This is a genomic window from Streptomyces sp. BoleA5 (assembly GCF_000373665.1).
GTDB lineage: Bacteria > Actinomycetota > Actinomycetes > Streptomycetales > Streptomycetaceae > Actinacidiphila.
Map to the genome: position 1 here is coordinate 55,859 of NZ_KB892101.1, position 55,354 is coordinate 111,212.

At 71.7% G+C, this 55,354-nt stretch carries 53 protein-coding genes, 1 tRNA gene and 3 pseudogenes (2 of these 57 cut by a window edge); 27 read left to right on the forward strand and 30 right to left on the reverse strand.

Annotated elements, in window-relative coordinates; translation table 11 throughout:
- Window positions 1-770: the 3' portion of a zinc-binding dehydrogenase gene (locus tag B085_RS0116020; RefSeq protein WP_018559576.1), read on the forward strand. 205 nt of this gene lie to the left of the window's left edge; 770 of the gene's 975 nt are visible here — the last part of the coding sequence; its start codon lies beyond the left edge, outside the window; it ends in the stop codon at window positions 768-770.
- A 73-nt stretch (window positions 771-843) separates the two neighbouring features.
- Complete coding sequence (locus tag B085_RS42620) at window positions 844-2,058, forward strand: GDSL-type esterase/lipase family protein (protein ID WP_234018583.1); 1,215 nt, start codon at window positions 844-846, stop codon at window positions 2,056-2,058.
- Here B085_RS42620 and B085_RS42625 read toward each other — a convergent pair.
- Window positions 2,045-3,382 (reverse strand): FAD-binding oxidoreductase, encoded by a 1,338-nt coding sequence (locus B085_RS42625; RefSeq protein WP_018559578.1) that lies wholly within the window; start codon window positions 3,380-3,382, stop codon window positions 2,045-2,047. The two genes, B085_RS42620 and B085_RS42625, sit on opposite strands and share 14 nt — an antisense overlap.
- Window positions 3,379-4,266 carry an LLM class flavin-dependent oxidoreductase gene (locus B085_RS0116035; RefSeq protein WP_018559579.1) on the reverse strand — a complete coding sequence of 296 codons (888 nt, stop codon included), beginning with the start codon at window positions 4,264-4,266 and terminating at the stop codon, window positions 3,379-3,381. The genes B085_RS42625 and B085_RS0116035 overlap by 4 nt, the downstream gene beginning before the upstream one ends.
- A 64-nt stretch (window positions 4,267-4,330) precedes the next feature.
- On the opposite strand from B085_RS0116035, the gene B085_RS0116040 reads away from it, so the two are divergent.
- The 4 genes from B085_RS0116040 to B085_RS0116055 all read left to right on the forward strand — a co-directional run bounded on the left by B085_RS0116040 (window position 4,331) and on the right by B085_RS0116055 (window position 11,179).
- Entirely contained in the window at window positions 4,331-4,699 is a 369-nt protein-coding gene (locus B085_RS0116040) for a winged helix-turn-helix transcriptional regulator (RefSeq protein ID WP_018559580.1), read from the forward strand.
- 80 nt (window positions 4,700-4,779) lie between these two features.
- Window positions 4,780-5,250 (forward strand): hypothetical protein, encoded by a 471-nt coding sequence (locus tag B085_RS42630; protein WP_018559581.1) that lies wholly within the window; start codon window positions 4,780-4,782, stop codon window positions 5,248-5,250.
- Window positions 5,251-5,482: 232 nt separating this feature from the next.
- Entirely contained in the window at window positions 5,483-7,528 is a 2,046-nt protein-coding gene (locus B085_RS0116050) for a glycosyl hydrolase family 28-related protein (protein ID WP_026251086.1), read from the forward strand.
- A 198-nt stretch (window positions 7,529-7,726) separates the two neighbouring features.
- Complete coding sequence (locus tag B085_RS0116055; protein ID WP_078619911.1) at window positions 7,727-11,179, forward strand: phosphodiester glycosidase family protein; 3,453 nt, start codon at window positions 7,727-7,729, stop codon at window positions 11,177-11,179.
- On the opposite strand, the gene B085_RS0116060 is transcribed toward B085_RS0116055, so the two are convergent.
- Together B085_RS0116060 and B085_RS0116065 are read right to left on the reverse strand one after the other, a co-directional pair.
- Window positions 11,166-11,621 carry a hypothetical protein gene (locus B085_RS0116060; RefSeq protein WP_018559584.1) on the reverse strand — a complete coding sequence of 152 codons (456 nt, stop codon included), beginning with the start codon at window positions 11,619-11,621 and terminating at the stop codon, window positions 11,166-11,168. The two genes, B085_RS0116055 and B085_RS0116060, sit on opposite strands and share 14 nt — an antisense overlap.
- Before the next feature lie 166 nt (window positions 11,622-11,787).
- Window positions 11,788-12,525: a MerR family transcriptional regulator gene (locus B085_RS0116065; protein WP_018559585.1), complete on the reverse strand. Its 738-nt coding sequence runs from the start codon at window positions 12,523-12,525 to the stop codon at window positions 11,788-11,790.
- Between the two features lie 54 nt (window positions 12,526-12,579).
- Between B085_RS0116065 and B085_RS0116070 the strand changes: the two genes are divergently transcribed.
- Complete coding sequence (locus B085_RS0116070; protein WP_018559586.1) at window positions 12,580-12,849, forward strand: hypothetical protein; 270 nt, start codon at window positions 12,580-12,582, stop codon at window positions 12,847-12,849.
- Window positions 12,850-12,943: 94 nt separating this feature from the next.
- Here the strand turns inward: B085_RS0116070 and B085_RS0116075 are convergent, their stop codons facing one another.
- Complete coding sequence (locus tag B085_RS0116075) at window positions 12,944-13,651, reverse strand: hypothetical protein (protein WP_158689749.1); 708 nt, start codon at window positions 13,649-13,651, stop codon at window positions 12,944-12,946.
- A gap of 976 nt (window positions 13,652-14,627) precedes the next feature.
- On the opposite strand from B085_RS0116075, the gene B085_RS49320 reads away from it, so the two are divergent.
- The 5 genes and pseudogenes from B085_RS49320 (at window position 14,628) to B085_RS0116095 (ending at window position 19,289) form a co-directional block, all read left to right on the forward strand.
- The gene (locus tag B085_RS49320) at window positions 14,628-15,086 is read left to right on the forward strand and encodes a hypothetical protein (RefSeq protein ID WP_158689750.1); all 459 of its coding nucleotides are present in this window, start codon (window positions 14,628-14,630) and stop codon (window positions 15,084-15,086) included.
- Window positions 15,087-16,155: 1,069 nt separating this feature from the next.
- On the forward strand, window positions 16,156-16,920 hold the full coding sequence (locus B085_RS0116080; RefSeq protein WP_018559588.1) for a hypothetical protein: 765 nt from the start codon (window positions 16,156-16,158) through the stop codon (window positions 16,918-16,920).
- 380 nt (window positions 16,921-17,300) lie between these two features.
- Window positions 17,301-17,777 (forward strand): annotated as a pseudogene (locus B085_RS51920) (DUF7221 family queuine tRNA-ribosyltransferase-like protein).
- A gap of 178 nt (window positions 17,778-17,955) precedes the next feature.
- Window positions 17,956-18,150, forward strand: coding sequence for a helix-turn-helix domain-containing protein (locus B085_RS0116090; RefSeq protein WP_199789213.1), 195 nt, complete (start codon window positions 17,956-17,958; stop codon window positions 18,148-18,150).
- Window positions 18,150-19,289, forward strand: coding sequence for a site-specific integrase (locus B085_RS0116095; RefSeq protein ID WP_018559591.1), 1,140 nt, complete (start codon window positions 18,150-18,152; stop codon window positions 19,287-19,289). Before B085_RS0116090 ends, B085_RS0116095 begins: the two co-directional genes overlap by 1 nt.
- Window positions 19,290-19,368: 79 nt before the next feature.
- On the opposite strand, the gene B085_RS0116100 is transcribed toward B085_RS0116095, so the two are convergent.
- Window positions 19,369-19,441, reverse strand: a tRNA-Thr gene (locus B085_RS0116100).
- A gap of 221 nt (window positions 19,442-19,662) precedes the next feature.
- Between B085_RS0116100 and B085_RS0116105 the strand changes: the two genes are divergently transcribed.
- The 3 genes from B085_RS0116105 (at window position 19,663) to B085_RS0116115 (ending at window position 22,201) form a co-directional block, all read left to right on the forward strand.
- Window positions 19,663-20,781, forward strand: coding sequence for an ABC transporter ATP-binding protein (locus B085_RS0116105; RefSeq protein ID WP_018559592.1), 1,119 nt, complete (start codon window positions 19,663-19,665; stop codon window positions 20,779-20,781).
- Window positions 20,782-21,019: 238 nt separating this feature from the next.
- On the forward strand, window positions 21,020-21,433 hold the full coding sequence (locus B085_RS0116110) for a hypothetical protein (protein WP_018559593.1): 414 nt from the start codon (window positions 21,020-21,022) through the stop codon (window positions 21,431-21,433).
- A 30-nt stretch (window positions 21,434-21,463) separates the two neighbouring features.
- Entirely contained in the window at window positions 21,464-22,201 is a 738-nt protein-coding gene (locus B085_RS0116115) for a nucleotidyltransferase family protein (protein WP_018559594.1), read from the forward strand.
- A 117-nt stretch (window positions 22,202-22,318) separates the two neighbouring features.
- Here B085_RS0116115 and B085_RS0116120 read toward each other — a convergent pair whose 3' ends face one another.
- From B085_RS0116120 to B085_RS0116145, 6 genes are all read right to left on the reverse strand, one after another.
- Window positions 22,319-23,995, reverse strand: coding sequence for a DoxX family protein (locus tag B085_RS0116120; RefSeq protein ID WP_078619912.1), 1,677 nt, complete (start codon window positions 23,993-23,995; stop codon window positions 22,319-22,321).
- 150 nt (window positions 23,996-24,145) lie between these two features.
- Complete coding sequence (gene rlmB, locus B085_RS0116125) at window positions 24,146-25,102, reverse strand: 23S rRNA (guanosine(2251)-2'-O)-methyltransferase RlmB (RefSeq protein WP_018559596.1); 957 nt, start codon at window positions 25,100-25,102, stop codon at window positions 24,146-24,148.
- 76 nt (window positions 25,103-25,178) lie between these two features.
- Window positions 25,179-26,573: a cysteine--tRNA ligase gene (gene cysS, locus B085_RS0116130; RefSeq protein ID WP_018559597.1), complete on the reverse strand. Its 1,395-nt coding sequence runs from the start codon at window positions 26,571-26,573 to the stop codon at window positions 25,179-25,181.
- A gap of 178 nt (window positions 26,574-26,751) precedes the next feature.
- Window positions 26,752-27,270 (reverse strand): 2-C-methyl-D-erythritol 2,4-cyclodiphosphate synthase, encoded by a 519-nt coding sequence (gene ispF / locus B085_RS0116135; protein ID WP_018559598.1) that lies wholly within the window; start codon window positions 27,268-27,270, stop codon window positions 26,752-26,754.
- On the reverse strand, window positions 27,260-27,991 hold the full coding sequence (ispD, locus tag B085_RS0116140) for a 2-C-methyl-D-erythritol 4-phosphate cytidylyltransferase (protein WP_051102079.1): 732 nt from the start codon (window positions 27,989-27,991) through the stop codon (window positions 27,260-27,262). Before ispD ends, ispF begins: the two co-directional genes overlap by 11 nt.
- A gap of 222 nt (window positions 27,992-28,213) precedes the next feature.
- Window positions 28,214-28,696 carry a CarD family transcriptional regulator gene (locus B085_RS0116145; protein ID WP_018559600.1) on the reverse strand — a complete coding sequence of 161 codons (483 nt, stop codon included), beginning with the start codon at window positions 28,694-28,696 and terminating at the stop codon, window positions 28,214-28,216.
- Window positions 28,697-29,293: 597 nt separating this feature from the next.
- Here B085_RS0116145 and B085_RS42640 point away from each other — a divergent pair.
- Window positions 29,294-29,881, forward strand: a complete 588-nt coding sequence (locus tag B085_RS42640; RefSeq protein ID WP_018559601.1) for a hypothetical protein — start codon at window positions 29,294-29,296, stop codon at window positions 29,879-29,881.
- A gap of 82 nt (window positions 29,882-29,963) precedes the next feature.
- Here the strand turns inward: B085_RS42640 and B085_RS0116155 are convergent, their stop codons facing one another.
- Window positions 29,964-30,644 (reverse strand): response regulator transcription factor, encoded by a 681-nt coding sequence (locus B085_RS0116155; protein WP_018559602.1) that lies wholly within the window; start codon window positions 30,642-30,644, stop codon window positions 29,964-29,966.
- On the reverse strand, window positions 30,641-31,927 hold the full coding sequence (locus tag B085_RS0116160) for a sensor histidine kinase (RefSeq protein WP_018559603.1): 1,287 nt from the start codon (window positions 31,925-31,927) through the stop codon (window positions 30,641-30,643). Before B085_RS0116160 ends, B085_RS0116155 begins: the two co-directional genes overlap by 4 nt.
- A 205-nt stretch (window positions 31,928-32,132) precedes the next feature.
- On the opposite strand from B085_RS0116160, the gene phoU reads away from it, so the two are divergent.
- The gene (gene phoU, locus B085_RS0116165) at window positions 32,133-32,813 is read left to right on the forward strand and encodes a phosphate signaling complex protein PhoU (protein WP_018559604.1); all 681 of its coding nucleotides are present in this window, start codon (window positions 32,133-32,135) and stop codon (window positions 32,811-32,813) included.
- A 409-nt stretch (window positions 32,814-33,222) separates the two neighbouring features.
- Here phoU and B085_RS0116170 read toward each other — a convergent pair whose 3' ends face one another.
- Genes B085_RS0116170 through B085_RS50765 form a run of 3 tightly spaced genes read right to left on the reverse strand, consistent with a single transcriptional unit; the run spans window position 33,223 to window position 34,968 of the window.
- Window positions 33,223-33,702, reverse strand: a complete 480-nt coding sequence (locus B085_RS0116170; protein ID WP_018559605.1) for a VOC family protein — start codon at window positions 33,700-33,702, stop codon at window positions 33,223-33,225.
- Between the two features lie 35 nt (window positions 33,703-33,737).
- A complete protein-coding gene (locus B085_RS0116175) occupies window positions 33,738-34,424 on the reverse strand; it encodes a class I SAM-dependent methyltransferase (RefSeq protein ID WP_018559606.1) in 687 nt (228 codons plus the stop codon).
- 19 nt (window positions 34,425-34,443) lie between these two features.
- Window positions 34,444-34,968: a hypothetical protein gene (locus B085_RS50765; protein WP_018559607.1), complete on the reverse strand. Its 525-nt coding sequence runs from the start codon at window positions 34,966-34,968 to the stop codon at window positions 34,444-34,446.
- Window positions 34,969-35,773: 805 nt separating this feature from the next.
- On the opposite strand from B085_RS50765, the gene B085_RS0116185 reads away from it, so the two are divergent.
- A complete protein-coding gene (locus tag B085_RS0116185; RefSeq protein ID WP_018559608.1) occupies window positions 35,774-36,049 on the forward strand; it encodes a ribosomal protein L7/L12 in 276 nt (91 codons plus the stop codon).
- A 102-nt stretch (window positions 36,050-36,151) separates the two neighbouring features.
- On the opposite strand, the gene B085_RS0116190 is transcribed toward B085_RS0116185, so the two are convergent.
- The gene (locus B085_RS0116190) at window positions 36,152-36,913 is read right to left on the reverse strand and encodes a phosphoglyceromutase (protein ID WP_018559609.1); all 762 of its coding nucleotides are present in this window, start codon (window positions 36,911-36,913) and stop codon (window positions 36,152-36,154) included.
- A gap of 116 nt (window positions 36,914-37,029) precedes the next feature.
- Between B085_RS0116190 and B085_RS0116195 the strand changes: the two genes are divergently transcribed.
- The gene (locus tag B085_RS0116195) at window positions 37,030-38,319 is read left to right on the forward strand and encodes an MDR family MFS transporter (protein ID WP_018559610.1); all 1,290 of its coding nucleotides are present in this window, start codon (window positions 37,030-37,032) and stop codon (window positions 38,317-38,319) included.
- 71 nt (window positions 38,320-38,390) lie between these two features.
- On the opposite strand, the gene B085_RS0116200 is transcribed toward B085_RS0116195, so the two are convergent.
- Together B085_RS0116200 and mshA are read right to left on the reverse strand one after the other, a co-directional pair.
- A complete protein-coding gene (locus B085_RS0116200; protein ID WP_026251090.1) occupies window positions 38,391-38,906 on the reverse strand; it encodes a YbjN domain-containing protein in 516 nt (171 codons plus the stop codon).
- On the reverse strand, window positions 38,899-40,248 hold the full coding sequence (gene mshA, locus B085_RS0116205; RefSeq protein WP_018559612.1) for a D-inositol-3-phosphate glycosyltransferase: 1,350 nt from the start codon (window positions 40,246-40,248) through the stop codon (window positions 38,899-38,901). The genes B085_RS0116200 and mshA overlap by 8 nt, the downstream gene beginning before the upstream one ends.
- Window positions 40,249-40,402: 154 nt before the next feature.
- Between mshA and B085_RS0116210 the strand changes: the two genes are divergently transcribed.
- From B085_RS0116210 to B085_RS0116220, 3 genes and pseudogenes are all read left to right on the forward strand, one after another.
- A complete protein-coding gene (locus tag B085_RS0116210) occupies window positions 40,403-41,203 on the forward strand; it encodes a class I SAM-dependent methyltransferase (RefSeq protein WP_018559613.1) in 801 nt (266 codons plus the stop codon).
- A gap of 132 nt (window positions 41,204-41,335) precedes the next feature.
- Window positions 41,336-41,626: pseudogene (locus B085_RS50770) on the forward strand (NlpC/P60 family protein); the annotation flags it as partial.
- 292 nt (window positions 41,627-41,918) lie between these two features.
- Window positions 41,919-43,187: a PP2C family protein-serine/threonine phosphatase gene (locus B085_RS0116220; protein WP_018559615.1), complete on the forward strand. Its 1,269-nt coding sequence runs from the start codon at window positions 41,919-41,921 to the stop codon at window positions 43,185-43,187.
- A gap of 42 nt (window positions 43,188-43,229) precedes the next feature.
- Here B085_RS0116220 and B085_RS0116225 read toward each other — a convergent pair whose 3' ends face one another.
- From B085_RS0116225 to B085_RS0116235, 3 genes are all read right to left on the reverse strand, one after another.
- Window positions 43,230-43,559 carry a DUF2516 family protein gene (locus B085_RS0116225; RefSeq protein ID WP_018559616.1) on the reverse strand — a complete coding sequence of 110 codons (330 nt, stop codon included), beginning with the start codon at window positions 43,557-43,559 and terminating at the stop codon, window positions 43,230-43,232.
- A gap of 87 nt (window positions 43,560-43,646) precedes the next feature.
- Window positions 43,647-44,270, reverse strand: coding sequence for a hypothetical protein (locus tag B085_RS0116230; RefSeq protein WP_018559617.1), 624 nt, complete (start codon window positions 44,268-44,270; stop codon window positions 43,647-43,649).
- A gap of 76 nt (window positions 44,271-44,346) precedes the next feature.
- Window positions 44,347-44,850 (reverse strand): helix-turn-helix domain-containing protein, encoded by a 504-nt coding sequence (locus B085_RS0116235; protein WP_037731807.1) that lies wholly within the window; start codon window positions 44,848-44,850, stop codon window positions 44,347-44,349.
- Window positions 44,851-44,999: 149 nt separating this feature from the next.
- Here B085_RS0116235 and B085_RS0116240 point away from each other — a divergent pair, with 149 nt between their 5' ends.
- The 4 genes from B085_RS0116240 (at window position 45,000) to B085_RS0116255 (ending at window position 48,042) form a co-directional block, all read left to right on the forward strand.
- Window positions 45,000-45,458: a bacteriocin immunity protein gene (locus B085_RS0116240; protein WP_018559619.1), complete on the forward strand. Its 459-nt coding sequence runs from the start codon at window positions 45,000-45,002 to the stop codon at window positions 45,456-45,458.
- A 92-nt stretch (window positions 45,459-45,550) separates the two neighbouring features.
- A complete protein-coding gene (locus tag B085_RS0116245; protein ID WP_018559620.1) occupies window positions 45,551-46,621 on the forward strand; it encodes a MerR family transcriptional regulator in 1,071 nt (356 codons plus the stop codon).
- A 9-nt stretch (window positions 46,622-46,630) separates the two neighbouring features.
- Window positions 46,631-47,410: a 2-phosphosulfolactate phosphatase gene (locus B085_RS0116250; RefSeq protein WP_018559621.1), complete on the forward strand. Its 780-nt coding sequence runs from the start codon at window positions 46,631-46,633 to the stop codon at window positions 47,408-47,410.
- An 83-nt stretch (window positions 47,411-47,493) separates the two neighbouring features.
- Window positions 47,494-48,042, forward strand: a complete 549-nt coding sequence (locus B085_RS0116255) for a DinB family protein (protein WP_018559622.1) — start codon at window positions 47,494-47,496, stop codon at window positions 48,040-48,042.
- Window positions 48,043-48,046: 4 nt separating this feature from the next.
- Here B085_RS0116255 and B085_RS0116260 read toward each other — a convergent pair whose 3' ends face one another.
- The 3 genes from B085_RS0116260 to B085_RS0116270 form a co-directional block, all read right to left on the reverse strand.
- Window positions 48,047-48,874: a MerR family transcriptional regulator gene (locus B085_RS0116260; protein WP_018559623.1), complete on the reverse strand. Its 828-nt coding sequence runs from the start codon at window positions 48,872-48,874 to the stop codon at window positions 48,047-48,049.
- A gap of 97 nt (window positions 48,875-48,971) precedes the next feature.
- The gene (locus B085_RS0116265; protein WP_018559624.1) at window positions 48,972-50,000 is read right to left on the reverse strand and encodes an aspartate-semialdehyde dehydrogenase; all 1,029 of its coding nucleotides are present in this window, start codon (window positions 49,998-50,000) and stop codon (window positions 48,972-48,974) included.
- Entirely contained in the window at window positions 49,997-50,869 is an 873-nt protein-coding gene (locus B085_RS0116270; RefSeq protein WP_018559625.1) for a dihydrodipicolinate synthase family protein, read from the reverse strand. The genes B085_RS0116265 and B085_RS0116270 overlap by 4 nt, the downstream gene beginning before the upstream one ends.
- A 103-nt stretch (window positions 50,870-50,972) precedes the next feature.
- Between B085_RS0116270 and B085_RS0116275 the strand changes: the two genes are divergently transcribed.
- Window positions 50,973-51,395 (forward strand): GNAT family N-acetyltransferase, encoded by a 423-nt coding sequence (locus B085_RS0116275; RefSeq protein ID WP_018559626.1) that lies wholly within the window; start codon window positions 50,973-50,975, stop codon window positions 51,393-51,395.
- Between the two features lie 342 nt (window positions 51,396-51,737).
- On the opposite strand, the pseudogene B085_RS51925 reads toward B085_RS0116275, so the two are convergent.
- The 4 genes and pseudogenes from B085_RS51925 to B085_RS42650 form a co-directional block, all read right to left on the reverse strand.
- Window positions 51,738-52,361: pseudogene (locus tag B085_RS51925) on the reverse strand (phosphotransferase); the annotation flags it as partial.
- A gap of 233 nt (window positions 52,362-52,594) precedes the next feature.
- Window positions 52,595-53,227 carry an HAD family hydrolase gene (locus B085_RS0116285; protein WP_234018585.1) on the reverse strand — a complete coding sequence of 211 codons (633 nt, stop codon included), beginning with the start codon at window positions 53,225-53,227 and terminating at the stop codon, window positions 52,595-52,597.
- A 65-nt stretch (window positions 53,228-53,292) separates the two neighbouring features.
- Window positions 53,293-54,216 carry a GntR family transcriptional regulator gene (locus tag B085_RS46230; protein WP_078619915.1) on the reverse strand — a complete coding sequence of 308 codons (924 nt, stop codon included), beginning with the start codon at window positions 54,214-54,216 and terminating at the stop codon, window positions 53,293-53,295.
- Between the two features lie 301 nt (window positions 54,217-54,517).
- Window positions 54,518-55,354, reverse strand: the 3' portion of a protein-coding gene (locus B085_RS42650; protein WP_018559632.1) for a phosphotransferase family protein. 342 nt of this gene lie beyond the right edge of the window; 837 of the gene's 1,179 nt are visible here — the last part of the coding sequence; its start codon lies beyond the right edge, outside the window; it ends in the stop codon at window positions 54,518-54,520.

Genomic DNA, 55,354 nt, shown 5'->3' on the forward strand with positions numbered 1-55,354 from the left:
CCGGCACCGTGGAGGCCACCGGGGAGGGCGTCGGCCCGGAGTGGCTCGGCCGGCCCGTCGTCGCCCATCTCGGCACGGTGCCGGGCGGATACGCCGAACTCGCGGTCACCGCCGTCGAGAAGCTCCACGTACTGCCGGACGGCCGCGACGCCGCCGAAGCCGTCGCCATGATCGGAACCGGCCGCACGGCCATGGGCATCCTGCGCCAGACGCCCCTCGGCCCCGCCGACACGGTCGTGGTCACCGCGGCGGCGGGCGGTCTCGGCAGCCTGCTGGTGCAGGCGGCGCACGCCGCGGGCGCGGTCGTCCTCGGGCTCGCCGGCGGGCCCGCCAAGACCGCTCGCGTCCTGGAGCTGGGCGCGGACGCCGCCGTCGACTACTCCGCCGAGGGCTGGACGGACACGGCCGAAAAGGCCCTGGCCGGGCGGCCGGGCACGGTCGTCCTCGACGCCGTCGGCGGCGGCCTCGGACGCGGCGCGGTGGACCTGCTGGGCCCCGGCGGGCGGTACGTCGTGTACGGCTGGGCGTCCGGCGGGCCGCTGCGGTTCACGCCCGGGGAACTGGCCGCGCGCGGCATCACCTCTTCGGTGGTCCTCGGTCCGCCCATGCTGCGGATCGGCCTGCGGACGCTGGAGGAGGAGGCCCTCGCCGCGTGGACGTCCGGCCGGCTCACCCCCGTGGTGCAGCGCTTCCCGCTCGCCGAGGCCGCCGCCGCGCACACGGCGCTGGAGGGCCGCGGCACGATGGGCAAGGTCGTCCTCGTGCCGTAGGGGCCGCGGCACCGGTTGCCGGATCCCCGGGCGCCGCCGTGTGGCCGTGGCCGGTCCCGGGCAGGGAGGAAACGTGACAACAGCGACGCACTCCCTGCGCGCGGTCCCGCTGACCGGAGGACCGGTGGAGATCCGCGGCGCGCTCGACCTGGAGCGGACGCGCGCCGGGCTGCTGCCGCGGCGTCTTCCGGCGTGGACGCGGTCGCAGTACCCGGACGTCTTCATGGACGAGACGACCGCCCTGCCCTCCGGCGTACGGCTGGCGTTCCGCACCGCCGCCCGGGTGGTCGAGCTGGAGCTGCTGACCTCGGTCTGGCAGCTGGCGGGGACCTCGGAGCCGCTGCCCGCCGGGGTCGTCGACCTGGTCGTCGACGGCAGGCGCGCCGGCAGCGCCCCCGCGCCGCCCGGGGACGTGCTCCACAAGCCGGACCTCTTCGCCGAGCCCTCCCGGCGCGAGGCCGGGGTGCCGGGGCGGGTCCGGTTCGACGGCCTGCCCGGCGGAGAGAAGGACGTCGAGCTGTGGCTGCCGCAGCAGACCCGCACCGAGCTGGTCGGGCTGTGGGCGGACGCCGAGGTGCTGCCGCCGCGCCCGACCGGCCGGCGGCGCTGGATCCACCACGGCAGCTCCATCAGCCACTGCGCCGCGGCGGAGTCCCCGACCGCCACCTGGCCCGCGCTCGCCGCGGCCCTGGCCGGGGCCGAGCTGCTCAACCTGGGGCTCGGCGGCAACGCGATGCTCGACCCGTACGTCGCCCGGACCATCCGGGACCTGCCGGCCGACCTGATCAGCCTCAAGCTGGGCATCAACATCGTGAACCGGGACGCCTTCCGGCTGCGCTCCTTCGGCCCGGCGGTGCACGGCTTCCTCGACACCGTCCGCGACGGGCACCCGGACGTCCCGCTGCTGGTCGTCTCTCCCATCAGCTGCCCGGTCGTGGAGACCACCCCCGGCCCGACCGCGCCCGACCTGTCGGCCGCCGTCCCGCGGGTGGTGGCCATGGGCTCTCCCGCGGACGTCCGCGGCGGCGCGCTCACGCTCACCGTCATCCGGGCGGAACTGGCCCGGATCGTCGCGGCCCGGGCCGCCTCCGGCGACCGGAACCTGCACTACCTGGACGGCCGCCGGCTCTTCGGCCCGGGCGACGTCGCCGACCTGCCGGACGACCTGCACCCCAACGCCGCGGGCTACCGGCGGATGGGACGGCGCTTCGCCGCGCTGGCCTTCGGGCCGCGCGGGCCGTTCGCGGAGCGCCGGCGGTCCGGTCCGGGCGCGGTCAGCCCACGGTGAGCGGGCGCAGGACGCCGTCCGGGTCGTGGCGCCGCCAGAGCTCGCGCACCCGCGCGCCGGTGGCGCCCGGGTAGACGCGGTCGAAGACGCCGGGCCCGGTGCCGCTCTCGAAGTTCACGTAACTGCCGGTGCCGTGCTCGCGGACCGGCGCCCACAGGCGGTTCAGGTCGTCGTGCCCGTGCGGCGGGAAGAGGTTGCCCTGCGCCATGACCCGTGCGGTGCGGTGGGCGTAGGCGGTGGCGCCGGCCGGGAGGTCGTTGATCGCGCCCCCGAGCGAGCGCAACTGGACGAAGGCCGGCCGGTGCCGGTCGCCGGCGGTCGCCATGACGGCGCGCGCCGCGTCCCGGGTCAGCGCCGGCAGCAGCGAGTTGGTGCTCACCACGGGCTGCCGGCCGGTGTTCGCGTGCTCGTGGGCGCCGGAGACCAGCGCGGTGTACGCGGCCAGCTGCGCGGTCGCCTGGAGCGGGCGGTGCCGCCCGGACAGCAGGGGGCCGAGGGCCTCGCGGACGCGGTCGGGGTCGTCGTCGGCCGCGGCGACGGTGACGGAGAGCGCGAGGGCCGGGCCGTTGGACAGGATGTGGGCGGCCGAGGTGAGCGTCCGCGGCGCGGCGGCCATCGCGGACGCCCACTGCGTCAGCGCGCCGCCCGCGGGGTCGGCCTCGAAGACCAGCTGGGCCACGCCGATGTCCCCCAGCTCCATCGCCTCGATCTCGAAGGCGGTCACGACACCCACGCCCGCGCCCGCCCCGCGTACCGCCCAGAACAGGTCCGGGTGGTGCGCGGCGTCGGCGCGCAGCGCGGTCCCGTCGGCCAGGACGAGTTCGGCGGCGCGCACCCGGTCGACGGTGAGGCCGTACGTGCGGGCGAGCCAGCCGATGCCGCCCGCGGTGGCCAGGCCGCCGGCCGCGACGTTGCCGTGGTCGCCCGAGCTGACGGCCAGCCGGTGGGGCGCGAGGGCGGCGGCAACCCGGCCCCAGCGGGCGCCCGCGCCGATCCGCACGAGGCGGGTCCCCCGGTCCAGGACCCGTACCTCGTCGAGCCCGGAGAGGTCGACGACGACACCCCCGTCGTTGGACGACCGGCCGGACAGCCCGTGGCCGCCGGAGCGCACGGAGACGGGCAGTCCCTGCGCCCGGGCCGCCGCGAGGGCGGCCGCGATGTCACCGGGCCCGCGGACGAGGACCACGGCGGCGGGGCGGGCGACGGTGGTGTAGGTGGAGCGCAGCAGCGGGTAGCGGGGGTCGCCGGGGAGCACGGTCCGCTCCGCGAGGGCGGCCGGCACGGCGAAGGCGGCGGCCGGGGCGGCGCCGTGGCCGGGGTTCACCGGGCCACCCGCTCGCGTACGGCGGGCACGACCTCGCGGGCGAAGACCTCCATCTGCCGCCGGTGCGCGGTGACGGGCCAGAAGACGAAGGTGTCGAAGCGCAGTTCGGTCGCCCATTCGGCGAGGGTGTCCGCCCACCGGCCGACGTCCCCGTTCAGGCCGGGGGCCCCGGAGCCGCCGATCACGCCGATCACGTTGTAGATGCGGCGGACGCGCGCCGGATCGCGCCCGGCGCCGCGGGCGGCCTCGTCGACGATCCGCTGGCGCTCCGGCACCTCCTGGGGCGGCACGTAGATGTTCAGCGGCGAGATCCAGCCGTCCGCCGCCCGGCCCGCGACCGCCAGCATCCGCGGCCGCTGCCCGCCGAGCCACAGCTCGACCCGGCGCTGCGGCACGGGGCCGGCCTGATAGCCGGGCACGGTGAGCACCTCGCCGCGGTGCCGCACGGGGCCGCCGTCCAGGGCGGTCCGCATGATCCGCAGCGATTCCTCGGTGTACACCACCACCTCGCGCGGCGGCATCGGCGGCGCCCCCATCGAGCCGATCGCCTCCGGTATCCCGCCGCCGCCCACGCCGAGCCGGAACCGCCCGCCGGAGGCCGCGGCCAGGCTCGCGGCGGCCTTGGCGAGCATGACCGGGGGCCGCAACCGCAGGTCTGCGACGTCGGTGAAGACGGAGATGCGCGAGGTGCGGGCCGCGACGAGGGCGGACAGCGTCAGCGCGTCGAGGTGCCCGGGCTGGTACGGGTGGTCCTGCAGGGCGAGCAGGTCCAGCCCCGCGGCGTCCGCGGCGGCGGCCAGCTCCAGCGTCTCCGGCAGGCGGTCGGCGTCCGGGTCGAGGCTCAGCCCGAAGCGGAGCCGCTGCGCACGGTCGGTGGTGTCCATGGCTTCAGCGTCGGGGGGCCGCCGCCTTCGACAAAGACAAGGGTAAGCGGCTAATATTTTGTAAGTGACTTTCCATGAAACCGCGGACCCCGGAATCGACGCCGAGGCCTGCACCGCCTTCCAGGCCGTCCTCGAACAGGTCGGCCGGCGCTGGACCGGCGCCGTCCTGCTGGCCGCCGGCCGCGGCGCCCGGCGCTTCACCGACTACCGCCGGATGGTGCCGGGCATCTCCGACCGGCTGCTCTCGCAACGCCTCAAGGAGATGGAGAGCCTCGGCCTCATCGGCCGCGAGGTCGTCCCCAGCACGCCCGTGCAGGTCCTCTACCGCCCCTCCGCCCGCGGCACCGAACTGCTCACCGTCCTCGAACCGCTCATCGCCTACGGCCTGCGCCACGCGCCCGGCCCGCCGCCCGCCTCCGCGCCGGTTCGCTGACCCGCGGCCCGGGTGGACAGCGGCGCCCGGGTCGGCCAGGCTGCCTCGGCGATCTTGTGCGGGCGAGGGATGGGAGTTCGATGGAGCGCGTCCGTTTCCGGCCGACCTGGTACCAGAGACTGGCGCCGCTGCTGCCCGGCGCCCTCCTCGTCACCTCCCTGACGATCGCCGCGCCGCTGCGCTCTCCCCACCCCGCGGGCCCGGACTTCACGTTCGCGGCGGCGGTGTGGCTCGCGATGCCGGCGGCACTGCTGCTGTCCGCGCGGTTCGGCGTCACGCTGACCCCTGCGGCCGCGGTGGTGCACAACCCCCGGCGCAGGACGATCCGCTGGGCGGACGTCCAGGGCATCTGGGTCGAGTCGACCATGGGAGTGCGGCGGGTGGTGATCTGCGAGGCGGGCGGCCGGCTCACCCGTCTGCGGGCGCCCGCCACCGGCGGGCTGTACCAGGACGCGGCCTTCGAGGAGAAGTTCCGGACCATCGGCGAGTGGTGGCTGCGCCACCGCGGACCGCAGTGGACTCCCCTGCCCCAGCCGTGGCGCAGCCGGTGAGCCGGCCCCCCGACCCCGCGTCCGCGCGCTCACACTCACCCGCCTACGCAATGAGTAACGCAAGAAACGCAAAACACGAACAGTCAGCCGCACCTGTGCATCATCATGCCGAAAACATCGCGCAGAAGCCTTGTGAACCGGCCTGACGGCTCCTTACTGTCGCCTCACCTCACGACGTCCGCTCCGCCTCGAACGTCCCGGGCGGTCGCGCCTTACGAGAGAAGAGCTGGGGATGACACGGAGCAGCAGGAGTGCGTGGCGAAGAGCCGTGGCGGTCGTCGCGGTGGCGGCCGGCATCGGCGCCGGCATCGGCCCGGTCGGCGCGACGGCCCAGGCCGGCACCGCGTCGGCGAAAGGCGCGGTCCGTCCGGTCGTGACGCGGGCGGCACTTGAACCGGCACTGGTCGAAGGCCGCGGCGCCGACCTCGGGTTCGTGGAGCAGGAGGCCGAGAACGCCGTCACGGACGGGGAAATCATCGGCCCGGACCGGACCGCGTACACGCTCCCCGCGGAGGCGTCGGGCCGCAGGGCGGTCACCCTGCGGCCGGGCCGGCACGTGGAGTTCACGCTGCCGAGCGCCGCCAACGCGATCACCGTGCGGTACAGCGTCCCGGACGCGCCCGGCGGTGGCGGCATCACCGCGCCGCTCGACGTAACGGTGAACGGCCGCGCCCGTACGACGATGACCCTGACCTCGCAGTACTCCTGGCTCTACAACCAGTACCCGTTCTCCGACGACCCTCGGGCCGGACTGCTCCACGACGACTGGTGGATCACCGAGTGCGGCTGCGTGCCCAGCGCGACCACCCCGGCCCCGGTGATCTCCAAGCCCTTCCGGCCGAACCACTTCTACGACGAGCAGCGCCTCCTGCTGGGACGGACGTACAAGGCGGGCGACCGCGTCCGGCTGACCGTCCCCACGCGCGCCGGGGCCGTGCCGGCGACCGTGGACCTCCTCGACTCCCAGCTCGTCGCGCCGCCCCGCGTCTCGCTGCTCGCCGCCAACGTCCTCGCCTTCGGCGCCGACCCGACCGGACGCCGGGACTCCGCGGGCGCCCTCGACAAGGCGATCGCCTTCGCCCGCCGCGCGCACCTGAAGGTCTACGTCCCGCCGGGCACCTACCAGGTCAACCGGCACATCATCGTGGACGACGTCACGATCGAGGGCGCCGGCAGCTGGTACACGGTCTTCAAGGGCAAGGAGGTCGCGCTCGACTCCCCCGCCCCCGACAACTCCCTCCACACCGGCGTCGGCTTCTACGGCAAGGACGCGTCGGCCGGCGGCAGCCGCGACGTCCACCTGTCGGGCTTCGCGATCGAGGGCGACGTCCGCGAACGCATCGACACCGACCAGGTGAACGGCGTCGGCGGGGCGATGAGCGACTCCACCATCGACGGCCTGTACATCCACCACACCAAGGTGGGCATGTGGTTCGACGGCCCGATGTCGAACCTGCGGATCACGGACAACGTCATCACCGACCAGATCGCCGACGGCCTCAACTTCCACACCGGCGTCACGGACTCGGTCGTCCGCAACAACCTCGTCCGCAACTCCGGCGACGACGGGCTGGCGATGTGGTCGGAGAAGACGGGCAACGCCCGCAACACCTTCGACCGCAACACCGTGCAGTCACCCGTGCTCGCCAACGGCATCGCGGTCTACGGCGGTACCGACAACACCGTCTCCGGCAACCTGATCGCCGACCCCGTCCGCGAGGGCAGCGCCCTCCAGGTGGGCTCCCGCTTCGGCGCCGAGCCCTTCACCGGGCACCTGTGGATCACCGGCAACACCACGGTGCGGGCCGGCACGTACGAGCTGAACTGGAACATCGGCCTCGGCGCGATCTGGTTCTACGCCCTGGAGAGGAACATCGACGCCGACATCCGCGTGACCGGCGACCACTTCCTCGACAGCACCTACAACGCGATCATGCTGGTCGCCGACTGGCCGGTGAAGGACACCTACTCGATCAGGAACGTGCACTTCAAGGACATCCGGGTGGACGGCACCGGTACCTCGGTCGTCAGCGCCCGGGTCGCCGGCTCGGCGTCCTTCGAGAACGTCGACGCCCGCAACGTGGGCGCGGTCGGCGTCAACAACTGCGGGTCCTTCAACTTCCCCGCCACCGGCTCCGAGTTCTCCGTGACCGACCTCGGCGGCAACGACGGCGGCGGCACCACGGGCCCCTGGCTGGGCGCGTGGCAGCTGCCCAACACCATCACCTGCGACGACCGTCCCCCGGTCGTCGCTCCCCCGGGTCCCACCCCCTGGTGACGAGCGCCCGTGCCCGGCCCGTGGGAGCCACGGGCCGGGCGCGGGCCCGCCCGCGGGGGCGACTTGACCGAACCCATAACCGCGCACCCCCTCCGGGACACCTGCGGATCCGCAACCGGCCATCTCCGCTTCGCCGAACGGGTGTCGGGTGGACACGGGCCGGCGACCAGCCGGCACATCACCCGTAAGGAACACGCAATGACACTTCGCGGGACGAGAACCGTGGGGACCAGCGCGCGCCGGACCGCCGTGGTCACCGCGCTGGCACTCGCGCTGACCGGCGCCGTGGGCGGGGCCGTGGCCACCGCCTCGGCCCCGGCGGGCGAGGAGACCCTCCAGGGCCACACGCCCGACCGCGACTGGCTGCCGCAGACGCCTCAGAACTGGCCGCTCGTGGTGGACCACACCCGTACGCCCGCCGAGACCGTCACCCGCGGTCTGCAGCACTTCAGCGAGACGTACGACACCGTCGGCGGCCGCCAGCACATCCAGGTGCTCAGCGCCGACCTCGACGACCCGAACCTGCGGATCGGCATGGTCCAGGCCGGTGACACCGTCACCAACCCGGCGGACGAGACGCCGTCGTCGATGGCGCACCGGACCGGCGCCGTGGCCGGCGTCAACGGCGACTACTTCGAGATCCACGCCAGCGGACGCCCGCTCGGCGGCATCATGACCGACGGGCGCCTGCTGAAGAGCCCCAAGCCGGGCTTCGCCTCCCAACTGGGCGTCAAGCCGGACGGCACCATCGTGATGGGTCCGCAGACCTTCTCCGGCACGATCACCGACGGCTCCGCGACCCGTGCGCTCACCTCGGTGAACACGGTGAACGACCTGACCGCCGGCGGCATCACCGAGGTCACCCCCGACCTCGGCGACACCCCTGGCCTGCCCAAGGCCGCCACTCTGGTGCTCGGCCACGTCACCGACGGCGGATTCGTCGTCGAGGAGGTGCGGACCGGCGTCACCACCGTGCCGCGGCTCTCCACGGGCCGGTTGGGTCTGCTCGGCGCCGGCGACGGCGGGCAGTGGCTGACCGACACCCTGCACGGCGGCGACAGGGTGGGCATCGCCACCCGCTTGTCGCCCGACAACGATGTCACGCAGCTGATCAGCGGCGTCGACACCCTGGTGAAGGACGGCGCGGTCTACAAGGACCCGACCGGCACCCCGCCGAGCGGCGCCAACCCGGAGACCGCGGTCGGCGTCACCAAGGACGGCAGGCACGCCATCGTCGTGGCCGTCGACGGCCAGGGCGGCGCCGCCAGGGCCTTCGGCGTGACCCGCGACCAGGCCGCGGGCTACATGGTCGCCCACGGCGCCTACAACGCCATGCTCTTCGACGGCGGCGGCTCCACCGGCATGGTCAGCCGCGCTCCCGGCGCCGACCGGGCCGAGATCGTCAACACACCGTCCGACCAGCCCGGCAACACCGAGCGTCCGGTCGCCAACGGCATCTTCTTCTACTCCACCGCCAAGGAGGCCGGCGCGGCCGTCGAGGTCGTGGTCAACGACGGCGAGCAGGTCACCACCGTCGCCGGCGGCTCCGTCCCGCTCGCGGTGCACTCCGTCGACCGGCTCGCGAACCCGGCGGCCGGCCAGGTCGACGTGCGTGTCGAGCCCTCGTCGCTGGCCTCGTACGAGGACGGCAGGCTCACGCCGCACCGTACGGGTTCGGGCCGGATCATCGCCCGGAACGGTCGCGCCGTCACCTCGGAGAAGCTCGAGGTCGTCAGCAGGCTGGCGAGCCTGGCGGTCTCCCCGGACAAGGCCGACCTGGACAACGGCGCCACCCAGCAGCTGACCCTCTCCGGCACCGTCAAGGACGGCGGCGAGGTGCGGATCCCCGCCGAGGCGGCCACCTGGAAGGTCACCCCGGAGAACCTGGGCACCGTCGACGCGCACGGGCTGTTCACCGCGAGCGGCGGCGTCGGCGGTCTCGCCGAGGTCAGTGCCCAGGTCGCCGGCACCACCACGACCACCTCGATCGCCGTCGGCAGCGTCAGCAAGGTCATCGACCCGATGACCAGCCCGGACGTGTGGCGGCTCAGCAACAACACCACCGGCGAGCCGGCCACCCTCGCCGCCGACCCCGGCGTCGTCCCGCCCGGCTCCACCGAGTCCGGCTCGCTGCGCCTGGACTACTCGATGCCGGCCGGCTCCGGCGTCAAGCAGCTGGTGCTCTCGCCGCGCACGACCCTGAAGACCGACACCGACAACGGCCAGGTGCCCACCGGCATCGGCGTGTGGATCAAGGGTGACGGCAACGGCATCGAGCTCGCCGAGAAGTACATCGGCGTCAACGGCTCGTCGACCACGCTGTACCCGACGTTCGTGACGTGGAAGGACTGGCACCTGGCGGTCGCGCAGCTGCCGGCGGGCATGCAGTTCCCGCTGACCATCAGCTTCATCGACTTCCTGGCGATCAGCCCCAGCACCGCCTACAGCGGTTCGCTCAACGTCGCGGGCCTGCAGGCCCTCTACTCGCCGCGTCCGGTCACGGTGCCCGAGTACCACGCGATCCCCGACAACCCCAAGTGGCTGTCCTTCGAGGAGGACTCCGCCGACTTCGCCAGGCGGGGCACCACGATCCTCACCGGTGACGACGCGCACCTGCTCGCGAGCGACCCGGGTTCGGTCAGCAGCAACGTGATGGACTCCATCGCCGGGCGGCTGCCCACCCTGTCCCCGCAGGCACGCCCGGACTCCGCCCAGTTCCTCGGCGACATGCCGGACGACGGGAAGCCGGCGGACCTGCGGTACGCGAAGTCCAAGATCGACGCCCTCGGCGTCCCCGGGCGCGACATCGTCGGCAACCACGAGATCACCCAGGGCGCCGACGCCGAGAACGGCAACTACAGCGACACGTTCGGCGAGACTCACTACGCGTACAGCCAGGGCGCGGCGCGGATGATCGTCACCGACAACTCGCACGGCAGCCTGCAGTCCTCGGACCCGTTCCAGAACCCCGAGGGCGTTCAGTACCCCTGGCTGGTCCGGCAGTTGACGGACACCACCGCCAAGGACGTGCTGGTCATCACGCACATGCCGGCCTACGACCCCCACCCGGCCGCGAACAGCCAGTTCACGGACCGCTGGGAGGCGCGGATGTACCTCCGGCTGGTGCAGCGCTACCAGGAGACGCACCCGAAGCAGCACGTCATCATGATGTACGGCCACGCGCGCGGTTTCGCGGAGCAGATCCTCAACCCCGAGGGCGAGAGCGTCGGCACCGGGCAGGGCGGCATCCCGCAGTTCACCTTCGCGGACCTCGGCATGCCCGCCTACGCCCCGGCCGACCAGGGCGGCATCTACCACTTCGGTCTCGTCCGGATCGGTGACGACGGCGACCTGCAGTACACCGTCGAGCCCGCGCTCGCCTCGATCAGGGTCACGGGCCCCAAGGACCCGATCGCCCGGGGCGACCGCGTCGACCTGACCGCGACCGGCGACCAGATCGCCGGTGACAACATCGCACCGCTCACGATCCCGATCGCGGACCCCGCGTCCCACGTCTGGACGTCGAGCGACCCCAAGGTCGCCTCGGTGGACCCGTCCACCGGCGCCCTGACCGCCCACCGCCCCGGCACCGCGACCGTCACGGTGACCAGCGGCGGTGTGACGGGCGCGGCCCAGGTCACCGTCCGCTGACCCCGCGGGGGTGCCCGCCCGGGCGGGCACCCCTCTCGCGGGGCGGCCGTACGCGTTCCCCCCGCCACCGCCGTGCCGGTCCCAGCAGCGGGACCCGCATCACGCACAGGGCGAAGGCGAGTTGGCCCAGCACGGGGATGACCAGCAGCTCCTCGAAGTTCTGGAAGAGCAGGAACCAGGTGGGCAGAAGCAGGAGACCGGCGAGCGGAAGCCGGAACGCCAGGCTCGTCCGCGGGTTGAGGAGGGCGTAGTAGGCGCTGATCAGGAGTGACGGGATCGCGATCAGGGGGACGCAGGGTGCCCAGAGCGATTCCCCCTCCCCGGGCAGGTGGAGGTCCACCACCACCCAGGTGAGCGCGTAGGTCGCGGCGTAGCGCACGACCAGATCGCCGAGCCGCAGCCCGACAAACCCGAGACTGCGCCAGGGCGCGTCGGGATCCACAGCCGTCCCCCTCGTGGCACCACGAATCAGCGGCACACCGAGGCGGCATCCGCTGCGCACGCCATCCTGACAGCAATTTTGAACGCGTTCAATTCCGGGGGGACCGCTCCCGCGTACGCGGGAGCCGGCGCCCCGCCGCCGCTACCCACGGCAGGTCCGCGGCGACTCACGACGCCGCGCGCAGCCCTGCCCGGATCAGCGAGTCCAGCCGCCGCCAGGCCGGGGAGGCGGCGTTGATCCGGCCCTGGACGAGCGCGGGGATCCCGGAGGCCGCGTCCGCCTCGGGGGGCGTGTCCGCGCCGTAGCGGCTCAGGGTCGCCTCGACGATCCGCCGGGCCAGTTCCTCGACGCGGGGGTCGCCGGGATCGAGGCCGTACGCGTGGTCGTACCGCAGGAAGAGCTGCCGCAGCGCGGGATCGGACAGCATCTCGCTCTGGTCCCGGAAGAGCTCGGCCGCCCGGTCCGGGTGGGTGGCGAAGACCAGGATCCACAGATCCCGCTGGAGCTCGACCGACCGCGCGGTGAAGCCCCACCGCTCCAGGGCCTCCAGGTGGGCACGGACCCCGGCGGGCAGCAGTGTCGGCTCGCCGGAGGCGAGTTCGCGCAGACGCGCCTGCGTGGCCTGCAGCCCGCGGATCCGGTCGGTCAGCCGGTCGTCGATGTCGAGCAGCGCCCGGCGCAGCTCCTCCTCGCCCGCCGTCATCAGTCCGCGGATCCGGGCCAGCGGGACGCCGGCTTCGGCGAGCGTACGGATCCTGATGAGCGCGACGACGTCGTCCGCGCCGTACCGCCGGTATCCGGAGACGTCGCGATCGGGCTCGGGCAGCAGTCCCTTGGCGTGGTAGACCCGGACGGTCTTGACCGACACTCCGACGTACCCGGCGAGCTGGCCGATGGTGATCACCCGGCAATCGTTGCACTTGACCCTGCCCCAGGGGCAGGGCCGCACCCTGACGCCATGGTGAACACGAACTTCGACCGCGAGACCCTGCGCGAACTGGCGGACGCCGGGAACGAGACCGCCCTCGACCGGCTGGCCGACCTCGCCGAGGCCGCCGGGGACACCGAGGAACTGGGCGAACTGCTGGACGAGGGCTGCCTGCACGCCGGTTTCCTGCTGACCCGCCGCGCGTCCGCGGCGGGCGACCTGCGCGCACTGCAGCGCATCGCCGACGCGGGGTACGAAGGGGCCGGGACGGAACTCTCCCGCCTGCTGGGCGCCCCGTGAGCGGCGGCGCGTACGCGCACGGAGGACCGCACATGACGTCCCGGCCGTCAGGGCGATGCCGCGTCCGACGAACAGAAGCGGCGAGGCCGCCCGGTCAGTCGTGCAGAAGGCCGAGTCGCTCGGTGGCCCGCCGCCATCCCGCCGCGTCCGCCTGGGCACGTGTACGGAGCCGCGCCGCCACGTGCCGCAACTGCGCTCCGTCCGCCTCCCGGACCGACAGGAGGTCCTCCCTCTGACGTCGCACCTCGGCAACCGGCCCCGGCAGCCGGGGATCGTGCCGATCCGCGGCCATGGCGGTGACCTGGAGGCAACGGAGGGCTCCGTCCCAGGGGCCGCCGGCGCAGGCCGCGGCCGCCTCCTCCATGGCCGCGAGCGCGTCAAAGTGCATCATCACCGCGCCCTCGGGCTCCGCCTCCTCCAGGAACTCCTCCAGATCGGGTACCTCTTCGACGGGACCCTCGTCCTCGTCGCCGGCGAGCGGCACGTACGAGCGGAACACCTCGGTCATCGAGAGGTTCTGGCAGGCCGCGACGTGCCCGGCCAACTCGTCGGCGACGTCCCGTATCCGGGTGGACGCGGATCCGTCCCCGTCCCCGTCCCCGTCCGGGAACCCGGCGACGGACCAGCATTCCCGGAGCAGTTCCCGCGCCGCTTCGGCCGCCCGGGGACCGTGGCGAAGGAAGCGCTCGTCGTCCAGGCACCCCGATATGCGCTCGGCCGCCGCAAGGCCGACCAACGCGGCCGCCCGCGGGTCGAGGGCGCCCAAGGCCGCCTGCCACTCGCGGAATTCCCAGTTCTCCATGCCCACCCCTGATACGACGCGTCCGTTGCGGCCGGCGTTCTCCCCGTCAGGTGGAAGCACGCCGTGTTCCATGCCCCGCGTGCGGCTGACGGTATCCGCCTGCGCGGGATGGCGAACGTCTGCGCCGACGCGCCCCGAGCCGGCCCCTCGCCACCTTGCCCCGCAGGGGGCCCAGCCGCGAACGCCTACGTCTGCGTGGCGGCCACCATCGGCAGCGAGGCCCTTCCCGACAGCCGTGAGGAACGCGGGGCCCCGATCGCCGACCCCGCCATGACCTCGCGCCCCGCCCGATCGGCACGACGGACGTCCGCACGCACGTGATATCGGACACACGGCGTGAGGCCATCAGCCACAGGGACCGCCTGCTCCGGCGCCGCTCCGACCGCGAGTGACCGCCCCGGTTGACGTCACCTGTGGACGCCGAACGCCCCGGACCGATCATGGTCCGGGGCGTTGTCGCTGCTGCCAACTGGAGCCGCCTGTCGGGTTCGAACCGACGACCTTCGCTTCACAAGTTCGTCTCCTGGCCTGTGGGAGCAGCTAGTACGGCTCTGCAACAGGCGGAGACACTCCGCCGGCCACCGTCACGGTCCCTGCGTGTACCGCCGTGTTGCCGTCACCTTCTGCCGTCGTAACAGCACTGGGCCGCTGTAGCGCGACGTCCACGCACAGGCATGGGCGGTTCCCCGTCGCCGACGCACGGCGGTTTGGCGAACGCAGCGTAGATTGTGCGCCTTCTCATACGGACGGGGCGTACGGCTGCTCCTTCGCTCGGCCCATGCCGTTGAGGGCGACAGGGGTCGCCTGGTTGCAGGCTGCACAGCCACCCATCTACTTGACGAGTCAAGTAGATGTATCTGACGTCCATAACGCAAGTCAGGGGGGTCGGTGACCCCGGATCCCGCCAGCATCACATGGCTGCCGTGGAGCGGCTGCGTAGCTAGATAGGCGCGTACATTCGTTCAGGGGAGCGCAAATGAATCTTTCGGTTACCAAGGATCAGGCCAAGGGGCGGGGCAGCAAGCTGTTCGGGGCAGGTGCGGCCGTGGCACTTTCGGTGGCGGCGCTGACCGTGGGCGCCGCCTCTCCGGCGCTGGCAGAATCAGCGCCTAGCACGCAGGGCTGTACTCAGTACGCCAACCTGGACGGCGGAGTCGGTCAGGCAAGGGTCGACAACTGTCCTGGTACTGGCCTCAGTTGGGCTTGGCTGTATCTTCAGTCTGGCGCCAAGTACTCGACCCTCGACATGTACGCACACTTGGCTGACGGATCTACGAAGATCATCGAATTTGGCCCTGGGCAGTCGTATGCGGCCAATTGGAACTCCCGCATCAACTCGGCCAATGTCTGTGGCGAGTACTGGGGAACCAAGTACGAGTACGGCCAGTGGATACTGTGGCTGTACACGGTCTGCACGGGCGAAAAGAACTTCTAGCCACAAAGCCGCACAGGCCCAGGCGCCATACCGGCGCACGGCAACCTGTCGATCGACGGCTGAGGCTGGCCGCTCCCCCACCCTTTCCGGGCGTGGGGGAGCTTCCTCGCTTCCAAGGCGTTTGAACACTGTTGCGTCTGTTTGCAGTCTTGAGCATTCTCAGACCACTCAAGATTCCGCTGCTTTCCTCTTCAAGTGAGCGTGACCGCAGCGGTGAAGATCTCCCCCTAGTCGGATGGCGGGGGGAGCCTCGCAGCCGATGGACCGCTCACCCTCTCTGTAACGGAAGTTCGATTGTAGGAGCGACTTCTCCGCCTTGCCGGTTTTTGGCCAGGATGGGCAAGAGGGAATTTGACATGGACAGCTCGTTCACCGGTCGTTGAGCGAGCCACCCCGAGCGCCTATTGGATGGTGCCTCGGTGCGCACGTTCATTCCGAGGCCCCCGAGCAATGCCACGCCTCCCGCTCAGCGCACCCACTCGGATTCGCCACAGACCTCTGTGGTTCACCCATATGCGGCCCCGTTGCCGTCACCTACTGCCGTCGTAGCCGTAGCTAGCCATCGACAGGGCAGTCCGCAGAACCATGGGGACGGAGGCAAGTCTCGAAGTGCAAGTGCACCCAGGAACAGGTCTGACCTGCACGGCAGCACCGAAGGACGATTCGAGCCTGCTCCGTTCAGACGTTCGCCGCATGCACGGGACGGTCAAATGTGAGCCAGAAACCGAGTTCCGACAGCACTGGGCCTTCCTCCCGGGCCGAGTGTGGCCGTCGCTTCCCGCAGCCATCGAGGAAGGGCCGCCCCGGGGCTGAAACTGACGACCTGGCGTAATCGAGAGTCGCGTATTTCTCAGCGGTAAGGGCGCTCGGCACCGTGCGTGGTCGCCGGCTGCGTAGTGGCGCCAGGTGCCGCCCCGATGATCTAGAGTTCCCGCGGCGGTCAGTTGATCCGCCGCGCAGACACTCGACTAAGGGGTGGAGATTGATCACTTCAATATCGGCTGCTGCTCCGCAGCGGCACAGACCCTCGGCTGCGCGGCGCGCGGCCGCCGCGGCGGTGGCTGGGGGCATGGCGCTGGTGGGCGTAGGGCTCACGGCGCCGACCGCGCACGCGGCCGACAGTGACATCTCGTTCTCGAACGTCGTGTTCAACAACGGCAAGCCCATAGTCGTCGGCATCAGCGCCGAGGTCGAGGCCCCGTTGACGTACACGGTGAAGAGCAACGTGACGCTCGACAGCTGGTGGGTTGAAGCGTACCGGGGCACTTACGGGACGAACGAGTACAAGCTCGCGAATATCACCACCCGGTGGAGCTGCAGCCAATCCTCCGCGGGCGGCTACACCTTCCACGACTGCGACGAGACGATGACCATCGACCCCGACAACATGCCGGGCGGCAATGGCAACAAGCTCGTCAACGGTGACGCCACCGACTGGAAGGCCGTCGGCACGGCCATCAAGAAGGCCGGCGGTTACGACACCGACCTGCTGTCCGCGACGGTCCGCCTCCAGCGTGCCTCGCGCATCCAGAACATGAACGCCTCCCCGGAGCCCGTCACCAAGGGCAAGCCGATCACTGTCACCGGCACCGTGCAGCGCGCCAATTGGACTCTGCACCGCTACGACAACTACGGCGGCCGACTGGTAAAGCTGCAGTTCAAGCCCGCCGGTTCCAGCACCTACACCACGGTCAAGGAGGTCACCGCCAGTAGTACCGGCTACCTGAAGACCACGGTGACCGCCTCCCAGGACGGCACATGGCGCTGGCGCTACAGCGGCAACACCACGACCGGCGCCAGCAACTCCTCTGGTGACTACGTAGACGTGAACTAAGCTCCTGGGCGCCCTCGACCTGCGTCTCGGTTGCCGCGCCTGACCACGCAGCGAAGGCCCCGCTCCGGCGGGGCCTTCGGCACGCCGGGAGACGATCCTGCCCAGCCGTCAGTCAGCGTGGCGGCACGACAAGCGCCAGATGTTCGGCCGCGCAGGCTTCCAACTCCTCCGAAAGCGCGCCCTATGAGCGTGACGGAGAGTGGCGGCATCACAGAACCTGAGCCAGAACCAAATCGCAAACTCAGTGGCTCCCCGTATCATCCGGGGAGCCACTTCGCTGCTCACGCATCAGCCTTTCTGGCGCGGCATCTCAATGCGCGCGGTCGGACTGGCGTCCGCGGACTGAATCGGCAGCAGTTTCTGCGGCATGGCAAGTTCGCCTGCCGGCCGGCGAACACCAGCGGCGCACCGTCGCCAACTACCTGGAACTACGCTCTCTCGCCCCTGACCTCCCGATCATCCCGGTACTTCAGGCTTGGGAGCTCCCGGACTACGAACGCTGTGTCGCTCTCTACGAGCGCGCTGGCGTCGACCTCACCCGAGAACCGACCGTCGGGCTCGGTTCGGTCTGACCCCGGCAAGCTACCCGCGAGGCTGCGGCCATCGTGACCACCCTCGCCGGGTACGGGCTGCGTCTGCACGGGTTCGGCTTCAAAACCCTCGGGCTGGAGAAGGTCGGCCACCTGCTCGCGTCCGCGGATTCGCTGGCCTGGTCCACCCACGCCCGCCACCGCCCGCCCATGGCCGGCCACACCCACAAGAACTGCGCCAACTGCCTGCCATACGCCCTGAACTGGCGCACCCGCGTCCTGGCCCGCATGCCCGCCTGGCAGCAACCCGCCCTGGACGCGGCCTAACGACGCCCGAGGCGACCGCCACGTCTCGCCAAAGATTCGCGGTCGCCCCGGCCTCAGTCCCCATCACCCCTCCGCTACAAAAACCCACCCGCTGACCTGCGATGTAGCGGCGTAGCGGACTTTACAGAAGGGGGCCAGGAGCCCCACAGCATCCCGGAGGTTCGACGTGCGCACCGCCATGCCCGCAGCACCCGCACCCGAAGCCCTCACCGTCCCCGAGGTCATGACCGCCCTGCGCCTCAGCCGCAGCAAGGTCTACGACCTCATCCGCTCCCGCCAGTTGGCGAGCTTCACCGTCGGACGTGCGCGCCGCGTGTCCCCCGACAGCCTGCGCGCCTTCATCCAGGAACAGATCGAGGAGAACGCAGCCTGATGGCATCCCGTAAGAGGAACCCCAACGGCGCTGGGAGCATCTGGCAACGCAAGGACGGCCGCTACGAGGCCCGCGTCTACGTCCCGCAGCCGGATGGCACCCGCAAGCGCAAGACCGTCTACGGCTCCACCTGGGAAGAGTGCGACGAGAAGCGCCAGGAACTCGTGCGACGCGACCGCCAGGGCATCCCGACGCCCTCCCGATCCGCGAAGCTCTCCGAGTGGCTGCCGTATTGGCTGGAGGAGTACATCCGGCCCCACCGCAAGCGCACCACGTACGTGAAGTACGAGATGCACGTACGGCTCTACCTCGTGCCGCTCTTGGGCAGCCGCCGTCTGGAGTCGCTCAACACGGCGAATGTACGGCGCATGGTGTCGGAGGTAACGGCTCAGACGTCAGCAGCCACGGCGAGGGAGGCTCACCGCGTCCTGCGTACGGCGCTCACGGCCGCGTGCCGCGAGGAGCTGATCAGCCGCAACGTTGTGCAACTGGTCCCCGCCCCGCAGGTCGAACCGCGCGCGCTCAATCCCTGGACCTTGGACGAAACCCTGACGTTCCTGGAGTCCGCACGGGGCGATGGCCTCTACCCCGCGTTCGTCCTGGCTGTGGCTCTCGGCCTGCGCCGCGGGGAGATCCTGGGCCTGCAATGGAGGGACGTCGACCTTGAACGGCGCACCCTGACGGTGCGGACCACGCTGCACCGCGGCGGCAAGGAGCTGTACCTGGACACGACGAAGAACCGCCGGACACGGGCCATCCCCATTCCCCTGATGTGCGTCGCCCCGCTCCGGTGGCAGCGCCTACGGCAGTCCGCGCAGCGGGCAAGCGCCGGCGGGAAGTGGCACGACAGCGACCTCGTGTTCACGACGCGAAGCGGCCTTCCCATCGAGCCGCGCAACCTCTATCGGTCCTTCCTGCGGATCGCGTCCTCCGCAGAGCTCCCGCAGGTCCGGCTCCATGACACTCGGCACGGTTGTGCGTCCCTGCTCTTCGCGGCCGGCATCGCACCGCGCACCGTCATGGAGATCCTGGGCCACTCGCAGATCGCGGTCACGATGAACGTCTACACGCACGTCAGTGACGACAGCCGTCGGGAGGCGATGAGCCACATGGACCGACTGCTCAAACGGCGCCGTTAGAGGTGACTGCCGTCACAATCCGCCGTCAACGCCTCCCGTGATATCCGTCACGGGAGGCGTTCTCGCAGGTCATGGAAAGAGCCGCCTGTCGGATTCGAACCGACGACCTTCGCTTTACAAGAGCGGTGCTCTACCAGCTGAGCTAAGGCGGCACGGCACCGTCCCCGCTCCGGGGTGCCCGGGTGACGGGTGGGGCCATGAGAAGTGTACCCAGGCGGGGGGGGGGAGGGTCCGGGAATTGAGGCCCGGGAGGGTGCTGACAAAGCGGGGCGGGCCAGGTAGCGTCGCGGAAGGTCCACACCCTGTGGACTAGACCTCATTCCTTTACTCGGATCGTCCGGCACGTTCCTGCCGGTGAAGGGACCACTGCACCATGGCTACTGTCACTTTCGACAAGGCGACCCGGATCTACCCGGGGTCCGAGCGCCCCGCCGTAGACGCGCTCCAGATCGACATCGCGGACGGCGAGTTCCTCGTCCTCGTCGGCCCCTCCGGCTGCGGCAAGTCGACCTCGCTCCGCATGCTGGCCGGCCTCGAGGACGTCAACGGCGGCGCCATCCGGATCGGCGACCGGGACGTCACCCACCTTCCGCCCAAGGACCGGGACATCGCCATGGTGTTCCAGAACTACGCGCTCTACCCGCACATGACCGTCGCGGACAACATGGGCTTCGCCCTGAAGATCGCGGGCGTCAACAAGGCGGACATCCGCAAGCGCGTCGAGGAAGCCGCCAAGATCCTGGACCTCACCGAGTACCTGGGCCGCAAGCCCAAGGCGCTCTCGGGTGGTCAGCGCCAGCGTGTGGCGATGGGCCGCGCGATCGTGCGTGAGCCGCAGGTCTTCCTCATGGACGAGCCGCTGTCCAACCTGGACGCGAAGCTCCGTGTCCAGACCCGTACGCAGATCGCCTCCCTGCAGCGCCGCCTCGGCACCACCACGGTCTACGTCACCCACGACCAGACCGAGGCCATGACCATGGGCGACCGCGTGGCGGTGCTCAAGGACGGTCTGCTGCAGCAGGTCGACACCCCGCGCCACATGTACGACCGCCCGGCCAACCTCTTCGTCGCGGGCTTCATCGGCTCCCCGGCGATGAACCTGGTCGAGGTGCCGATCGCCGACGGCGGCGTGAAGTTCGGCAACTCCGTGGTGCCGGTCGAGCGCGACGCGGTGCAGGCCGCGGCCGACAAGGGCGACCGCACGGTCACCGTCGGCGTCCGCCCCGAGCACTTCGACATCGTCTCCAGCGACGGCTCGGGCCTGTCGAAGGACGCGCCGGCCGGTCTGGCCGTCACCGTGAACGTCGTCGAGGAGCTGGGCGCGGACGGTTTCGTCTACGGCTCGGCCGAGGTCGGCGGCGAGCACAAGGACCTGGTCATCCGCGTCGGCGGCCGCCAGGTGCCGGAGAAGGGCTCCGTGCTGCACGTCGTGCCGCGCGCCGGCGAGAGCCACGTCTTCTCCACCTCCACCGGTGAGCGACTGAGCGACTGAGCGGCCGAGCGGTGACCGGCCGGTCACCCCACCGCTGAGGACCCATGTGGCCCGGCCCCCGCGCAAGGGGGGCCGGGCCACGGCCGTTCCGGGGAAGCCGAATCACACCGCATTTGCGGTCATACACTGGCGTTTCGACCATGTTCGTCAATGCGCCCGTAGTCGATCAAGGGGCATTCATCACTCATCAGAGTGGCTAAATGTCGCCAAATCATCACTCCTCGCTACCATCACTGCCGTGAACCAGGTAGCCCGCCGCATCGGCAAGTCACTCGCCCTCGTCCTCCCGGTCGTCCTCGTGCTCTCCGGCACCCTCGCCGTCACCCGCGTCCCGTGGGCGACTTCGGCGTCCGAGGCCCAAGTCCTCACCGCCTCGCACCAGAAGGAGACGGCGACCGCACGGTCGGCCCCGCAGGAGGTGCTCCGCCGCAAGCTGCTGGGCGAGGTGCAGCAGAAGAACCCCGGTGTCGCCCTGACGCACCTTCAGCGCGAGATGGCCGCGCGGCCCTCGCTGGCGCAGTACTGCGGCTCGATCGCCCGGTCCCTGGGCCGTGCCGCGGTCGCCAAGTACGGCTCGGTGCACCGCGCCCAGGCCTGGTCGCGGCCGGTCTGCGACACCGCCTTCGCGACGGGCGTGGCCTCGGTCGGATGACCCGTCGCGCGGGTCGCGTAGGGTGCGCCCATGACCGGCACGCCCGCGACCTCCCAGGCGGTGACCCAGGCCGTCCTCCTCGCCGGAGGACAGGGCTCCCGCCTGCGGCCCTACACCGACACCCGCCCCAAGCCGATGATCGAGATCCCGGGAACCGGGATCCCGATCATCGGCCATCAACTCGCCTGGCTGGCCGCCGAGGGCGTCACCGACGCCGTGGTCTCGTGCGGCCATCTCGCTGAGGTCCTCCAGGAGTGGCTCGCCGGCGCGGCGGCCGGGCTGCCGCTGCGGGTGACCACGGTCGTCGAGCGCGAACCGCTCGGCCGCGGTGGCGGCCTGAGGTACGCCGCCGCCTCGCTGCCCCGGCCCCAGGAGCCCTGGTACGCCACCAACGGCGACATCTGGACGCGGTTCTCCCTGCGGGAGATGGCCGCCTTCCATGTCGAGCGGGCCGCGGTCGCCACCCTGGCGCTGGCCCGTCCGCGCATCCCGTGGGGCGCCGTGGAGACCGACGAGTTCGGCCACGTCCTGGACTTCATCGAGTCGCCGCCCTCGCCGTTCCTGATCAACGCGGGCGTCTACGTCTTCTCCCCCGAGTTCACCGGGCTGCTCCCCGAGCGCGGCGACCACGAGCGCACGACCTTCCCCCGACTCGCCCGGGAGCGGCGCCTCGCGGGCTTCCCGCTGCCCCAGGGGGCGTACTGGCGGGCCATCGACACCGCCAAGGACCTGGCCGAGGCCGCCAAGGAACTCGCCTCCCGGCCCTGAGCACCGGACGTCACACCGCACAGAGGGCAGAACGGGCCACAACAGCCCACCACGGGCACGAAGAGGCGGCCGGAGGAAGGAACCTCCGGCCGCCTCTTCCCTTGCGCCGTAGGGGCGTTACGCGACCTTCCCCGAGCCGTGCCGTGCCGGGGCGCCGAGCAGCCAGCCGGAGGTCTCCCCGCTGCCCAGCAGCCCGCCGAGCGCGCCGCCGCTGTCGGAGGAACCGCCGCCGCCACTGCCGCCGCCGCCGTTGCCGCCGCCCTGAGTCGGCGGGTTGCTGGGCACGGTGGGACGGGACGGGACGGACGGCGCGGTCTGCGCGGGCCCGCCGCCGGTGCCGCCGCCGCTGCCGGTGCCGGTGCCGGCCGAGGACGACCCGGGACGCGACCGCGTGGCGTTGGGCGCCGAGGACGCCGCGGGGGCCGACGGCGAGGAGGACGGCGAGGACGAGGGACCGCCGGAACGGCCCGCCGAGGGTGTCGTGGAGGGCCGGGAGGACTTCTCCCCGGGCACCTCGGGCAGCGGCGAGCCCTCGAGGTTGTTGGTCGGCAGGTCCGTCGGGGCGGGAAGCTGGGACCTCGGGGTGGTGGACCGTACGGCGGTGCCGAGGGTGGCCCCGACCACGAGCGAGATCCCGGCCAGCACGGTGGCCAGCACCGCGCCGCGGCGGAGCACCCGGCGCCGCAGCTCCGTCAGCGGGGCGCGCGGGCCGAGCTTGCGCCAGGCCTCGCTGGCCAGGCGGCCGTCGGCGGAGTAGACCGGCGCCCCCGCGATGACCAGGGGGCTCCAGGCGGCGAGCAGGATGATGTCGGGCGTGTCGTACGCCGGGACGGTCCGCCAGCTCACCGTCACCAGCAGCGCCGCCGACAGCAGGGCGCCGATCGACGCCGCGAACCGCTGCCAGAGTCCGAAGACCGTCAGCACACCGGCGATGACCTGGAGGAAGGCCACCGTCAGCCCGGCGCCGATGGGGTGCGCGAGGGCGAGGTCGCGCAGCGGCTCGGCCATGCCCCACGGGTGGAGCGAGGCGAGCCAGGTGACCATCGAGCCGCGCTTGCCGCCGTCGAAGTAGACGGGGTCGCAGAGCTTGCCCATGCCGGCGTAGATCGAGATGAAGCCGAGGAAGATGCGCAGCGGCAGCAGGACGATGCCGAGGTTCATCCGGCGGCCGGGGTAGTAGGCGTGCCGGATGGGGTCCGTGCGCTCCCGGTCGCGACCGCGGCCGTACTCCTCGCCGGGCTCCTCGTACGGGTCGAAGTCGGGGTCCTCGTCCGGGCCGGCGGGCGGCGCGGTGTACGCGAACTCGTTGGTGTCCTCGGAGTCCAGGTAGTCGTCGTAGGCGCCGCGCGCGGGACGGATGCCGCCGAGCATCTCGCCGGGCGCCGGCGGCCGGCGCGGCGGGCCGACGACGGGCTGCGGCGCCTCCTCGATCCGCGGCAGCACCTGCGTCGCGGCACCGAGGTCGAGACCGTCCACCTGACCGTTGCGCACCGCGGCGAACAGCTGGCCGGCGGCGGCGTCGCCGGGCTGGCTGCGCCCGGACCACACCAGGGGGGCGCCGCGCCGCTGCGCGGCGGCGGAGGGGCGGACGGAGGTCGGGATCACGGGGACGCGCTGGGTCCTCGTCAGGGCCCGGCCCGACGTCGCGCCGAGCTGCACGCGGAAGCTCGCGTGATTGACGATGACCTGGGCCGGGTCGGAGGAGACCTTGAGCATGTTGAGCACAGGCTCGTCGGTGATCGACGACGACCGTCCCCCCGGAGGAGTGCGGGGTGTTCTGGTGTCCACACTCATCTAACCGAGTGACACCCGATAAGGACACTGTGTGACGGGCCCCGTTGTGTCCGAGGCCCGTCAACCGGGGTTGCCGCCGGGGCGCGTCAGGGGGCGCGTCCCGGTCCGGAGGCCGGGGGCGCGCCCGTTCGGGCCCCGGCACGCCGAGGTTCAGGCCCGGCGGCGCGAGGCCTCGTAGAGCACGATGCCCGCGGCGACACCGGCGTTCAGCGACTCCGCGCCGCCCGGCATCGGGATGCGCACCCGCAGGTCGCAGGTCTCGCCGACGAGCCGGGACAGGCCCTTGCCCTCCGAACCCGCGACGACGACGACCGGTCCGGCCAGCGCCTCGAGGTCCTGCAGCTCGATCTCGCCGTCGGCGGCCAGACCGACGACCGTGAGGCCCGCCTTCTGGTAGGCCTCCAGGGTCCGGGTGAGGTTGGTGGCCCGGGCCACCTGGACCTGCGCGGCGGTGCCGGCCGAGGTCTTCCAGGCGCCCGCGGTCATCCCTGCGGCGCGGCGCTCGGGCACGACGACCCCGTGGCCGCCGAAGGCGGCGACGGAACGGACGACGGCACCGAGGTTGCGCGGGTCGGTGACCCCGTCCAGCGCCATGATCAGCGGGTCCTCGCCCGCATCGAAGGCCTCGGCGGCGAGGTCGTCGGGGTGCGCGTACTCGTACGGCGGGATCTGCAGCACCAGGCCCTGGTGGTTGAGCCCGTTGGTGATGCGGTCCAGCTCGGGGCGCGGGGCCTCCATCAGCGGGACGCCACGGTCGGTGGCGAGCTTGATCGCCTCGCGCACGCGCTCGTCGTTGTCGATGAACTGCTGGACGTAGACCGCCGTGGCCGGGATGTCGGCGCGCAGCGCCTCCACCACCGGGTTACGGCCGGCCACCAGCTCCGAGGTCGACTTGGCGCCCCGGCCGGAGGGGCGGCGCGACTGCGTGGAAGCGGCGCGCTTCACCTTGGCGTTGGCGGCCCGCTGCTTGGCGTGCCCCTTGCGTGCCTCCGCGGGCGGGGTGGGGCCCTTGCCCTCCAGGCCCCTGCGCCGCTGCCCGCCGCTACCGACCGTCGCGCCCTTCTTGTTGGACGTGCGGCGGTTCCTGCGCTGGCTGTTGCCGGCCATGGGTCACCTGTTTCCTGCTGCTGTTGCTGCTACTGCGTGAACGTACGTATGTCTCAATGATGACGCGGGCGCCCGGCTACCGGGAGCCGAGCGTCCAGCGCGGACCCGAGGGCGTGTCCTCGATCTCCAGCCCGGACTGCTGGAGCCGGTCGCGGATGGCGTCGGCGGTCGCGTAGTCCTTGCGGCCCCGGGCCGACTCCCGCTGCTCCAGCACCAGCCGGACGAGGGAGTCCACGACCCCGTGCAGGTCCTCGCCTCGGCCGTCGCCGGCCCAGTGCGGGTCGAGCGGGTCGAGGCCCAGGACGCCGAGCATCGCGCGCACCTCGGCGAGGCGGGCGACGGCGCTCTCCTTGTCGTCCGCGGTGAGCGCCGAGTTGCCCTGCCGGACGGTGGTGTGGACGATCGCCAGCGCCTGCGGGACGCCCATGTCGTCGTCCATCGCCTCGGCGAAGGCCGGCGGCACCTCGGCGGCCGGCTCGACCGGGCCCGCCATCTCGACGACCCGCTGCACGAAGCCCTCGATGCGCGCGAACGCCGACTCGGCCTCGCGCAGCGCCTCCTCGCTGTACTCGATCATCGAGCGGTAGTGCGGGGTGCCGAGGTAGTAGCGCAGCACGATGGGCCGCCAGCGCTTGGTCATCTCGCTCACGAGGACCGAGTTCCCGAGCGACTTGGCCATCTTCTCGCCGGCGATCGTGACCCAGGCGTTGTGCACCCAGTACCGCGCGAACTCGTCACCGAAGGCCTTGGCCTGGGCGATCTCGTTCTCGTGGTGCGGGAAGATCAGGTCGATGCCGCCGCCGTGGATGTCGAAGGCGGTGCCCAGGTACTTGTGGGCCATCGCGGAGCACTCCAGGTGCCAGCCGGGACGGCCGGGGCCCCACGGCGTCTCCCAGAACGGCTCGCCGGGCTTGACGGCCTTCCACATCGCGAAGTCGCGCGCGTCCCGCTTGCCGGTCTCGCCCTCGCTCTCCGGCTGGCGCAGGTTGTCGAGCTCCTGGTTGGACAGCTCCAGGTAGTCCGGGAAGGAGCGGACGTCGAAGTAGACGTTGCCCTCGGACTCGTAGGCGTGGCCGCGCTCGATGAGGCCGCGCATCATCTCGATCATCTCGGGCACGTGGCCGGTGGCGCGCGGCTCGTACGTGGGCGGCAGGCAGCCGAGCGCGTCGTAACCCTCGTTGAAGGCCCGCTCGTTCTCGTAGCCGATCGCCCACCAGGGGCGGCCCTGCTCGCCGGACTTGGTGATGATCTTGTCGTCGATGTCGGTGACGTTGCGGACGAACGTCACGTCGTAGCCGCGGTAGGCGAACCAGCGGCGCATGATGTCGAAGTTCAGGCCCGACCGGATGTGCCCGATGTGCGGGGCCGCCTGCACGGTCGCGCCGCACAGGTAGATCGAGACGCAGCCCGGCCGGAGCGGGGTGAAGTCACGGACCTGGCGCGCGTCGGTGTCGTACAGGCGAATAGTCACGCATCAAGGGTAGTGGCCCCGGGTGCGTGCGCCGTCCGCTCCGCGTGAGCTTCACGGTGTTGTGACGCTCGCGGGGGCCGTGGCACCGGCCGCCCGGCCTGCCGGCCGGTGGCCGCTTCACCCGTACGGCGGACGGCGCGGCCCCGCGGGCGGCGGGTCAACTCGTCCGCGCCGCCGGTCACTTCGCGCGTCGGACCACCAGGGCGGTCGCCACGGCGGCCAGTCCCTCGCCGCGCCCGGTGAAGCCCAGACCGTCGGTCGTCGCGCCGGAGACGGCCACGGGGGCGCCCACCGCGGCGGACAGGATCTTCTGGGCCTCGTCGCGCCGCTTGCCGATCTTGGGGCGCGGGCCGATGACCTGGACGGCCACGTTGCCGATGTCGTAGCCCGCCTCGCGGACGATCCGGGCCGCCTCCGTGAGCAAGGTCACACCGGAGGCGCCGGACCACTCCGGGCGCCCGGTGCCGAAGTGCGCGCCCAGGTCGCCCATGCCGGCGGCGGAGAACAGCGCGTTGCAGGCGGCGTGCGCGACGACGTCGGCGTCGGAGTGCCCGGCCAGGCCGTCCCCCTCGCCCTCCCAGAGCAGGCCGGCGACCCACAGTTCGCGGCCCGCCTCGAAGGCGTGGATGTCGGTGCCGATGCCCACCTGGGGCAGCACGGGGACGTGCGGGGCGGCGGCGGTCGGCTCAGTAGTCATCGGTGGCCCTCCTGCGGGCGAGCACGGCCTCGGCGAGGACCAGGTCCAGCGGGCGGGTGACCTTGAAGGCCTCCTCGTGCCCCGGCACGACCAGCACCTGGACGCCGAGCCGCTCCACCATGCTCGCGTCGTCCGTGACCGCCCCGGTGACCGTGGTGTGCGCCTTGAGCAGCGTCGCCCGGTCGAAGCCCTGGGGGGTCTGGACGGCGCGCAGCAGCGAGCGGTCCGGCGTGCCGACGACGGCTTCGGTGGTCGGGTCGATCTCCTTGACGGTGTCGGCGAGCGGCAGCCCCGGCACGACGGCCGGGGCCCCGTCGCGCACGGCGGCGGCGACGGCGTCGACCATGTCGACCGGCACCAGCGGGCGGGCGGCGTCGTGGACGAGCACCACCTCGACCTCGTCCGGCAGCGCGGCCAGGCCGAGCCGTACCGAGTCCTGCCGGCTCTCACCGCCGGCGACGATCCTTATGTCCTTCGCCTCGGGCAGGCCGTGGCTGTCGAGCAGCGCCCTGACCTCGGCGACCCCGTCGGGGGGCGCCACCACCACGACCAGGGACACCGCGCGGGCGCGGGTCATGGCACGCACCGCGTGCACGAGGATCGGGACGCCGCCCAGGGTGCGCAGCGCCTTGGGCGCACCGGGGCCGAGCCGGACTCCACGTCCGGCGGCGGGAATGACTGCCGCGGTAGTCAGGTTTGTGTCCTTGGCCGAAATGGGTATCGCCTCAACGTGCCGGGCGCGAAGCCCCTGTCGGACCCTTCCGTGACCCCGACAGGGCCACCTGCCCGGGCCCGGCACCCAGTATGCAGGGGGAAGCGACGCGCGAACGAAGACGAGGGGGCTCCTCGGCGTCGCCGAAGTGCCAGGTCACCGTGAAGGCGCCCCGGCATGCCGCAGTGCCCGGCGTATGCAACGCACCGGGCACCACGGCGGAAATCCGCGTCAGGACGCGAGGACCTCGTCGAGGAGGGTCTCGGCCTTGTCCTCGTTGGTGTTCTCCGCGAGCGCGAGCTCACTGACCAGGATCTGGCGGGCCTTGGCGAGCATGCGCTTCTCACCGGCCGACAGCCCGCGCTCCCGCTCGCGACGCCACAGGTCACGCACGACTTCCGCGACCTTGATGACGTCACCGGAGGCGAGCTTCTCCAGATTTGCCTTGTAGCGGCGGGACCAGTTGGTGGGCTCCTCGGTGTACGGTGCGCGCAGCACCTCGAAGACCCGGTCCAGCCCTTCCTGACCAACCACGTCGCGCACGCCGACGAACTCCGCATTGTCCGCGGGCACGCGTACCGTCAAGTCGCCCTGGGCGACCTTGAGCACCAAGTAGGTCTTGTCCACGCCTTTGATCTGGCGAGTTTCGATGGCCTCGATCAGCGCGGCCCCGTGATGGGGATAGACCACGGTGTCGCCAACCTTGAACGTCATGTGACAGGTACCCCTTCCGTGGCTATCCAGGGTAACACGGGAACGGCTGGTTCTGAATGGCGTTTTCGCAGGTCAGGGCATATCTCGGGGCTTGACAAGTGCGACCGGAACGTGCTGCGAAGGACTGGCGGAAGGCGGAATTCGCAGGTCGGAGCGGGTGCCGAGGGGCCCTGAAACGCCCCCGTTACACCCTGCGGACGGCCCGGACAAGGGGAGGAACATCCCGATTTGTCGCTCTCTTGCGGGGGGTCTCCCGCTACTCCGTTCGGCCGCCACGGGCTTGATGCGATCCATTTTCGCACCACGCCGGATTTCCGTACGGCGGATGAACGGTAAATGGATCTTGCCGGTGTGGCGGGAATCGTTCGGTGGAATCCCGGAATGGATTCCGCCGCGCCCGGGCCGGACTGTCCGGCGCCCCGCGTAAGGCCATCGGCGGCCCCTGGAACGCCCCCGGGACACCCGGGCGGGTGAAGCCCCGGCCCGCCCGGGGGTGGCCGGGTGCGGGCGAGCCGAACGGGCTCGGTAACCTGATCCCGCACCAGGTAACCCGTAAGTCCCGTACGTCCGTACCCCGCCCAAGGAGATGCCGCCGCCGTGAGCAGCAGCCTTCGACGCGGCGCTCTCGCCGCCGCCCTCGCACTCTCGCTCTTCCCGCTTGCCGCCTGCGCCGCCGGGAACAACGCGGAGACGCTGCGCATCAGGCCGGACAACGCCGCGACCAGCGTCGGCGACATCGAGGTCCAGAACGTCGTGGTGCTCACCCAGGCCACCTCCGACGGCTCCTCCTCGGTGACGGCCAAGATCTTCAACAACGGCGACGACCAGCAGACCCTGGACTCCGTGAAGGTCGGTGAGCTGGACGCCGATCTGTCCGGCCCGATCACGCTCCCCGGTCACAGCTCCATGCTGCTCGGCGGCGACGGCAACCCGTCCGCCGTCTTCAAGGGCGGCTCCGAGAGCAAGAACGACGGGGACTTCAAGAACGTCGTCTTCGACTTCAGCAAGACCGGTGAGGTCTCCCTGCCGAGCCTGGCGCTGCCCGCCGCCGGCTACTACACCTCCTTCGGGCCGAGCGCGAAGCCCTCGCCCACCGAGACCGCGAGCCCGGGCGAGTCGCCCGCCGAGGGCGTCACGGCCTCGCCCACCGAGACGGAGACGATCACCGAGTCGCCCGCCGGCTGAGGCACCCCGGTACACGGAGGGGCCCCGGGCGCGCATCGCGCCCGGGGCCCCTTCACGTCCGGCGGTGCCGGCCGCGGCCGGTTTACGGCTCGAACTTGTAGCCCAGGCCGCGGACCGTCACCAGGTAGCGCGGGGCACCCGGGTCCGGCTCGATCTTGGCGCGGAGCCGCTTGACGTGGACGTCGAGGGTCTTGGTGTCACCGACGTAGTCGGCGCCCCAGACCCGGTCGATCAGCTGCATGCGGGTGAGGACGCGGCCCGCGTTGCGCAGCAGCATCTCCAGGAGGTCGAACTCCTTGAGCGGCAGGTCGACCTTGCCGCCGCCCACCGTGACGACGTGCCGGTCGACGTCCATGCGGACCGGTCCGGCCTCCAGCGCCGAGGGCGAGATCTCCTCGGGCTCGCCGCGGCGGCGCAGCACCGCCCGGATGCGGGCGACCAGCTCGCGCGAGGAGTAGGGCTTGGTGACGTAGTCGTCCGCTCCTATTTCGAGACCGACAACCTTGTCGATCTCGCTGTCCTTCGCGGTGACCATGATCACCGGGACGGTGGACTTCAGCCGCAGCTGCCGGCAGACCTCCGTGCCGGGCAGGCCCGGCAGCATCAGGTCGAGCAGGACCAGGTCGGCGCCGTTGCGCTCGAACTCGTCCAGCGCGTCGGGTCCGGTCGCCGCGATGGCGACCTCGAAGCCCTCCTTGCGGAGCATGTACGACAGGGCGTCACTGAAGGACTCTTCGTCCTCGACGACGAGTACTCGGGTCACGGAAGGACCTCCGGGGCGGGGATGTGATCGGGAAACGTCTCGTAGAGCGCGGAGGAGGAGCCGGAGCCGGGCCCGGGCTCCCCGTCCTCCGCCGCCACGGCGGTGGAGCGGTCCCGGGCGTCCCGGGACACCGCGGCTTCGGGCAGCCGCAGGGTGAAGGTGGAGCCCTGGCCTTCGGCGCTCCACACCGTGACCTCCCCGCCGTGGGAGGCGGCCACGTGCTTGACGATGGACAGACCGAGCCCGGTGCCGCCCGTGGCGCGCGAACGCGCCGGGTCGACCCGGTAGAACCGCTCGAAGATGCGGTCCCGGTCCTTTTCGGAGATGCCGGTTCCCTGGTCGGTCACGGAGATCTCGATCAGGTCGCCACCGGGTGCGGCGACCCTGCGGCCCGCGATCCCCACGCGGGTGCGGGCCGGGCTGTAGTTGACCGCGTTCTCGACGAGGTTGCCGAGTGCGGCCGCGAGCTGGCTGCGGTTGCCCCAGATGTACAGGTCCGGGGCACCGCCGGTGGCCATGGTGATCTGCTTGGCGTTCGCCGGATGGCGGCAGCGGTCGACGGCCTCGGCGACGAGGTCGTCGACGGCGACGGGCTCGGCGTCGTCGAGGGGGTTGTCGTCCTGGACCCGGGAGAGGTCGATGATCTCCTGGACCAGGCTGGTCAGCCGGGCGGCCTCGATCTGCATCCGGCCCGCGAAGCGCTCGACGGCCTCCGGGTCGTCACTGGCGTCCATCACCGCTTCGGAGAGCAGCGACAGCGCGCCGACCGGGGTCTTGAGCTCATGGCTGACGTTGGCGACGAAGTCTCGCCGTACCGCCTCGATGCGCCGCGCGTCCGTCAGGTCCTCGACCAGCAGCAGGACCAGGCGCGAGCCCAGTGGTGCCACCCGGGCGGAGACCGCCAGGCCCTCCCCGCGGCCGGCGCCCCGGCGGGGCAGGTCCAGTTCCACCTGCCGTATCTCGCCGTCCCGCCGCGTCTCCCGGGCCATCTGCAGCATCTGGTCGACGGCGAGCCTGCCGCCGCGGACCAGCCCGAGGGCGTACGCCGCCGAGCTCGCCTTGACCACCGTGTCGCCCTCGTCGAGGACGACGGCCGACGAGCGCAGCACGGACAGCACCGTGTCCACGCCCGGCGGTAGTACGGCTGCGGCGTCGGGCCGCAGGGATGTGCGTGTGGGGCGGGCCTGTTCCCGCTCGCTCCAGCGGAACGCGAGCACAGCGATCACACCGGTGCAGAGCCCGGCGATCGCACTGGCTGCGGCGACTGCCGCGTTCACGTCCATACACCCAGGTTAGGGGGACGAAATGAGTGGCCCACAGGGTCGGAGCGTCTTCTCGAACGCGCGTTGCCAAGAGTTCACCGTGGTGTCAGTGCCGGTTCATTCCGGATGCTCGGGCGGTACGCGTGCGCCCGCGAGGTTGGGGGCGTGTCAGCGTGGGAGGACAATCCTCTTTTCGAATGGCTGAAGCGGCAACGGAAGGAATGCGATGCGCGACGCATATCACGAGGAACTCGACTCGATCGGTGACGGCCTGGTCGAGATGGCCAGGCTGGTCGGCTCCGCGATCGGGCGGGCCACCACGGCACTGCTCGACGCCGACCTCAAGCTCGCGGAGAGCGTGATCGCCGCCGACGAGAAGGTGGACGACCTGCAGCGCGAGCTGGAGAACCGGGCCATCACCCTGCTCGCCCGCCAGCAGCCCGTCGCGACCGACCTGCGGATCGTCGTCACCAGCCTGCGCATGAGCGCGGACCTGGAGCGCGCCGGCGACCTCGCCCGGCACGTGGCGAAGCTCGCACGGCTGCGCTTCCCCAACACCGCCGTCCCGCGCGACCTGCACAGCACGATCCTGGAGATGGGCCAGCTGGCTCAGCGCCTGATGGCGAAGGCCGCCGAGGTCATCGTCACCAAGGACGTCGACGACGCGCTGCAGCTGGAGGCGGACGACGACCGCATGGACGAGCTGCACCGCACGCTCTTCCAGCACCTGCTCGACGACCGCTGGAAGCACGGCATCGAGACGGCCGTGGACGTCACGCTCGTCGGCCGCTACTACGAGCGCTTCGCCGACCACGCGGTCTCGGTCGCCAAGCGCGTCGTCTACCTCGTCACGGGCGAGCACGCCGACGAGCTGTCCCCGCCGCCCACCCCGATGCCGGCGGACTAGGCCGTGTCGGCCGTACGGCGCGGGACGGCGCGCGGGGCGGGTGCACCCTCCGGGGCGAACGCTTCCGCGCGCCGTTGATGCGCCGGGGTGGGGCGTCGTTCACTGGTGAAAGGCATGCAGGCAGCCGTCGCCAACGGCAGAGGAGGGTAACCATGCCCGAGTCCCCCACGTCACCCACCGCCCGTGACCAGCCGTCCCCCGAGGGGACCCCGCAGTCCCCCGGCATCCGTGAGCTGCCCTTGCTCGGAGCGTGCGGCTGCGGATCGGGCTGCGGATGCGGCTGCCAGTCCGGAGCGCCCTGCCGCTGCGGCGGCAGTTGCTGACTCCACCGCTCCACGCCACCCGCGTTCTTCACGCTCGGGGGCCCGTCCGGTCACTCCGGACGGGCCCCCGACGCCGTTTCCCCCACTCACGCCCCGTCGTACGCGCGGCGCAGCGCGGCGAGGTCCAGCTTCTTCATGGAGTGCATCGCCTTCGTGGTCCGCGTGGCCTTCTCCGGGTCGGCGTCCGCGATCATCTCCAGCAGCACCTCGGGGAACACCTGCCACGACACCCCGAACCGGTCCTTCAGCCAGCCGCAGGGGCCCTCCTCGCCGCCGTCGGTGAGCTTCTCCCAGTAGTGGTCGACCTCTGCCTGGTCGGCGCAGCGGATCTGGAACGAGACCGCCTCGCTGAAGGTGAACTGGGGTCCGCCGTTGAGCGCCACGAACTTCTGGCCGTTGGCCGTGAACTCCACGGCCACCACGGACCCGGCGGGCCCCGGCCCGGCCTCGGTGTAGCGGCCGATCTTGCCGATCGCGGAGTTCTTGAAGACCGAGACGTAGAAGTCCGCCGCCTCCTCGGCCTTCCCGTCGAACCACAGGCACGTGGTGAATCCGTCGGTGGTCATCGCTGCCTCCTCCTGACGCATGGGCGCGTACGCCCTTAGGACGGGCGCGGCACCGGAAACTCATCGGCGTCACGGCGACCGCCGTCCCGGGTCATGAGCAGGTGGCCCCTGCGGAAGCGCTCCTCCGGTCCGGGCTCGCGCAGCATGCGGGCGGTCTCGGTGAAACCGGCGGTGACCGCCAGGGCGGCGAGGTCGTCGATCGGCCAGCGGTAGGCCGTCGTCACCTTGTGGTCGAACGCGTCGAGGCGGCCGCCGCCGGATTCGAAGAAGCCCAGAAGGAGGTGTCCGCCCGGGGCCAGGGTCCGGTGGAACTCGTCGAAGTACGAGGGCAGGTCGCGCGGCGGGGTGTGGATGACCGAGTACCAGGACAGGATGCCGTCCAGCTCGCCGTCGGCGACGTCGTGCAGGGCGTCCATGGAGCCGACGTCGAAGCGCAGGCCGGGATACGCCTCGCGGGCGAGGCCGATCATCACGGGCGACAGATCGACGCCGAACGCGTCCAGCCCGAGGTCCCGGAGGTGCGCGGTGACGTACCCGGGGCCGCACCCCAGGTCGGCGACGGTCCCGCCGCCGGCCGCCCGCACGGAGTCGGCGAAGGCCGCGATGACCGCGCGGTCCAGCGGTAGCGAGTCGAGGTAGTCGTGGAACAGCTCGGCATAGCGGACGGCGACGGCGTCGTACGCACCGGCCGTCGAGACGGAGTGGAGGGAGGGCTCGGTCACGGGCAACGACCTCAGGCTTCTAGACATCGGTGAACCAGGAGCCGATCGACTCCCACGGGAAGGCGTCCCGCCAGCCGGCCGCGCCGGCCGTCCAGCCCGGCAGGGCCGCCACGACCTTCTCCGCCGAGACCGTACGCGTCCGGTAGTGCTCGGCGGGGGCGCGGTCGCGGTACTCCAGTTGGTACGTGCCGTCCGGGCGGTGCCACACCTGGTGGTAGCACTGCTCGTCCCCGGCGCACTCCAGCACCAGGTTCCCGTCGCGGGGGAGGTTCAGCACCGCCTTCTCCAGCGCGACGCCGTGCGGGCCGCCGTCGACGGGGCGGTGGCCGGAGTGCGCGAGGGGGGCGATCTCCACAGGGTCCTCTCCTTCGGGTCGGGCGGGTGGCAGTCCGCAGGCGTCGATCAGCTTGAGGAAGAGGTCCTCCACGAACGGGTCCGCCCGTTCGGCGAGCACCTCGCGCAGCGCCTCACGGTCCCCGGTGAACCCGGCCTCGGCGGCCCAGTCGGCGATCTCCCGCACGATTCCGGGCACCTCCGCGAGCATCCATCGGGTTCCGCTCCTTCTCGCCCTCCCCCCGGGGGCGGGTCGTCCACGGGCGGCGGCGAACCGGCGCTCTCGTAGTCGGCGGCCATCTCCGGGTCGAGGAAGGCGGACCATTCCGCGCCGGACGGCGTGCGGCCGCGTACGAGGCAGACGTCGCTGGCGACGCTCGCGATCAGGACGGGCGAACCGGTCGCCTCGACCAGTGCGTCCAGCCACTGGTCGTGTTCGTCGTCCGGGAGCCCCGTGCCGAGTCGCAGCGTCTGCCGGCCCCCCGGCCGCGGCCCGCACACCTCCAGGTATTGGTCGAGCTCCTCGATGCACCGCGCGGGGTCACCGAGCACGGGCAGCCGCTCCAATGGTGTGTCGCAGCGCGCCAGGACCACATCGCCGGTGTACCCCATGGCTCCCTCCCCGAAGGCTGCCGCCGATGCTAGCGACGGCCACCGACACCGGCCCCGCGGGCGCCGCGGCGGGGCGAATCCGGTTGACCGCCGCCCGCGGCCTTGCGGCACTTCTGCGGAGGCGGATCAGGAGCATGATCACGAAAACTCCTTCTCCTCGCCCCGGGTCTTGCCCGGACATCCCCCGGGGCTGAACTCCTGATCCCGGATGCCCGCCGAAGCGGATCAAGCCCAGACCGAGGCTGCGGACACCGCCTGGCCCATGCCCTGCCCGGGCAAATGCCGATCTGCGCCAACGCCGTGTTGTCGCCGCACCGTGGCCGCCGTCTTCGACGCCACCGAATCGACGCGACAGGGCATTTCAGTGCTCGTAGTCTCAGAGCCGGGAGAGAGGCGGGGGAGCGATGACGGACGAGTACGTGGAGTTGGTGTGCGACGACGTGTCCCATGACGCGGTGCTCACCGATCCGGGCGTCCGCGTGCTGGATGTCGCCCAGGTCGTGCGTCGGCTGAAGGGGCTGAGCCTTTGGCACAGCAAGGTTCTGGTGACAGAGGTTCCCGCCGTGATCCTCGCCGGCGTGCCCGAGGAAGTCGCTGCCACAGCCGTCTCGGCCCTCCGCGAGGCGGGAGCACAGGCGGAGACGCGAGAACGGCCGGAGCCGGAGTTTCCGACGGGCTGAGCACAGCCCGATCAACTCACTGAGGGCCCAGACACGGCCCCGGAGCAGCAACAAGCCCCCTGCCCGCGGGAAACCGCGGGCAGGGGGCTTGATCGCGTCGGGTTACTTCTTCTTGCCCTGGTTCTTCACGGCCTCGATCGCCGCCGCGGCCGCCTCGGGGTCGAGGTAGCGGCCGCCCGGGGTCACGGGGCGGAAGTCGGCGTCGAGCTCGTAGGCGAGCGGGATGCCGGTGGGGATGTTCAGGCCCGCGATGTCGGCGTCGGAGATGCCGTCGAGGTGCTTGACGAGGGCGCGCAGGCTGTTGCCGTGGGCGGCGACCAGCACGGTGCGGCCGGTCAGGAGGTCCGGGACGATGCCGTCGTACCAGTACGGCAGCATGCGCTCGACGACGTCCTTCAGGCACTCGGTGCGCGGGCGCAGCTCCGGCGGGATGGAGGCGTAGCGCGGGTCGTCGCTCTGGGAGAACTCGCTGCCGTCCTCGATCGGCGGCGGCGGGGTGTCGTAGGAGCGGCGCCAGAGCATGAACTGCTCCTCGCCGAACTCGGCGAGGGTCTGCGCCTTGTCCTTGCCCTGGAGGGCGCCGTAGTGGCGCTCGTTGAGGCGCCAGCTGCGGTGGACGGGGATCCAGTGCCGGTCGGCGGCCTCGAGGGCCAGCTGCGCGGTGCGGATCGCGCGCTTCTGGAGGGAGGTGTGGACGACGTCGGGGAGGAGTCCGGCGTCCTTCAGCAGCTCGCCGCCCCGGACCGCCTCCTTCTCGCCCTTCTCGTTGAGGTTGACGTCAACCCAGCCGGTGAAGAGGTTCTTCGCGTTCCACTCGCTCTCGCCGTGGCGGAGGAGGATCAGCTTGTAGGGAGCTTCTGCCATGCCAAGGAGTCTAAGAGAAAACCCCTTGGTCCCCTCCGGAGGGCGCCTGTAAGCTGCGCAGGCCAGCCTGGCCCATTACGCATACGACGCCCCGAACACCGCGAGGAGCAGCCGCCGTGCCCGATGTCAGACGTGCCGTACGGGAGACCGTCTCGGGACTCCCCCGGACCTTCTGGTGGCTGTGGACCAGCACGCTGGTCAACCGGCTCGGCGGCTTCGTCGTCACCTTCCTCGCCCTCTACCTCACGGGGGACCAGGGGTACTCCGCCACCTACGCCGGTCTCGTCGCCTCCCTGTACGGCCTCGGCGGCGCCTTCGGCGCGGTCGTCGGCGGGGTGCTGACCGACCGGGTCGGGCGGCGCTCGACGATGCTGCTGGCGCAGATCGCGACCGCGCTCGCCACGGCGACGCTGGCGTACGTCCACGGGCAGGCGGCGATCGCGGCGGTGGCCCTGATGATCGGCCTGGCGAGCAGCGCGTCGCGGCCGGCCGTGCAGGCGATGATGGCGGACGTGGTGCCCGCGGCGGACCGCGTACGGGCGTTCTCCCTCAACTACTGGGCGATCAACATCGGTTTCGCCGTCTCCTCGGCGGCCGCCGGCCTGATCGCCTCGCAGGGCTACTACTGGCTGTTCCTCGGCGACGCACTCATGACGCTGCTCTGCGCACTGGTGATCTACGCCAGGGTTCCGGAGTCCATGCCGGGCCACGGGCCCGCGGCATCCGGAGCGCCGCCCGCGGACGTCGCCAGGGCGAAGGAGTCCCGGGTCGGCCTCGGGGTCGTGCTGCGCGACCGGCGCTTCATGGCGTTCGTCGCCCTGACGTTCCTGCTGGGCACGGTCACCCAGCAGGGCTCGACGACCCTCTCCGTCCACATGGGCCGCCAAGGCTTCACCGCGAGCGAGTACGGCCTGGTCATCGGCCTCAACGGCCTGCTGATCGTGCTCCTGCAGCTCCCGCTGACCCGGCTCGTCGAGCGGCGGAGCGTGGCGGCGCTGCTCACCGCCGGCACGCTGCTGATGGGCTGGGGCTTCGGCCTCACCGCCTTCGCCGGTTCCGTGGGGTTCTACGCGCTGACGGTGGCGGTGTGGACGGTCGGCGAGATCCTGCACGCGCCGGCCTCGATGTCGCTGGTCGCCGACCTGGCACCGTCGCACGCACGCGGCCGCTACCAGGGGATGTACTCCCTGTCCTGGCCCGCGGCGTCCTTCGCCGGGCCGCTGCTGGGCGGGGTGGCGCTGGACCGGTGGGGCGGCGGCGTGGTGTGGGGGGCCTGCGCCGTGGTCGGCACCGTCGCCGGCGCCGGCTACTGGCTGCTGCTGCGGGAGCGCGGGGCGCGGACCAAGCCGGTGGACGCGGCGCCGCCGGCCCCCGCCCGGGTGCCGGAGCCGACCGCGGACTGCTAGACCGTGTCGTCGCGCGCCGCACCCCGTGCGGACGTCCCGCCGGCACGTCGCGGGGCCGGGGCGGCGGCGCGCTACTCGGCGCCCTTGTCCGCCCTGCCGATCAGATGGGTGAAGGCGTCGAGGTTGCGCGTGGACTCGCCGCGCGCGGTCCGCCAGGCGTGCTCCTTGCGGATCGCGTCCGCGAAGCCCAGCTCCAGCAGCGTGTTGAAGCTGCCGTCGGCGTTCTCCACGACGGCGCCGAGCACCCGGTCGACCTCCTCGGGTGTCACCGCGACGAGGGGCAGCCGGCCGGAGAGGTAGACGTCGCCGAGCGCGTCGATGGCGTAGGCCACCCCGTACAGCCGCGTGTTGCGCTCCAGGAGCCAGCGGTAGAAGGCCTCATGGTTCTCGTCGGGGCGGCGCACGACGAAGGCGTTGACCGTGAGGGTGTGCCGTCCCACGGCGAGGGCGACGGTGGTGGAGAGCTTGCGCGTGCCGGGGAGCTTGACGACGTACTCGCCCCCGGCGCCGGTCTCCCAGTCGAGTTCCGCGTCCTGCAGTGCCTGTTCGACCGCCGCGCGTGCCGACGTCTGCTCCCGCTCACCCATGCGGCGATCGTAGGCGACGACGGCGTTCGGCCATCGCACCCGCGTACACCTCGGCGGTCCGCGTGGCCGCGGCGTCCCAGCCGAAGCACTCCGCGTGCCGGGCGGCGGCCGCGCCCATGGCGGGCACCAGCTGCGGGTGATCGACGTAGCGGCGCAGGGCGCGCGCGTAGTCGGCGGGGTCGTGACCGGCGACGAGGAACCCGGTCTCGCCGTCCTTCACCGCCACCGGCAGTCCGCCGACCGATGCCGCCACCACCGGCGTGCCGCAGGCCTGTGCCTCGATGGCGACCAGCCCGAACGACTCGCTGTAGGAGGGCATGACCAGTACGGACGCGGCCCGGTACCAGTCCGCGAGCCGGTCCTGGGCGACCGGCGGCTGGAAGCGCACCAGGTCGGAGATGCCCAGCCGGGCGGCGAGCTTGTGCAGTCGCTCGGGCCTGGTCAGGCCGCTGCCGCTCGGCCCGCCGACGACGGGGACGACGAGGCGTTCGCGCAGCGACGGGTCCTCCGCGAGCAGGATCGCCACGGCGCGCAGCAGGATGTCGGGCGCCTTGAGGGGCTGTATCCGCCCCGCGAACAGCGGGATCACCGCGTCCTGCGGCAGGCCGAGGCGCGCGCGGGCCCCGGCGCGGCCGCCGTGGGCGTCCGGCCGGAAGCGGTCCAGGTTCACCCCGGGGTGAACGACGGCGACCTTGCGGGGGTCGGCCTCGTAGTGCCGGATCAGCTCGTCGGACTCCTCGGCGGTGTTGGCGATCAGCCGGTCGGCGGCGCCGACGATCTGCGTCTCACCGATGACCCGGGCGGTGGGCTCGGGGGTGTCCCCCTCGGCGAGCGAGGCGTTCTTGACCTTGGCCATGGTGTGCATGGCGTGGACGAGCGGGACGCCCCAGCGCTCGGCGGCGAGCCAGCCGACGTGGCCGGAGAGCCAGTAGTGCGAGTGCACCAGGTCGTAGTGGCCCTGCCGGTGGCTGGCCTCGGCGTGCATCACCCCGTGGGTGAAGGCGCACAGCTGGGCGGGAAGGTCCTCCTTGTTCAGGCCCTCGTACGGGCCCGCGTCCACGTGCCGCACCAGGACGCCGGGGGCCAGCTCGACCGTGGGCGGCAGGGCGGCGGTGGTGGCCCGGGTGAAGATCTCCACCTCCACGCCGGGGCCCTCCGCGAGCCGCTTGGCCAGCTCGACGATGTAGACGTTCATGCCGCCCGCGTCCCCGGTGCCGGGCTGGTGCAGCGGCGAGGTGTGAACGCTGAGCATGGCCACGCGCCGCGGACGGCGCCCGCCGGCATGGCGGCGCAACCGGCGGTGGGCACCGCCGGCCAGGACCTTCGCCACGTACTGGCTCACGTCGCGTCCTCCACTTCTCCGGCGGGCGGCTGAGCGGGCGCCACCCTTCAACAGTGACAACCGGCGGAAGGCCTAGATCCATTTCCGCTTTGCCAAAGCGTGACCGTCGACATGCCCCGGATCCGGCGGCCGCCGCCTCGCATAGGCTCGACGCATGCGTGCGACACGGCCGGTCGGAGAGGTGACCCGGGGGACGACCAACCCCAACCGCCTGCGCCGCATGGACCGCTGGATCGCCGCCCAGCACGGGTCGTCCCTGCGCCGCAGCGACGACCCGCTCGCCGTGGACCTGGGCTACGGCGCGGCACCCTGGACCGCCCTGGAGCTGCTGGTACGGCTGCGCACCGCGCGCCCCGACGCCGAGGTCGTCGGCATCGAGATCGACCCGGCCCGGGTCGCCGCCGCCCGGCCGTACGCGCGCGAGGGGCTCTCCTTCGCGCACGGCGGCTTCGAGGTGCCCCTCCCGGGCGGCCGCAGGCCGGCCCTGATCCGGGCGGCGAACGTGCTGCGCCAGTACGACGAGGAGCGGGTCGCCGAGGTGTGGACGCGGCTGCGGGCCCGGCTCGCGCCGGACGGGCTGCTGGTGGAGGGCACCTGCGACGAGATCGGCCGCCGCCACGTGTGGGTGGCGCTCGGCCCCGAGGGGCCGCGCACGGTGACCTTCGCCACCCGGCTCGGCTCGCTGGAGCGCCCCTCCGACCTGGCGGAGCGGCTGCCCAAGGCGCTGATCCACCGCAATGTGCCGGGCGAGCCGGTCCACGCGTTCCTCACCGACTTCGACCGGGCGTGGGCGGCTGCGGCGCCCTTCGCCTCACTGGGCGCCCGGCAGCGCTGGATCCGCACGGTGCGCAGCCTGGCGGGTCCGGGCGGCTGGCCGGTCACCGACACCCCGGCCCGCTGGCGCCAGGGCGAGGTGACCGTCCGCTGGGAGGCCCTGGCGCCGGCGCCGCGCTGATCCCCGCCGCCGGGCCGGTCCGGCACGGCGCGGGACCGGGACGGCGCGGGAGCGCGATGCGCGGGCCCGCGCCTGCGGCCGATCGCGCCTCCCGTGGCACCATCCCCAGTCATGTGACGGACCGTCAAATACGCGGCGGGCCCGGCCGCCTACGGCTGCTCCGCACCGACCCGGGCCGCCTGGTGCGCCGCCGGGGTCGGCATCCCGCGCATCTCGCAGGAGCAGTGGCGGCTCGGCTCCTGCCGCGCGTCCCCGTGGCGCGGATGCGCCCGGGCGCCCTGGCCGTGTACTTCGACGACGCCGGCCACGTCGGTGTCTACGTGGGCGGCGGCGCCATCGTCCACGCGCCGCGCCCCGGGCGGCGGATCACGGTGGCGGGGGCCGGGTCGATGCCCCGTCCTCGGGGTCGTGCGCCCGGGGTGACGGGAGAGGGCCCGGCACCCCGCTGCGACCTGCGTCCTGTGACCCCCGCCGCGTGACGCGCACCACGCCGCGATGGGGCAAACGTGACGTTGGTCATGCCCGCTTCGTCCTCCCGAGGCCGAAATCCGCAGCTCAGCACCGCATATGACACGCGCGGTTCACCAACAGGGCTCCCCCGCCGCCGGGCGCTACCGCTATGGTCGCCCTTCAGTGTTCTCGGAGCTGAGCAACCGATCCGACCGATCCGACCGCTCCGGGACGTTGCCCTCGGGGGGAGGGAAGGAATTGTCCGATGTCGCCGATGTCCGCGACCGGGCGGCGCGCCGACCAGTACGCCGCCGTGCCGGGGCCGCGCCGGGAAACACCCCTGGCCAACGGCCGGACCTCCCCTGCCCTGACCCTGCTCGTCATCGGTGACGACCCCGCCGGCGCCTTCACCGTCCCCGACCTGCTGGACGTCTCCGGCACACGCGTCCGCATCCGCCGCGCCCGCAACCTGACCGAGGCCGAGCGGCTGCTCCGGGACGACGTCAACTGCATCCTGCTGGAGCTCTCCGCCCAGGCCGCCGAGGGCGCGCCCGACGCGATGGACAGCCTGCGGCAGCTGCTGCGGCTCGCCCCGCGCACCGCCGTGCTGGTGCTCACCCCGGGCACCGACACCGATGCCGAGCGCGCCGCGGAAGCCGTCCGCGTCGGCGCCCAGGACCACCTGACGCCCGCCGACCTGGACCCGTCCCACCTGACCCGGGCCATCCGCTACGCGGTGGAGCGCAAGCGCGCGGACGTCGCGCAGCGCCAGCTGACCGAGACCCGGCTGCTCGCCCAGGAGAACTCGCGGCTGGAACGCGGGCTGCTCCCCACACCGCTGCTCCACGGCGCCGACCTGCGCTTCGCCGCCCGCTACCGGCCCGGCCGCAGCCGGGCCCTGCTCGGCGGCGACTTCTACGACACCGTCCGCACCCCGGACGGCACCGTGCGCGCGATGATCGGCGACGTCTGCGGCCACGGCCCGGACGAGGCCGCCCTCGGCGTGGAGCTGCGCATCGCCTGGCGCGCGCTCACCCTGGCCGGACTGTGCGGGGCCGCCCTGCTGGGCACGCTCCAGCAGGTCCTGGAGCACGAGCGCTCCGACGACGAGATCTTCGCGACCCTCTGCCAGGTCGACATCACTCCTGACGGCCGCGCCGCCGACCTGTGGCTGGCCGGCCACCCGGCACCCCTGCTGTCGCTGTCCGGGATGGCGCCGCAGCTGCTGCCGTACGAGCACGGCGGCCCGGCGCTCGGGCTGCTGCCGCAGAAGGACTGCTGGGAGGGCGCGCGCTTCGAACTGGGCGAGGCGTGGAGCCTGATGCTCTACACCGACGGGCTCATCGAGGGCCGGATCGGCCTGGGCGCGCAGCGGCTGGGCCAGGAGGGCATGGTCGACCTGGTCGGGCGGCAGCTGTCGGCCGGACTCGCCGGCGAGGAGCTGCTGGACGCGGCCATGGCCGAGGTGCGCGAACTCAACGGCGGGGAGCTGACGGACGACGTCGCTCTCATGCTCCTGGAGTCGGGCGCCTGATCCGGCGGCCCCGGCCGGCCAGCCGGCCGGGGGAGGACCGCCTCAGCGGTTGAAGGGGCCGTACGGGCCGTCGCTGCTGCTGCCGCCGCGCCGCCGCGGACCCGACACCTGCTTGAGGGCCGGACGCACGTCGACCGTGTACACGATCACCGCGATCAGGCCGATGATCGGCAGGAACGACATGATCGGCAGGATCGCGATCAGCGCCGCCGCCACCGCCAGGATGATCAGCCAGAAGGCCTTGGTCTTCTTGTCCGCCGCCCGGTAGGCGTCCTCGCGCCGGATGGCCGCGTCGACCAGCGCGAACAGCGCGAACACCAGCAGGGCGATGGAGACCCAGCCCAGCAAGTCGTAGAAGCCCTGCACCAGCATTGCCGTCCACCTCCGTCATCGGCTCCCACCGTACCGGCACAACGGGCCGGGCACGCCATGCGTGCCCGGCCCGTGATGCCCGGCCGCTCAGGAAGCGGGCTTCCCCGGCGTCGCGGGCTTCTTGGCCGTGGGGGCCTTCTTGGCCGCCGCGGGGGCGCCCTTCTTGCCCTGGCCGTCCTGCGCAGGGGACGGCGCGGGGGCGGGAGCGGGTGCCGGCTTGGTGTCCGAGACCGGTGCCTGCCGTGCCGCCGGGACGGGCTCCGGCTCGATCGCGACGGCGATGTCCTCGACCTGCTCGGCGGCCTCGCCGCGCCAGGTGGCGACCGCGTCCTTGCCGCGCTCGGCCAGGCCGTCGTACGCCTCCTTGGCGCGGACCGCGTACTCGGCGGCGCGGCCCACCTGCTGCAGCGCGAAGTCCTGCGCGGAGTCGCGCAGCTTGCGCAGGTCGCCGTCGATGGTGCCCAGGAGGTCGTTGACCTTGGCCTGTGCCTTGGTCTGCGCGTCCTTGGCCTGCGCGGTCACCTTCTCCTGCACGGCCTTGGGGTCGGTGCCGCGGATCTTCTCGATCCGCTCGGGGGCCTCGGCGCGGATCTTCTCGATCAGCGGCGGGACCTCCTTGAGCTTCTCGGCCGCGAGGTCCGCGGTCCCGGCCAGCGCGTACAGCGGGGTCGGGTCCTTGAGGGTCTTGACGATGTCTTCGGTGATCGCCATGAGGGTTTCTCCCGTTTGAGGATGGTGGCGGATACGTCTGTCGGATCGTTCGTCCCGCGCTCCGGGGCGCGGCCGGTCACCCGGCGGCCGCGGCGTCGCCGCCGCCACCGCCGCTGCCCTGTCCGGCCGGTCCGGACGCGTTCGGCTTCAGCACGGCGACGGCCTTCTTCGCCGCCTTCTTCGCCGCGTGCTCGCGCGGCGCAGCGGGCTGCTCGTCAAGAGCTTCCTCCACTGCGGCGTTCTCCTTGCGGAACGACTCGTAGATCTGCACGAGGACTTGCTTCTGCTTCTCGTTGATCGCCGTGTCGGCCAGGATGGCGGTCCGCACCTCCATCCCGTCGCCCTGGTCCCGCTCGTCGAGGATCCCGGCCTGCACGTACAGGGTCTCGGCGGAGATGCGCAGCGCCCGGGCGAGCTGCTGCAGAATCTCTGCGCTGGGCTTGCGCAGCCCGCGCTCGATCTGACTGAGGTAGGGGTTGGACACCCCCGCGGCTTCGGCGAGCTGACGCAGGGACAGCTGCGCGTTGCGGCGCTGCTCCCGCAGGTACTCGCCGAGGGTGCCGACGTTCAGTGAAGCCATGAGTCCGAGCATGCCGCGCGGTGCTAACTTTTGCAAGCAAGGTGCTTGCAAAAGTCTCGTTACGGTCGTGTGACCTACCCCTCCCCGGGCCGCGTCGCGGGCCCGCCAGGCACACGCCCGATGTCGGCGCCCGCGGGCACCATGCCTGCGTGGACCTTCGACCCGAACTGCTCCCGCCGCCCGTCAGCCCGGAACGACTGGCGGAGCTCGCCCGTGAGATCGAGCGGATCGAGGACATGGCCGGGTCCGGCGAACCGGCGGAGCAGGCCGTGACCGCGTTCAACGAGCGCACGGGCCACGACTACCTGCTGTCCGACTTCACCTGCTACGACGCGTCGCGCGGCCTGGAGGAGCTCGCCCGCGAGGCCGCCCGGCCCGCCCGGCCGCGGGTGGCCGACGTCACGCGCGAGGAACTCGCCGAGATCGTCCGCCGTGTCGAGGCCGCTCCGGCCGGCGAGGACACCGACTACCACCTGCTGCTCTTCGACTGCAACACCCCGCACCCGCAGGCCTGCGACCTGCTCTTCCACCCGCCGGCCGGTCTCGAGGACGCCCCGCCCGAGCGGATCGTCGACGCGGCACTCGCCTATCGCCCGATCGCCCTGTGAACGAGCCCGGGCGGCCGGTTGACCTTGACCTTGGGGCAGGCCGCAGCATCGAGGCGGCCGGGCGGCGCCCGGCCCGAGGGAGGGAGCCCGCCATGGAGTCGCTGACGATCGGGGCGTTCGCGAAGGCGTCCCGGCTGTCACCGAAGGCACTGCGGCTGTACGACGAGCTGGGGCTGCTGACACCCGCGCGGGTCGATCCGCTGACCGGCTACCGCCACTACGCGCCCGCCCAGCTGGAGCGCGCCCGGCTCGTGGCCTGGCTGCGGCGGCTGGGGATGCCGCTGGCCCGCATACGGGAGGTGTGCGCGCTGGACGCGCCCGCCGCCGCGCGGGAGATCCGGGCGTACTGGGCGCGTACCGAGGCCGCGCACGGCGCCCGGCGGGACCTGGCCGTCTTCCTCGTCGATCACCTGTCCCGGAAGGACTCCGCCGTGAACGACGCGAACCACCCCCTGGAACTGCGCTACGCCGCCCTTTCCGACGCCGGCCTCGTCCGGCCGGGCAACCAGGACACCGCCTACGCCGGCGAACGGCTGCTGGCGGTGGCCGACGGCTTCGGCGGTGAGGGGGCGCCCGCGGGCGCCGCCGCCGTCGACGCGCTGAGGGAGCTCGACACCGGCGCCGCCGCGGGCGGTCTGCTGGACATGCTGCAGGACGCGCTGGACCGGGCCGACGAGACCGTGCGCGGCTTCGCGGACTCGGGCACCACGCTCACCGCGCTGCTGTGGTCCGGGGAGCGGCTGGCCCTCGTCCACATCGGCGACTCGCGGGCGTACCTGCTGCGCGAGGGCGAGCTCTTCCGGATCACGCACGACCACACGATGGTGCAGTCGATGGTCGACGAGGGCCGGCTGACCGAGGCCGAGGCCGCCTCGCACCCCCAGCGGTCGCTGCTCGTACGGGCGTTGGGCTCGGGCACCCGCCCGGCCGGGCGCCTGCCCGACCTGCGGCTGCACGACCCGCGTCCCGGCGACCGCTACCTGCTGTGCACGGACGGCCTGTCCACCGTCGTACCGGACGGGGAACTGCACCGCGCCCTGGCCTCCGGCGCCGGGCCCGAGGCGGCGGTGCGCACGCTGGTGGACTTGGCCAACGCCGCCGGCGGTCCGGACAACGTCAGTTGCGTGGTCGCCGATGTACGCGGAGGGGCCGCGGCGGCATAGTCCTGGCCCATGGACGAGGAATGGTTTCTGCAGACCGGCCACGGGGTGCGCTTCGAATGGGGACCGGAGGGCGCCCGGCGGGTCGGGGCGCACGTGGCCTGCCTGGTCGTCGTCGACGTCCTGTCCTTCACCACCGCGGTGACGGTGGCCGTCGAGGCGGGGACCGCGGTGCACCCGTACGCCTGGCGCGACGCGACGGCGGCCGCGTACGCGCGGCGGGTCGGGGCGCGGCTGGCCGTGGGGCGCCGAGAGGTGACCGAGCGCTCGCCGTGGTCGCTGTCCCCCGCCGCCCTGCGCCGTGCGCCCTTCACCCCGCGGCTGGTGCTGCCCTCCCCCAACGGTTCGGCGATCGCCGCCGCGGCCGGGGAGGCGGCGACCGTGGTCGCCGCCTCCCTGCGCAACGCGGGCGCCGTCGGCTCGTGGCTCGCCCGGCACGGCTACGGCGTCGGCGACCGTCCCGTCGCGGTGGTCGCCGCCGGCGAGCGCTGGCCCGACGGGACCCTGCGCCCCGCGCTGGAGGATCTGCTCGGCGCCGGCGCCGTCGTCGCCGCGCTGCGCCGGCGCGCGCCCGCGGCGACCCCCTCCCCCGAGGCGCACACCGCGGCCGCGGCCTTCACCGGGACCGCCGACCCCGCCGCCGCCGTCGCGGCCTGCGCCTCCGGGCGCGAACTCCGCGGCGGCGGCTTCCCCGAGGACGTCGCGATCGCCACGGAAGTCGACGCGGCCTCCGTCGTACCCGTCCTGTCCGGGGGAGCCTTCTCCTCGCGGCCCATTGCGGACCGGAACTGACCGCATGGCTGCGTACCGTCGAAGACGCGAAGGACGCCGGAGGACCGGCGCCCGAAGCCAGGACCGACGACAAGGGGAGCGCGATGCCGACGGTGGTACGGAACGAGACGGGTGAGCGGGACGCACTGCTGGCGTACCTGGAGGCGCAGCGCGGCGGGGTGCGGCGCGCGGTGCTCGGCCTCACCGACGAGCAGGCCTCCTCGCGGCCCAGCGTCAGCGAGATGAGCCTCGCCGGGCTGGTCAAGCACGTCACCAGGACCGAGGAGTCCTGGGTGCAGGGCCTGCTGCTCGGCCACGAGGACAAGAAGGGCACCGAGGCGGACTACCTCGACGGCTTCCGGCTGCTGGAGGGCGAGACCCTCGCCGGCTGGCTGGAGGAGTACGCGAGGACCGGCCGGGAGACCGAGGAGGCGATCCTGGCGCTGCCCGACCTGGACGTCGTGGTGCCGCTTCCGGACGCGCCCTGGAACCCGCCGGGCATGAAGGTCAGCGCCCGCTGGATCCTGCTCCACCTCATCGAGGAGACCGCCCGGCACGCCGGGCACGCGGACGTCATCCGCGAGTCCCTGGACGGCCGGACGGCCTTCGAGCTGGTCGCCGAGGCGGCTCAGCAGGGGAAGCCGATGGGGTGACCGCTCACGCCCGCGTCGCCACCGGTTCCTGCAGCTCCGTCACCCAGGTGTCGGGATGCCCCTCGCACTCCAGGTACAGCTCTCGGGGGTAGCCGAGGGACCGGTGGCCCTGGGCGTCGATCCAGCGGGCCAGCGTCTGCTCGGAGCGCAGGACGTCGTCCATGGAGCCGCGGTGCACGATCGTCGCCGCGCTCTCCAGCTCCGGCAGGTCGACGACCGCGAAGTCGTACCCGCCGTCCGGCTCGACCGCGACCTGCAGCCCCGCGTGGACGAGGATCGCGCCCTCCCCCTCCGGCACGTCCTCGTAGTACGCGATCCCCGACCCGACCGGGCGCACGCCCGCCGCGTCCAGCCGCCGGCACAGCTCGTCGTACAGCGGCTGGATGACGGGCCCGATCTGCGCCGGCTCGAACCCGGCCGCGGTCGCCGTCAGCTCCGCGAGCCGCACCGCGGGCACCTTCTTGATCACCACGTCGTCGCTGGGCATCCGTCCCTCGCTCTCGATCGTCCGGAGCCTCGCCTCGACGCCCGCCAGCCGGGCCGCGTCCGCGGCCATCGCCGCCGCGAGCTCGGCGCGGCGCAGCCGCAGCATGCCGCGCAGCTCCTGCGCGCTCACCTCCTCGTCGAGGATCGACCGCACCTGATCGAGGGTGAAGCCGAGGTCCTTGAGGGCGATGACGCGGTTGAGCCGGGCGAGCTGCCCGGCGGCGTAGTGGCGGTAGCCGGTGGCGGGGTCGACACGGTCGGGGCGCAGCAGTCCGATGGCGTCGTAGTGACGCAGCATGCGGACCGACACGCGGCCGTGCCTGGCGAAGTCTCCGATGCCGAACATGACGTCTCCGAGTCCAGCGCCTCACACGGTGTGAGGGTCAAGCGCGACGACGCCCCGGCGCGCGGTCGCGCCGGGGCACCCGGAAGGACGAACGGGGTCAGCCGCGAAGCTCCGCGGCGACCAGCTCCGCGATCTGGACGGCGTTGAGCGCGGCGCCCTTGCGGAGGTTGTCGTTGGAGAGGAAGAGCGCCAGGCCGTGCTCGACGGTCTCGTCCACCCGGATCCGGCCGACGTAGGAGGGGTCCTTGCCCGCGGCCTGCTGCGGGGTCGGGATCTCCGACAGCTCCACGCCCGGGGCGGCCGCCAGCAGCTCGTACGCGCGCTCCACGCTGACCGGGCGCTCGAAGCGGGCGTTGACCTGCAGCGAGTGGCCGGAGAACACGGGCACGCGGACGCAGGTGCCGGACACCTTCAGCTCCGGGATGCCCAGGATCTTGCGGGACTCGTTGCGGAGCTTCTGCTCCTCGTCGGTCTCGAAGCGGCCGTCGTCGACGATCTTCCCGGCGAGCGGGACGACGTTGAACGCGATGGGCCGCTGGTAGACCGCGGGCTCGGGGAACTCCACGGCCTCGCCGTCGAAGGCCAGCTCGGTCGCCCGGTCGGCGACCTTGCGCACCTGGCCGTCGAGCTCGGCGACACCGGCCAGGCCGGAGCCGGAGACCGCCTGGTAGGTGGTCGCGACCAGGGCGGTCAGCCCCGCCTCCTCGTGCAGCGGGCGCAGCACGGGCATGGCGGCCATGGTGGTGCAGTTCGGGTTGGCGATGATGCCCTTGGGGCGGTCGGCGACCGCCTGCGGGTTGACCTCGGAGACGACCAGCGGGACCTCGGGGTCCATCCGCCAGGCGGACGAGTTGTCGATCACGACCGCGCCCGCGGCGGCGACCTTGGGGGCCAGCGCCTTGGAGGTGGCGCCGCCCGCGGAGAACAGCACGATGTCGAGACCGGTGTAGTCCGCGGTGGCCGCGTCCTCGACCGTGACCTCGCCGTCCTTCCACGGCACGGTGCGCCCTGCAGACCGCGCCGACGCGAACAGCCGCAACTGCTCCACCGGGAAGTCGCGCTCGGCCAGCACCTTGCGCATGACACCGCCGACCTGGCCGGTGGCTCCGACGATTCCGATCCTCATCCGGTCTCTCCGATCAGTGCGTACGTACGGTCCCGAGTATCCCCCGATGCGGCGAGTGCCCGGAGTGCCGCCCCGAGGGACGGTCGGCCCGCGGGCAGCAGCGGCAGGCGCACGTCGGGGCTCGGGATGCGTCCCTGGACGTGCAGCACCGCCTTGATCACCGTGGGGTTCGGCTCGGCGAAGAGGGCGGCGGCGAGCCTCGCGAGCGCCTGCCCCTGTTCCGGGTCGTGGGAGCGGGCCAGCTCCACCCAGCGCTCGGTGGCCAGGTGGGCGGAGGCGGCGATCGCCCCTTCGGCGCCCAGGGCGAGCAGCGCGGGAGCGAAGACGTCGTCCCCCGCGTACAGCGGCACCTCCCCCACCAGCAGCACGGTGTCCTGGTCGATGCCGCCGACGGCGTGCTTGAAGCCCACGATCCCGTCGATCGCGGCGATCCGGCGCACCGTGTCGGCGGTGAGGGCGAGCCCGGTGCGGTAGGGGATGTTGTAGACGACCAGCGGCACCGCGGACGCCCGGGCCAGGGCCTCGAAGTGCGCGACGACGCCGTCCTGGGAGGGCCTGACGTACGACGGCACGGAGACGAGGGCGGCGTCCGCGTCGAGCCCCGCGAGTTCGGCCGCGACCCTGCGGGTGTCCGTCCCGCCGGCGCCGACGGTGTACCAGAGCCCCCGCTCCCGGCACACCCGCCCAGCGGTCTCCCGGACGACCGCCTTCTCGGCCTCGTCCAGCATCGCCGCCTCGGCGGTCGTCCCCAGCGCCACCAGCCCGGCGACGCCTCCGTCGGCCACCTCGTGCGCCAGCCGCTCCAGGGCGCCGGCGTCCACGCGGCCGGCCTCGTCGAAGGGGGTGATGAGCGGTACGTGAATACCCATGCGTCGAGCGTGGGCCCACAGCAACCTCAAGGTCCAGTTAATAGTCCTTCATCGAACCGGTAAGCAGTGCTGCACGAAGCCGCGTCTCCTGGCCTCGGGCCCCATGAGAGACGACCGGTACGAGATATCCGCCGACCCCGCCCGCGTGGACGCCGCCCTGGTCCACCACTGGCTCTCCACCGACGCCTACTGGGCCCTCGGCCGCCCCCGCGTCGTCCAGGACGCGGCCATCGCCGCCTCCCTCGACTTCGGCGCGTACGACAGGGCGACGGGCACCCAGGTCGCCTGCGCCCGCGTCGTCACCGACCACGCCACGTTCGCCTGGCTCTGCGACGTCTACGTCACCCCGGCCGCCCGCGGCCGCGGCCTGGCGACGGCGCTGACGACTGCTGCCCGCGACCACGTGGAGGGGCTGGGCGTTCGGCTCGTGCTGCTGGCCACCCACGACGCGCACGGGGTGTACGCGAAGCTTGGATTCCAGCCACTGGAGAAGCCGGAGCACTGGATGTCGCTGGGTCCGTCCTGACGGCACGGAGACGTGGCCGTTCTTGAGACACCACAGGGCAAGGACGACAGCGATCGTCACAGTGAGGGGGGTCCGCTTGTGCCCAAGCGGGCGCTGGGCCCGCTTCAGTGTCCGCCGCAACGTTCGGGCGGTACGCAGATACGGCCCGAGTGACCCCACTTCGCCGAGCAACCCGGTCACTCCACGGATCGTGTCGGTGTACACGGACTGCATGCGCTTGTAGGCGAGATACACCTCCAGATCCTCATCCACTCCCGCAGACAGCCCCGGCTGGGCCTTCTCAACCGCGCGCTTCCAACGCCGCACCACCTCCGCTGCCTGCTTCTTCGGATAGGACATCAGATGCAGGTGGGTGGCCAGGTCGTAGAGGGGATCACCGATCCGGGCCAGTTCCCAGTCGATGGTCCACAGGTCTCCACCCGGATCGATGATGAAGTTCTCCCGGTGAAGATCACCATGGACCAGTCGGTACGGCCGGGGCTTAAGCGAACTCTGCCTCCCGAGAAGCCTGCGCAATGCGTCGTCGTTGATCCCGAGCGCGTCGAAGATCCCCCCGAACCTGGCGCGGTGCTGTTCGTAGACGTCCTGAATCGTGTGCATGATCAGGTCGTCGAGGAACCGGTCCGAGTTCTCGGCTACGGCCTGTTCAGCGTGATCACACGCAAGATCAGCTCGAAGGGCGCTGGTGTCGAGGATCGCAAGGCTGTGGAAGATTTCCTCAATCTGGTCGAGATGCCGGCCATCGATCCGCTTGCCCCCAGGCTTGAGACTGCCGAGCGTCACCCCTTCGATGAAAGAGAGCCCCGACACCTTCCCAGCCACATGGGCCACTTGGGGGATACGCGGGACCGATCCCTGGAGGAGTCGGAGCAGCGCCTCCTCTGACTGAAAGCAGCGAAGGTCGTACCAGAAGATTCCCGGCCGCGGTTCCCGGAGTTTCAGCCACCGGAACCGCCGTCCCAGCATGCTTCCGGCATCCAGGAGCACCGCATAGGCCTCGTGGTGGTAGCCCTCGAGCGGGCCCACCACACGCAGCGCCTCAAGCTCGGAGGCGACAGTAAGCGCTGCAACGGTAGTGGCCAATGTTCCTCGAACTGTGGACAAGGGTGTGGCACGTCTCACAGCCGACGTGTGTGGATGAGCATAGCCCGGGCAGTCCCCTGCAACCCGGCGGTCGACAGCGCAACACCCGTAACGCTTCAGACATCACGGGCCGCAGAGCACAGGAGTTCCAAGGAGTCGATGACAAACTCGGCACCGGCTGCCCTCAGATCCGCCTCCTTTTCGGCTCTACGCGCATAGCCCAGGAAGGTGACCCCGGCCTCCTCGGCCGCGACGTAGTCACTGACGGAATCACCGATCATCAGGCAGTCGGCCGGCTCATGGCCGGTCTTCTCCATCGCACAGTTCAGGCAGTGCGGATCGGGCTTCATCAGAGCCGGATCCTGCGTTCGGCCGTAGATGTGCGGGCCGAAAAGCTCCTCAAGGCCTCTGCCCGCCAGGTAGTGGGAAGCGGCCTGTGGCGAGTTGTTCGTCGTGACGGCGACCTGGCGTCCGCGGTCGACGAGAAGGCGAACCAGTTCGTCCGAGTGCGGCGCCGGCACCGCCAGAGACGCCGCGTGGATCTCTTGGTCGGTGAGCAGTTTCTCCAATTCCTCCGTCCTGGGGTGATGCGCGAAGGCCCGGATCACCTCCAAGGGATCGTCGCAGCTGCTCATAGCTGGCGTCAGCTCCCCCCACTCTCTCAGTCGCTCCTTGAGCACACGGGCGACGCCAGGAGCCGGATGGTTCGCGAAGAGGCCGACCAACGGTCCGTCGAAGTCGAAGAGCACACATCTCGCAGAGGCCGCCAGGCCACGCAGGACGGCTATGTCGGTCGGTACGGGAGGGCGCAAGGTCACTCGAAGAGTGTCAACGGCTGAGCGATGGTTGACCAGAGGGACTCGAACCACGCCTTCGACTGCTCCACGAATGCGCTGTCGTACGAGTCAGGCCCTGCCGCCGCAGCGGAGCAGTGGAAGAGCATCGAGCCCAGCCCCAGGAAGTCGTAGATCCTCATCTCCTCACCGCGGTAAAGGACAGGACGCTCCACCACCGAGTAGAACCCGTGCAGAGATTCCGTTTCGTTGATCAAGTACACCTTGGTCAACGGCGTGGCCGCCACCGATTTGACCTCTACTGAGACATCGGAGACCAACCCCAGGTCCGACAGCGCAACGATGGAGCTCACCAAGGTGCCGGTATGATTCCGCACCAGCTCCCGAAGCCGCTTGAGCGGCAGATCATCTTCCGGATCACCCACGCGACGGGGGACAGCCAACGGGCCCTCCAGGTTCGGCAGGAGTATCCGCACTCGTACGGATTCAGGCCGGATCTCGCCGCCGCGAACGCGTAACAGCGGGAGGGCCAAGGCAGCGTTCAGACTTTCTGTCGTGAGGCTGAACACGTCCAGGGTCACCCGTGGAGCTTCAAAGGCTGTGTTGATGTGTTTGGCGAGTGCGACGCCCGAGGTGCCGGGCAGGCTGCGGGACGTTGTTTCCCTGGGGCGAGGGACATTGCTCAGAACATAGGACCCCCGTCCCCGCTGGGAGTCGATGAACCCTTCGCTCCGCAGTTCCTCCAGCGCCCGCTGGACCGTCACACGCGACACGGCGAAGCGCCTCGCCAGTGACTGCTGGGTGGGGATCTGCGAGCCCACTCGGTAGAGGCCGGACCGGATCTCACCACGGAGCACCTGCGAGATGCCCCGGTACGGCGGAACCGCCGGGTCCAGCCCCTCACCACCTACGTCCAAGAGGCAACACCATCCAAAGGTTGGCAAGTTGCATCAGACAGGTTGCTATGACTGGCCAAGTTTTCCGCCATCTCCGGCATGGAACAACCCCAAAACGACATGACCAGTCAAGTTGACTGCAAATGCAAAGGAGTTGACGCATTTTGCGCGGTCACCTTGCCAAAGCGCACCGCCGAAGGGAGCACCTCAATGCACGTCGTCCTCTGGCTCGAGTGGCTCGTCGAACAAAAGTACGGTGCAGCCGGAGCCGTGGCATTCGGCGTCCTCGTCCACTATTGGGAGAAGCTCCCCGACCAGGACAAATATGCATTGTGCGTCGGGGGCGTCGTCATCCTCCTGGTCGCACTCGCCCTGTAGGGGGCGGCGCCTCGTGCCTCGCCGACTGCCTCCGACGCCAATCCATGAGTGCGTCCGTGATGACCGTCAAGTCGTCTGCCAGCTCCAGGCCGAGAGGTCCGCGTGCCCTGCGGAGTGCTCGGCGGACCTCGGCTGCGGTGAGGTCAAGATCGCGGACACCTGGATCTCTCCGCAGCCCGGCCGCCGCTCGCATCACGTCCGGATAGACCGACTGCGCCCGCTCGAAGCCGAGGTACAGGGGCAGGTCGTCATCAAGTCCGGCGACCGCTTCCGGCCGGACGGCGGACACGGCGCTCCTCCACGCCTCGATCACCTCCGCCCACTGGTCCTCGGGATAGCGCATGCGCACCAGATGGGTGGCGAGGTCGTGCAGCGGATCGCCGTAGGACGCCAGCTCCCAGTCGAGGAAGAACAGCGGGCGGGCCATGTCGCCGGTCACGACGAGATTGTCGCGGTGCAGGTCCGTGTGAAGGAGCGCGTACGGCCGCGACCGCATCGCCGGGATGCCCGCCGAGTAACGGCGTACGGCATCACGGGGTACGCCCAGCGCAGTGAACAGGCTGCCGAACCGGCTCCAATTGGGGCGGCGCACGAAGACATCCGTGAGCCGGGCCAGGCAACGGAGGTACCCCCGACTGTCTCCGTCCTTGGGCCACCTCATCGGAAGAGGAGGCAGGTCCTGGCGTCGGACGTCATTGAGGGTCCCGAAGAGGTCGGCCAATGCTTTGACGTAGAGGGTGTCCACCGGCTTGCCCGGCGGGCAGAGAACGGACAGCGTGACGCCCTCGACGTACACGTGCAGCGACGA

What these genes read in the sequence shown, in the direction of transcription:
- B085_RS0116095 (WP_018559591.1), top strand. Translation starts at nt 18,150, where the DNA reads ATGGCATCCCGTAAGAGGAACCCCAACGGCGCTGGGAGCATCTGGCAA.
- B085_RS0116220 (WP_018559615.1), top strand. Translation starts at nt 41,919, where the DNA reads ATGTCGCCGATGTCCGCGACCGGGCGGCGCGCCGACCAGTACGCCGCC.
- B085_RS0116260 (WP_018559623.1), bottom strand. Translation starts at nt 48,874, where the DNA reads ATGTTCGGCATCGGAGACTTCGCCAGGCACGGCCGCGTGTCGGTCCGC.
- ispF (WP_018559598.1), bottom strand. Translation starts at nt 27,270, where the DNA reads ATGACTACTGAGCCGACCGCCGCCGCCCCGCACGTCCCCGTGCTGCCC.
- B085_RS0116270 (WP_018559625.1), bottom strand. Translation starts at nt 50,869, where the DNA reads ATGGGTATTCACGTACCGCTCATCACCCCCTTCGACGAGGCCGGCCGC.
- B085_RS0116255 (WP_018559622.1), top strand. Translation starts at nt 47,494, where the DNA reads ATGCCGACGGTGGTACGGAACGAGACGGGTGAGCGGGACGCACTGCTG.
- B085_RS0116160 (WP_018559603.1), bottom strand. Translation starts at nt 31,927, where the DNA reads ATGGACGTGAACGCGGCAGTCGCCGCAGCCAGTGCGATCGCCGGGCTC.
- B085_RS0116275 (WP_018559626.1), top strand. Translation starts at nt 50,973, where the DNA reads ATGAGAGACGACCGGTACGAGATATCCGCCGACCCCGCCCGCGTGGAC.
- B085_RS0116075 (WP_158689749.1), bottom strand. Translation starts at nt 13,651, where the DNA reads ATGGAGAACTGGGAATTCCGCGAGTGGCAGGCGGCCTTGGGCGCCCTC.
- B085_RS0116105 (WP_018559592.1), top strand. Translation starts at nt 19,663, where the DNA reads ATGGCTACTGTCACTTTCGACAAGGCGACCCGGATCTACCCGGGGTCC.
- B085_RS0116080 (WP_018559588.1), top strand. Translation starts at nt 16,156, where the DNA reads ATGGCGCTGGTGGGCGTAGGGCTCACGGCGCCGACCGCGCACGCGGCC.
- B085_RS0116225 (WP_018559616.1), bottom strand. Translation starts at nt 43,559, where the DNA reads ATGCTGGTGCAGGGCTTCTACGACTTGCTGGGCTGGGTCTCCATCGCC.
- B085_RS0116235 (WP_037731807.1), bottom strand. Translation starts at nt 44,850, where the DNA reads ATGGCTTCACTGAACGTCGGCACCCTCGGCGAGTACCTGCGGGAGCAG.
- B085_RS0116245 (WP_018559620.1), top strand. Translation starts at nt 45,551, where the DNA reads ATGGAGTCGCTGACGATCGGGGCGTTCGCGAAGGCGTCCCGGCTGTCA.
- B085_RS0116050 (WP_026251086.1), top strand. Translation starts at nt 5,483, where the DNA reads ATGACACGGAGCAGCAGGAGTGCGTGGCGAAGAGCCGTGGCGGTCGTC.
- B085_RS49320 (WP_158689750.1), top strand. Translation starts at nt 14,628, where the DNA reads ATGAATCTTTCGGTTACCAAGGATCAGGCCAAGGGGCGGGGCAGCAAG.
- B085_RS0116145 (WP_018559600.1), bottom strand. Translation starts at nt 28,696, where the DNA reads ATGACGTTCAAGGTTGGCGACACCGTGGTCTATCCCCATCACGGGGCC.
- B085_RS50765 (WP_018559607.1), bottom strand. Translation starts at nt 34,968, where the DNA reads ATGCTCGCGGAGGTGCCCGGAATCGTGCGGGAGATCGCCGACTGGGCC.
- B085_RS0116035 (WP_018559579.1), bottom strand. Translation starts at nt 4,266, where the DNA reads ATGGACACCACCGACCGTGCGCAGCGGCTCCGCTTCGGGCTGAGCCTC.
- B085_RS0116190 (WP_018559609.1), bottom strand. Translation starts at nt 36,913, where the DNA reads ATGGCAGAAGCTCCCTACAAGCTGATCCTCCTCCGCCACGGCGAGAGC.
- B085_RS0116265 (WP_018559624.1), bottom strand. Translation starts at nt 50,000, where the DNA reads ATGAGGATCGGAATCGTCGGAGCCACCGGCCAGGTCGGCGGTGTCATG.
- phoU (WP_018559604.1), top strand. Translation starts at nt 32,133, where the DNA reads ATGCGCGACGCATATCACGAGGAACTCGACTCGATCGGTGACGGCCTG.
- B085_RS0116115 (WP_018559594.1), top strand. Translation starts at nt 21,464, where the DNA reads ATGACCGGCACGCCCGCGACCTCCCAGGCGGTGACCCAGGCCGTCCTC.
- B085_RS0116185 (WP_018559608.1), top strand. Translation starts at nt 35,774, where the DNA reads ATGACGGACGAGTACGTGGAGTTGGTGTGCGACGACGTGTCCCATGAC.
- B085_RS0116250 (WP_018559621.1), top strand. Translation starts at nt 46,631, where the DNA reads ATGGACGAGGAATGGTTTCTGCAGACCGGCCACGGGGTGCGCTTCGAA.
- B085_RS0116170 (WP_018559605.1), bottom strand. Translation starts at nt 33,702, where the DNA reads ATGACCACCGACGGATTCACCACGTGCCTGTGGTTCGACGGGAAGGCC.
- B085_RS0116210 (WP_018559613.1), top strand. Translation starts at nt 40,403, where the DNA reads ATGCGTGCGACACGGCCGGTCGGAGAGGTGACCCGGGGGACGACCAAC.
- B085_RS0116070 (WP_018559586.1), top strand. Translation starts at nt 12,580, where the DNA reads ATGGTGAACACGAACTTCGACCGCGAGACCCTGCGCGAACTGGCGGAC.
- B085_RS0116230 (WP_018559617.1), bottom strand. Translation starts at nt 44,270, where the DNA reads ATGGCGATCACCGAAGACATCGTCAAGACCCTCAAGGACCCGACCCCG.
- B085_RS0116055 (WP_078619911.1), top strand. Translation starts at nt 7,727, where the DNA reads ATGACACTTCGCGGGACGAGAACCGTGGGGACCAGCGCGCGCCGGACC.
- B085_RS0116090 (WP_199789213.1), top strand. Translation starts at nt 17,956, where the DNA reads ATGCCCGCAGCACCCGCACCCGAAGCCCTCACCGTCCCCGAGGTCATG.
- B085_RS0116200 (WP_026251090.1), bottom strand. Translation starts at nt 38,906, where the DNA reads ATGGGTGAGCGGGAGCAGACGTCGGCACGCGCGGCGGTCGAACAGGCA.
- rlmB (WP_018559596.1), bottom strand. Translation starts at nt 25,102, where the DNA reads ATGGCCGGCAACAGCCAGCGCAGGAACCGCCGCACGTCCAACAAGAAG.
- B085_RS0116120 (WP_078619912.1), bottom strand. Translation starts at nt 23,995, where the DNA reads ATGAGTGTGGACACCAGAACACCCCGCACTCCTCCGGGGGGACGGTCG.
- B085_RS42630 (WP_018559581.1), top strand. Translation starts at nt 4,780, where the DNA reads ATGGAGCGCGTCCGTTTCCGGCCGACCTGGTACCAGAGACTGGCGCCG.